The organism is Kocuria aegyptia (genome assembly GCF_039530085.1).
In the GTDB taxonomy this organism is placed as follows: Bacteria; Actinomycetota; Actinomycetes; order Actinomycetales; family Micrococcaceae; genus Kocuria; species Kocuria aegyptia.
Window position 1 is genome coordinate 1 of record NZ_BAAAOA010000011.1, and the last position, 51,886, is coordinate 51,886.

At 74.5% G+C, this 51,886-nt stretch carries 57 protein-coding genes; 25 read left to right on the forward strand and 32 right to left on the reverse strand.

Annotation, left to right across the window (positions count from 1 at the left end; all coding sequences use genetic code 11):
* Positions 1 to 491: aldehyde dehydrogenase family protein (locus tag ABD220_RS04945; RefSeq protein WP_344120343.1), on the forward strand; the 491-nt coding region annotated here is incomplete at its 5' end.
* 93 nt (positions 492 to 584) lie between these two features.
* On the forward strand, positions 585 to 1,940 hold the full coding sequence (gene gabT, locus ABD220_RS04950) for a 4-aminobutyrate--2-oxoglutarate transaminase (RefSeq protein ID WP_344120345.1): 1,356 nt from the start codon (positions 585 to 587) through the stop codon (positions 1,938 to 1,940).
* Positions 1,941 to 2,037: 97 nt separating this feature from the next.
* On the opposite strand, the gene ABD220_RS04955 is transcribed toward gabT, so the two are convergent.
* Positions 2,038 to 2,481 carry a hypothetical protein gene (locus ABD220_RS04955; protein ID WP_344120347.1) on the reverse strand — a complete coding sequence of 148 codons (444 nt, stop codon included), beginning with the start codon at positions 2,479 to 2,481 and terminating at the stop codon, positions 2,038 to 2,040.
* A gap of 133 nt (positions 2,482 to 2,614) precedes the next feature.
* On the opposite strand from ABD220_RS04955, the gene ABD220_RS04960 reads away from it, so the two are divergent.
* Positions 2,615 to 4,159 carry an amidase gene (locus tag ABD220_RS04960; protein WP_344120349.1) on the forward strand — a complete coding sequence of 515 codons (1,545 nt, stop codon included), beginning with the start codon at positions 2,615 to 2,617 and terminating at the stop codon, positions 4,157 to 4,159.
* Positions 4,160 to 4,235: 76 nt separating this feature from the next.
* Here the strand turns inward: ABD220_RS04960 and ABD220_RS04965 are convergent, their stop codons facing one another.
* Complete coding sequence (locus ABD220_RS04965) at positions 4,236 to 4,430, reverse strand: hypothetical protein (RefSeq protein ID WP_344120351.1); 195 nt, start codon at positions 4,428 to 4,430, stop codon at positions 4,236 to 4,238.
* Positions 4,431 to 4,606: 176 nt separating this feature from the next.
* Between ABD220_RS04965 and pgm the strand changes: the two genes are divergently transcribed.
* A complete protein-coding gene (pgm, locus tag ABD220_RS04970) occupies positions 4,607 to 6,241 on the forward strand; it encodes a phosphoglucomutase (alpha-D-glucose-1,6-bisphosphate-dependent) (RefSeq protein WP_344120353.1) in 1,635 nt (544 codons plus the stop codon).
* Here pgm and ABD220_RS04975 read toward each other — a convergent pair.
* A complete protein-coding gene (locus ABD220_RS04975) occupies positions 6,231 to 6,929 on the reverse strand; it encodes a metal-dependent transcriptional regulator (protein WP_344120355.1) in 699 nt (232 codons plus the stop codon). The genes pgm and ABD220_RS04975 overlap by 11 nt on opposite strands.
* 228 nt (positions 6,930 to 7,157) lie before the next feature.
* Here ABD220_RS04975 and ABD220_RS04980 point away from each other — a divergent pair, with 228 nt between their 5' ends.
* From ABD220_RS04980 to ABD220_RS05000, 5 genes are all read left to right on the forward strand, one after another.
* Entirely contained in the window at positions 7,158 to 7,691 is a 534-nt protein-coding gene (locus tag ABD220_RS04980; protein WP_344120357.1) for a nickel-binding protein, read from the forward strand.
* Between the two features lie 125 nt (positions 7,692 to 7,816).
* A complete protein-coding gene (locus ABD220_RS04985; RefSeq protein ID WP_344120358.1) occupies positions 7,817 to 8,908 on the forward strand; it encodes an acyl-CoA dehydrogenase family protein in 1,092 nt (363 codons plus the stop codon).
* Positions 8,884 to 9,648: an ABC transporter ATP-binding protein gene (locus tag ABD220_RS04990; protein ID WP_344120360.1), complete on the forward strand. Its 765-nt coding sequence runs from the start codon at positions 8,884 to 8,886 to the stop codon at positions 9,646 to 9,648. The genes ABD220_RS04985 and ABD220_RS04990 overlap by 25 nt, the downstream gene beginning before the upstream one ends.
* Positions 9,645 to 10,826 (forward strand): ABC transporter substrate-binding protein, encoded by a 1,182-nt coding sequence (locus tag ABD220_RS04995; protein ID WP_344120362.1) that lies wholly within the window; start codon positions 9,645 to 9,647, stop codon positions 10,824 to 10,826. The genes ABD220_RS04990 and ABD220_RS04995 overlap by 4 nt, the downstream gene beginning before the upstream one ends.
* Positions 10,823 to 11,719, forward strand: a complete 897-nt coding sequence (locus ABD220_RS05000) for an ABC transporter permease (protein WP_344120364.1) — start codon at positions 10,823 to 10,825, stop codon at positions 11,717 to 11,719. The genes ABD220_RS04995 and ABD220_RS05000 overlap by 4 nt, the downstream gene beginning before the upstream one ends.
* A gap of 3 nt (positions 11,720 to 11,722) precedes the next feature.
* Here the strand turns inward: ABD220_RS05000 and ABD220_RS05005 are convergent, their stop codons facing one another.
* Together ABD220_RS05005 and ABD220_RS05010 are read right to left on the reverse strand one after the other, a co-directional pair.
* On the reverse strand, positions 11,723 to 11,905 hold the full coding sequence (locus ABD220_RS05005) for a CDGSH iron-sulfur domain-containing protein (RefSeq protein ID WP_344120366.1): 183 nt from the start codon (positions 11,903 to 11,905) through the stop codon (positions 11,723 to 11,725).
* A gap of 125 nt (positions 11,906 to 12,030) precedes the next feature.
* Positions 12,031 to 13,092 carry an iron-containing redox enzyme family protein gene (locus ABD220_RS05010; RefSeq protein WP_344120368.1) on the reverse strand — a complete coding sequence of 354 codons (1,062 nt, stop codon included), beginning with the start codon at positions 13,090 to 13,092 and terminating at the stop codon, positions 12,031 to 12,033.
* A 201-nt stretch (positions 13,093 to 13,293) separates the two neighbouring features.
* Between ABD220_RS05010 and ABD220_RS05015 the strand changes: the two genes are divergently transcribed.
* The 4 genes from ABD220_RS05015 to ppsA all read left to right on the forward strand — a co-directional run bounded on the left by ABD220_RS05015 (position 13,294) and on the right by ppsA (position 18,089).
* Positions 13,294 to 14,652, forward strand: coding sequence for a uracil-xanthine permease family protein (locus tag ABD220_RS05015; RefSeq protein ID WP_344120370.1), 1,359 nt, complete (start codon positions 13,294 to 13,296; stop codon positions 14,650 to 14,652).
* A 152-nt stretch (positions 14,653 to 14,804) separates the two neighbouring features.
* Complete coding sequence (locus ABD220_RS05020) at positions 14,805 to 15,206, forward strand: hypothetical protein (RefSeq protein ID WP_344120373.1); 402 nt, start codon at positions 14,805 to 14,807, stop codon at positions 15,204 to 15,206.
* A gap of 38 nt (positions 15,207 to 15,244) precedes the next feature.
* The gene (locus tag ABD220_RS05025; RefSeq protein ID WP_344120374.1) at positions 15,245 to 15,670 is read left to right on the forward strand and encodes a four-helix bundle copper-binding protein; all 426 of its coding nucleotides are present in this window, start codon (positions 15,245 to 15,247) and stop codon (positions 15,668 to 15,670) included.
* Position 15,671: 1 nt separating this feature from the next.
* Positions 15,672 to 18,089: a phosphoenolpyruvate synthase gene (gene ppsA / locus ABD220_RS05030; protein ID WP_344120375.1), complete on the forward strand. Its 2,418-nt coding sequence runs from the start codon at positions 15,672 to 15,674 to the stop codon at positions 18,087 to 18,089.
* 6 nt (positions 18,090 to 18,095) lie between these two features.
* On the opposite strand, the gene ABD220_RS05035 is transcribed toward ppsA, so the two are convergent.
* The 6 genes from ABD220_RS05035 to ABD220_RS05060 all read right to left on the reverse strand — a co-directional run bounded on the left by ABD220_RS05035 (position 18,096) and on the right by ABD220_RS05060 (position 23,026).
* Positions 18,096 to 18,527, reverse strand: coding sequence for a universal stress protein (locus ABD220_RS05035; RefSeq protein ID WP_344120377.1), 432 nt, complete (start codon positions 18,525 to 18,527; stop codon positions 18,096 to 18,098).
* 84 nt (positions 18,528 to 18,611) lie between these two features.
* Positions 18,612 to 19,040 carry a universal stress protein gene (locus tag ABD220_RS05040; protein WP_344120378.1) on the reverse strand — a complete coding sequence of 143 codons (429 nt, stop codon included), beginning with the start codon at positions 19,038 to 19,040 and terminating at the stop codon, positions 18,612 to 18,614.
* 76 nt (positions 19,041 to 19,116) lie between these two features.
* The gene (locus tag ABD220_RS05045; protein ID WP_344120380.1) at positions 19,117 to 19,548 is read right to left on the reverse strand and encodes a universal stress protein; all 432 of its coding nucleotides are present in this window, start codon (positions 19,546 to 19,548) and stop codon (positions 19,117 to 19,119) included.
* A gap of 169 nt (positions 19,549 to 19,717) precedes the next feature.
* Positions 19,718 to 20,134 carry an Hsp20/alpha crystallin family protein gene (locus tag ABD220_RS05050; protein ID WP_344120382.1) on the reverse strand — a complete coding sequence of 139 codons (417 nt, stop codon included), beginning with the start codon at positions 20,132 to 20,134 and terminating at the stop codon, positions 19,718 to 19,720.
* Positions 20,135 to 20,312: 178 nt separating this feature from the next.
* Entirely contained in the window at positions 20,313 to 21,638 is a 1,326-nt protein-coding gene (locus tag ABD220_RS05055) for an erythromycin esterase family protein (protein ID WP_344120384.1), read from the reverse strand.
* Complete coding sequence (locus tag ABD220_RS05060) at positions 21,635 to 23,026, reverse strand: phosphoribosyltransferase family protein (RefSeq protein WP_425552510.1); 1,392 nt, start codon at positions 23,024 to 23,026, stop codon at positions 21,635 to 21,637. The genes ABD220_RS05055 and ABD220_RS05060 overlap by 4 nt, the downstream gene beginning before the upstream one ends.
* A 235-nt stretch (positions 23,027 to 23,261) precedes the next feature.
* Between ABD220_RS05060 and ABD220_RS05065 the strand changes: the two genes are divergently transcribed.
* Positions 23,262 to 23,840, forward strand: a complete 579-nt coding sequence (locus ABD220_RS05065) for a hypothetical protein (RefSeq protein ID WP_344120386.1) — start codon at positions 23,262 to 23,264, stop codon at positions 23,838 to 23,840.
* Positions 23,841 to 23,864: 24 nt separating this feature from the next.
* On the opposite strand, the gene ABD220_RS05070 is transcribed toward ABD220_RS05065, so the two are convergent.
* From ABD220_RS05070 to ABD220_RS05090, 5 genes are all read right to left on the reverse strand, one after another.
* Positions 23,865 to 24,911 (reverse strand): enoyl-CoA hydratase/isomerase family protein, encoded by a 1,047-nt coding sequence (locus ABD220_RS05070; protein ID WP_344120387.1) that lies wholly within the window; start codon positions 24,909 to 24,911, stop codon positions 23,865 to 23,867.
* Between the two features lie 40 nt (positions 24,912 to 24,951).
* Positions 24,952 to 25,776: a glycerophosphodiester phosphodiesterase family protein gene (locus ABD220_RS05075; protein ID WP_344120389.1), complete on the reverse strand. Its 825-nt coding sequence runs from the start codon at positions 25,774 to 25,776 to the stop codon at positions 24,952 to 24,954.
* 10 nt (positions 25,777 to 25,786) lie between these two features.
* The gene (locus tag ABD220_RS05080; RefSeq protein WP_344120390.1) at positions 25,787 to 26,665 is read right to left on the reverse strand and encodes an HAD family hydrolase; all 879 of its coding nucleotides are present in this window, start codon (positions 26,663 to 26,665) and stop codon (positions 25,787 to 25,789) included.
* Between the two features lie 14 nt (positions 26,666 to 26,679).
* Positions 26,680 to 27,198 (reverse strand): YbhB/YbcL family Raf kinase inhibitor-like protein, encoded by a 519-nt coding sequence (locus ABD220_RS05085; protein ID WP_344120392.1) that lies wholly within the window; start codon positions 27,196 to 27,198, stop codon positions 26,680 to 26,682.
* Between the two features lie 85 nt (positions 27,199 to 27,283).
* Complete coding sequence (locus ABD220_RS05090) at positions 27,284 to 28,213, reverse strand: carbohydrate kinase family protein (protein WP_344120393.1); 930 nt, start codon at positions 28,211 to 28,213, stop codon at positions 27,284 to 27,286.
* Positions 28,214 to 28,426: 213 nt separating this feature from the next.
* Between ABD220_RS05090 and ABD220_RS05095 the strand changes: the two genes are divergently transcribed.
* A complete protein-coding gene (locus ABD220_RS05095; RefSeq protein WP_344120395.1) occupies positions 28,427 to 29,878 on the forward strand; it encodes a glyceraldehyde-3-phosphate dehydrogenase in 1,452 nt (483 codons plus the stop codon).
* A gap of 115 nt (positions 29,879 to 29,993) precedes the next feature.
* Here the strand turns inward: ABD220_RS05095 and ABD220_RS05100 are convergent, their stop codons facing one another.
* From ABD220_RS05100 to fdhD, 4 genes are all read right to left on the reverse strand, one after another.
* A complete protein-coding gene (locus tag ABD220_RS05100; RefSeq protein ID WP_344120397.1) occupies positions 29,994 to 31,313 on the reverse strand; it encodes a M18 family aminopeptidase in 1,320 nt (439 codons plus the stop codon).
* Between the two features lie 10 nt (positions 31,314 to 31,323).
* Positions 31,324 to 32,427 carry a CPBP family intramembrane glutamic endopeptidase gene (locus ABD220_RS05105; RefSeq protein WP_344120399.1) on the reverse strand — a complete coding sequence of 368 codons (1,104 nt, stop codon included), beginning with the start codon at positions 32,425 to 32,427 and terminating at the stop codon, positions 31,324 to 31,326.
* Between the two features lie 67 nt (positions 32,428 to 32,494).
* The gene (locus ABD220_RS05110) at positions 32,495 to 33,229 is read right to left on the reverse strand and encodes a glutamine amidotransferase (RefSeq protein ID WP_344120401.1); all 735 of its coding nucleotides are present in this window, start codon (positions 33,227 to 33,229) and stop codon (positions 32,495 to 32,497) included.
* Between the two features lie 39 nt (positions 33,230 to 33,268).
* The gene (gene fdhD, locus ABD220_RS05115; protein WP_344120403.1) at positions 33,269 to 34,144 is read right to left on the reverse strand and encodes a formate dehydrogenase accessory sulfurtransferase FdhD; all 876 of its coding nucleotides are present in this window, start codon (positions 34,142 to 34,144) and stop codon (positions 33,269 to 33,271) included.
* Between the two features lie 397 nt (positions 34,145 to 34,541).
* Between fdhD and ABD220_RS05120 the strand changes: the two genes are divergently transcribed.
* From ABD220_RS05120 to ABD220_RS05140, 5 genes are all read left to right on the forward strand, one after another.
* Complete coding sequence (locus ABD220_RS05120; protein WP_344120405.1) at positions 34,542 to 35,132, forward strand: alternate-type signal peptide domain-containing protein; 591 nt, start codon at positions 34,542 to 34,544, stop codon at positions 35,130 to 35,132.
* 110 nt (positions 35,133 to 35,242) lie between these two features.
* Complete coding sequence (locus tag ABD220_RS05125) at positions 35,243 to 35,839, forward strand: hypothetical protein (RefSeq protein WP_344120407.1); 597 nt, start codon at positions 35,243 to 35,245, stop codon at positions 35,837 to 35,839.
* A 16-nt stretch (positions 35,840 to 35,855) separates the two neighbouring features.
* Positions 35,856 to 36,842: a hypothetical protein gene (locus ABD220_RS05130; protein ID WP_344120409.1), complete on the forward strand. Its 987-nt coding sequence runs from the start codon at positions 35,856 to 35,858 to the stop codon at positions 36,840 to 36,842.
* Positions 36,839 to 37,504: a signal peptidase I gene (locus ABD220_RS05135; protein ID WP_344120411.1), complete on the forward strand. Its 666-nt coding sequence runs from the start codon at positions 36,839 to 36,841 to the stop codon at positions 37,502 to 37,504. The genes ABD220_RS05130 and ABD220_RS05135 overlap by 4 nt, the downstream gene beginning before the upstream one ends.
* Before the next feature lie 101 nt (positions 37,505 to 37,605).
* Positions 37,606 to 38,358, forward strand: coding sequence for a PIG-L deacetylase family protein (locus ABD220_RS05140; RefSeq protein ID WP_344120413.1), 753 nt, complete (start codon positions 37,606 to 37,608; stop codon positions 38,356 to 38,358).
* Positions 38,359 to 38,380: 22 nt separating this feature from the next.
* Here the strand turns inward: ABD220_RS05140 and ABD220_RS05145 are convergent, their stop codons facing one another.
* The 4 genes from ABD220_RS05145 to ABD220_RS05160 all read right to left on the reverse strand — a co-directional run bounded on the left by ABD220_RS05145 (position 38,381) and on the right by ABD220_RS05160 (position 42,332).
* Positions 38,381 to 39,595, reverse strand: a complete 1,215-nt coding sequence (locus ABD220_RS05145) for an MFS transporter (protein ID WP_344120415.1) — start codon at positions 39,593 to 39,595, stop codon at positions 38,381 to 38,383.
* The gene (locus ABD220_RS05150) at positions 39,588 to 40,871 is read right to left on the reverse strand and encodes a glycosyltransferase 87 family protein (protein ID WP_344120417.1); all 1,284 of its coding nucleotides are present in this window, start codon (positions 40,869 to 40,871) and stop codon (positions 39,588 to 39,590) included. Before ABD220_RS05150 ends, ABD220_RS05145 begins: the two co-directional genes overlap by 8 nt.
* A gap of 131 nt (positions 40,872 to 41,002) precedes the next feature.
* Complete coding sequence (locus tag ABD220_RS05155; protein WP_344120419.1) at positions 41,003 to 41,344, reverse strand: hypothetical protein; 342 nt, start codon at positions 41,342 to 41,344, stop codon at positions 41,003 to 41,005.
* 178 nt (positions 41,345 to 41,522) lie between these two features.
* Positions 41,523 to 42,332, reverse strand: coding sequence for an SDR family oxidoreductase (locus ABD220_RS05160; protein ID WP_344120421.1), 810 nt, complete (start codon positions 42,330 to 42,332; stop codon positions 41,523 to 41,525).
* A 133-nt stretch (positions 42,333 to 42,465) separates the two neighbouring features.
* On the opposite strand from ABD220_RS05160, the gene ABD220_RS05165 reads away from it, so the two are divergent.
* Complete coding sequence (locus tag ABD220_RS05165) at positions 42,466 to 43,167, forward strand: hypothetical protein (RefSeq protein WP_344120423.1); 702 nt, start codon at positions 42,466 to 42,468, stop codon at positions 43,165 to 43,167.
* Between the two features lie 12 nt (positions 43,168 to 43,179).
* Here ABD220_RS05165 and ABD220_RS05170 read toward each other — a convergent pair whose 3' ends face one another.
* Positions 43,180 to 44,109, reverse strand: coding sequence for an NADP-dependent oxidoreductase (locus ABD220_RS05170; RefSeq protein ID WP_344120425.1), 930 nt, complete (start codon positions 44,107 to 44,109; stop codon positions 43,180 to 43,182).
* A gap of 151 nt (positions 44,110 to 44,260) precedes the next feature.
* Between ABD220_RS05170 and ABD220_RS05175 the strand changes: the two genes are divergently transcribed.
* A complete protein-coding gene (locus ABD220_RS05175; protein WP_344120427.1) occupies positions 44,261 to 44,683 on the forward strand; it encodes a VOC family protein in 423 nt (140 codons plus the stop codon).
* 68 nt (positions 44,684 to 44,751) lie between these two features.
* Here the strand turns inward: ABD220_RS05175 and ABD220_RS05180 are convergent, their stop codons facing one another.
* The 5 genes from ABD220_RS05180 to moaC all read right to left on the reverse strand — a co-directional run bounded on the left by ABD220_RS05180 (position 44,752) and on the right by moaC (position 47,999).
* Positions 44,752 to 45,210, reverse strand: coding sequence for an SRPBCC family protein (locus ABD220_RS05180; protein WP_344120430.1), 459 nt, complete (start codon positions 45,208 to 45,210; stop codon positions 44,752 to 44,754).
* Between the two features lie 122 nt (positions 45,211 to 45,332).
* A complete protein-coding gene (moeB, locus tag ABD220_RS05185; protein WP_344120431.1) occupies positions 45,333 to 46,511 on the reverse strand; it encodes a molybdopterin-synthase adenylyltransferase MoeB in 1,179 nt (392 codons plus the stop codon).
* A 5-nt stretch (positions 46,512 to 46,516) separates the two neighbouring features.
* The gene (locus ABD220_RS05190) at positions 46,517 to 46,969 is read right to left on the reverse strand and encodes a molybdenum cofactor biosynthesis protein MoaE (protein ID WP_344120433.1); all 453 of its coding nucleotides are present in this window, start codon (positions 46,967 to 46,969) and stop codon (positions 46,517 to 46,519) included.
* Entirely contained in the window at positions 46,966 to 47,505 is a 540-nt protein-coding gene (locus tag ABD220_RS05195) for a MogA/MoaB family molybdenum cofactor biosynthesis protein (RefSeq protein WP_344120435.1), read from the reverse strand. The genes ABD220_RS05190 and ABD220_RS05195 overlap by 4 nt, the downstream gene beginning before the upstream one ends.
* Positions 47,502 to 47,999: a cyclic pyranopterin monophosphate synthase MoaC gene (gene moaC, locus ABD220_RS05200; RefSeq protein WP_344120437.1), complete on the reverse strand. Its 498-nt coding sequence runs from the start codon at positions 47,997 to 47,999 to the stop codon at positions 47,502 to 47,504. The genes ABD220_RS05195 and moaC overlap by 4 nt, the downstream gene beginning before the upstream one ends.
* Positions 48,000 to 48,198: 199 nt before the next feature.
* Here moaC and ABD220_RS05205 point away from each other — a divergent pair, with 199 nt between their 5' ends.
* Positions 48,199 to 48,666: a pyridoxamine 5'-phosphate oxidase family protein gene (locus ABD220_RS05205; protein ID WP_344120439.1), complete on the forward strand. Its 468-nt coding sequence runs from the start codon at positions 48,199 to 48,201 to the stop codon at positions 48,664 to 48,666.
* A gap of 21 nt (positions 48,667 to 48,687) precedes the next feature.
* Positions 48,688 to 49,521, forward strand: a complete 834-nt coding sequence (locus ABD220_RS05210) for an alpha/beta fold hydrolase (RefSeq protein WP_425552511.1) — start codon at positions 48,688 to 48,690, stop codon at positions 49,519 to 49,521.
* 4 nt (positions 49,522 to 49,525) lie between these two features.
* On the opposite strand, the gene ABD220_RS05215 is transcribed toward ABD220_RS05210, so the two are convergent.
* Complete coding sequence (locus ABD220_RS05215; protein ID WP_344120443.1) at positions 49,526 to 49,912, reverse strand: hypothetical protein; 387 nt, start codon at positions 49,910 to 49,912, stop codon at positions 49,526 to 49,528.
* Between the two features lie 191 nt (positions 49,913 to 50,103).
* Positions 50,104 to 51,336, reverse strand: a complete 1,233-nt coding sequence (locus ABD220_RS05220; protein ID WP_344120446.1) for a molybdopterin molybdotransferase MoeA — start codon at positions 51,334 to 51,336, stop codon at positions 50,104 to 50,106.
* A 49-nt stretch (positions 51,337 to 51,385) separates the two neighbouring features.
* Between ABD220_RS05220 and ABD220_RS05225 the strand changes: the two genes are divergently transcribed.
* A complete protein-coding gene (locus ABD220_RS05225; RefSeq protein WP_344120448.1) occupies positions 51,386 to 51,715 on the forward strand; it encodes a biopolymer transporter Tol in 330 nt (109 codons plus the stop codon).
* Positions 51,716 to 51,886: the final 171 nt, after the last annotated feature.

Here is a 51,886-nt window from a genome sequence, read left to right on the forward strand (position 1 = left end):
CCAAGGCCCGGGACTCCGTGGAGGAGTTCGTCACCGACGCCGTCTCCCGCGGGGCGAAGGTCGTCGTCGGCGGCAAGCGTGTGGACGGCCCGGGGTACTTCTTCGCCCCCACCCTGCTCACCGACGTGCCCCGTGACGCGCGGGCGGTGACCGAGGAGATCTTCGGCCCCGTCGCCCCGGTGGTGACGTTCAAGGACGAGGACGAGGCGGTGGAGCTGGCCAATGCCACCGAGTACGGGCTGGCCTCCTACGTGTTCACCGAGAACATCTCCCGCGGGCTGCGCATCGGCGACCGGATCGAGTTCGGCCTGATGGGCCTCAACGTCGGAGTGATCTCCAACGCCGCGGCCCCCTTCGGCGGGGTCAAGCAGTCCGGGCTCGGCCGCGAGGGCGGGGCCGAGGGCCTGGCCGAGTACACCACCACCCAGTACATCGGCGTGGAGAACCCCTGGGCCACCGCCCCCACCCCCGGCACCGGCACCCCCGCCTGAGCCCCTTCCCGTCCCCGGACGGACCGTTCCACCACCGGTGCGGTCGCCGCACTCCCGCGGCGACCGCACCCCGTTCCCGAAAGGACGTCTCCCATGACCGAGACCCTGCCCGACATCCAGTACCGGCTGGAGCAGGTCCGCCGCATCGAGGGCACCCTGCCCGGTCCTCGCTCGCGGGAGCTGTCCGCCCGCCGGCAGGAGGCCGTGGCCTCCGGCGTCGCCTCCTCCGTGCCCGCCTACGCGGCGGACGTGGACGGCGGGATCGTGCTCGACGTCGACGGCAACCAGCTCGTCGACCTGGGCTCCGGCATCGCCGTGACCACCGTGGGCGCCTCCGCCCCGGCCGTGGTCGCCCGGGTCAAGGAGGCCGTGGAGCACTTCACGCACACCTGCTTCATGGTCACCCCCTACGAGGGCTACGTGGCCGTCGCCGAGAAGCTCGCCGAGCTCACCCCCGGCGACTTCCCCAAGAAGGCCGCGCTGTTCAACTCCGGCTCCGAGGCCGTCGAGAACGCCGTCAAGATCTCCCGGCTGCACACCGGCCGGCAGGCGGTCGTCGTCTTCGACCACGCCTACCACGGCCGCACGAACATGACCCTCGCCATGACCGCCAAGGTCCAGCCCTACAAGCAGGGCTTCGGCCCGTTCGCCGGCGAGGTCTACCGGGTGCCGGTCTCCTATCCCTTCCGGGACCCGGAGGGCATGACCGGCGCCGAGGCCGCCCGCCGCGCCCTCCTCCAGGTGGAGAAGCAGGTGGGCGCGCAGAACGTGGCCGCCGTCGTCATCGAGCCCATCCAGGGCGAGGGCGGGTTCATCGTCCCGGCCGAGGGCTTCCTGCCGGCGCTGTCCGAGTGGTGCACCGACAACGGCGCCGTCTTCGTGGTGGACGAGGTCCAGGCGGGCGTGGGCCGCACGGGCGAGTGGTTCGCCGTGGACCACGAGGACGTCGTCCCGGACCTCATCACCGTGGCCAAGGGCGTCGCCGGCGGCATGCCGCTGTCCGGGGTCGTCGGCCGCGCCGAGATCATGGACTCCGTGCACGCGGGCGGGCTCGGCGGCACCTACGGCGGCAACCCCGTGGCCTGCGCGGCCGCGCTGGGGGCGCTGCAGACCATCGAGGAGTGGGACCTCATCGCCCGTGCCCGCCGGGTCGAGGAGATCATCCGCGAGGAGCTGACCCCGGTGGCCGAGGAAACCGGCATCGTCGGGGAGATCCGCGGCCGCGGCGGCATGATGGCGCTCGAGTTCGTGCGGCCCGGCGGCAAGGACCCGGACGCGGACGCCGCCAAGGCCATCGCCGCGGAGTGCCTCGAGCAGGGCGTCATCATCCTGACCTGCGGCACCTTCGGCAACATCGTGCGCCTGCTGCCCCCGCTCGTCATCGGCGAGGACCTGCTGCGCGACGGCCTGCGCGTGTTCGCCGAGGCCATCCGCCGCGCGGCACAGTAGCACCCGCACCACACCGGCACGAGGGGCCGTTCCCCGCCGGAGCGCGACTGCGTCTCCGGCGGGGAACGGCCCCTCGTGCCGGGCAGGGCCGCCGGGATCAGCCGGAGCAGCGCTCCTGCAGGGCCCTGGCCTCCCCGATCACGCTGATCATGGACCGTTCGCCCTGCCGGAACCCGTCGATGGCCTCGCGGACCGAGATGATCTCCCCGGAGAGCTCGGTCGGGGCGGTGGCGGCGATGTCCTCCACCTCGGCGAGCAGGGCCACCGGGTCCTGCTGCAGCTGCTCCGGGGCCGTGCGCGCAGCCTCCAGCACCCGGGCGCAGGTCTCCTCCACGGTGTCGGCCGAGGCGCCGGCAGAGGCGCTGCCGGAGGGCGAGGCCGACGGCGTCGAGGCACCACGATCGGCCGCGTCCGTCCCGGACCCGGAGTCGCCGTCGAAGAGGGAGCAGCCGGTCAGGGCCAGGAGCAGGGCCGCGGTCACCGCAGCACGGGTCGCCGCAGCACGGGTCGCGGCGGAACGGGGCGGATGGGCGGTCGGCACGGAGGGCCTCCTGCGTGGATCGGGGAACGCGGGTCGCGGTCCGGGCGCCCTCACCCTACTAGCCTGGGCAGCACGCCCCACAGCGTGTCCGGAGCCGCCGGCCCGGGCAGCAGTGGCCGAGACAGGAGCCGCCGTGACCGGGATCGGGGACCTCACCGCCGTCCAGCTGCGGGACGCGCTCGCGCGCGGGGAGCTGGGCGCCGCGGAGACCACGGCGTTCTTCCTGGCCCGGATCGAGGAGCGTGATGCGGGGCTGGGCGCGTTCGTGCACGTGGCGCCCGAACCGGCCCTCGAGAGGGCCCGGATCCTCGACGCCCTGCCCGCCGGAGCGCCGCGCGGGCCGCTGCACGGGCTGCCGCTCGCGGTGAAGGACCTGCACGACGTCGCGGGCATGCCCACCGGCTACGGCTCCGCGGCCGTGACGGTCCCCGGGTCCGGGGCGCCGATCGCCCCCGGGGACGACGACCTCGTGGCGGTGCTCGGAGCCGCCGGCGCCGTGTGCCTGGGCAAGACCCAGGTCCCCGAGTTCGGGCTCAACTGCTACTCCGAGAACCTCGTGGCCCCGCCCGCCCGGAACCCGCACGATCCCGCCGCCGGGGCCGGGGGGTCCTCCGGCGGACAGGCCGCGGCCGTGGCCGCGGGCATGCTGCCGGTGGCCCCGGGCTCCGACGGCGGGGGCTCCGTCCGCATCCCGGCGGCGGCGTGCGGGCTGGTGGGCCTCAAGCCCAACCGCGGGCGGGTGCCCACCGCGGACGCGCAGTCGGACGCCGCGCAGCTCGTGGTCAACGGCCCCATCGCCCGCACCGCCGAGGACGCGGCCCTGCTGCTGGACGTGCTCTGCGCCCCCGCCCACGGCCCGGCCCACGGCAACGTGGTGCACCGGGCGGTCGGTGCCGTGCCCCAGCCCTCCTTCCTCGAGGGCGTGCGGGCCGCCCGCCGGGGACACCTGCCCTGGGGCGAGCGGCCGCTGCGGATCGGGGTGAGCACCGCCTCACCCTTCGACGCCGTCTACGACATCGAGGTCTCCCCCGAGGCGCGGGCCGCCCTCGACGAGGGGATCACCCGGCTGCGCGCGCTCGGGCACGAGGTCGGCGAGGCCTCGATCGCCTACGACGTCGAGTACCCCGGTGCCTTCTTCGACGTCTGGACCACCTCGATGGGCACCGCGCCCCTCGACCACGAGCAGGCCCGGCGGCTGACCGGGCTCGCGGCGGCCTTCCGCGAGCGCGCCCTGCGCCGCTCCGCCGTCGAGCTCGCGCAGGCGGTGAGCACGCTCCGCCGGATCGAGCGGGACGTGGTGCGCCACTACGGGGCCTGGGACATGGTGCTCACGCCCGCGCTCGCCATGACGCCGCGCCCCCTGGGCTGGTACTGGGCGGGCCACGATCCCGAGGACCCGGCGGGCGCGGACCAGGACTACATGCGCCAGTGCCAGTACACCCCGTGGACCTCGCTCGTGAACGTGGCCGGCTTGCCCGCGGTGACCGTCCCGACGCTGTGGACCCGCGCCGCGGGAGTCGACGCCGGACCGGTCGTGCCCATGGGCGTCCAGCTCATCGGCCGTCCCAGCGCGGAGGCGCAGCTGCTCGCCGTCGTCGCGCAGCTCGAGGACCAGGGCCTCGCCGGCACCCGCCCGCCGAGCCGGGCGGTCGCCGACGGCATGCCCCCCGGCGGGTGACGGGACGGGACGGCGCCGCCCGGGATCCTCCCGGACGGCGCCTCGCTCTGCCCTCGGGACAGAGATGCCCTGCAGCTCAGGAGTGGCCCAGGGCCACGTCTCCCCCCTCGGGGTCGTCGCCCGGCTCGGTGGCCGCCTCGGGGTCCTCCTCCGGCTCGAAGCCGGTCGCGTTCTCGTCGGTGGTCAGCCCGATGCCCTTCTCGTTGTCGGGGACGGTGCCCTCCGGGCCCTTGCCCGAGTCCTCGTTCGTCTCGTCGGGTGCTTCGCTCATGCTGCCGGCCTCCTCGCTGGATCGTGCGCTCGCTGGTGCCCTCATCCTGTCCCACCGGCCGCGATTCCTCCAGACCCTTCGCGGGCGCCTCGCGCAGAGCGGAATCGGCGAAACCTGGCGACCCGATCGTGTGCCAGCCTCCGCGCGTCGCGGAGGCTGGCGGTAGGTTGGGCGGCATGACCAATCGTGCGGGCACCGTCGCCCAACCCAGTGACCTCGTCGACCTCGGCAAGCTCCTCGACGCCTACACCGACGTCGTGCCCGACCCCTCCGATCCGGACCAGCGAGTGGCCTTCGGCACGTCCGGGCACCGGGGCTCGTCCGTGAAGGCCTCCTTCAACGAGCAGCACATCGCGGCCATCACGCAGGCCATCGTGGAGTACCGCGCCGGCCAGCGGATCACGGGCCCGCTGTTCATGGGCAAGGACACCCACGCCCTGTCCGGGCCCGCGCAGGACACCGCGCTCGAGGTGCTGGCCGCCAACGACGTCACCGTGCTGCTGGACTCCCGGGACGGCTACGTGCCCACCCCGGCGCTGTCCCACGCGATCCTCACCCACAACACGGGCCGGGCGGAGGGCATGGCCGACGGCATCGTCATCACCCCCTCGCACAACCCGCCCGGCGACGGCGGCTTCAAGTACAACCCGCCCAACGGCGGCCCCGCGGACTCCGACGCCACCGAGTGGATCGCCCAGCGCGCCAACCAGTTCCTCGAGAACGGCATGGCCGGGGTCCGCAGGGTCCCGCTGGCACAGGCGCGGGCCGCGGAGACCACCGGCGGCTACGACTTCCTCGAGGAGTACGTGCGGACGCTGCCGGAGGTCGTCGACCTCGACGTGATCCGCGACTCCGGCCTGCACATCGGCGCGGACCCCATGGGCTCGGCGTCCGTGGCCTACTGGGGCGAGATCGCCCAGCGCTTCGGACTGAACATGACCGTGGTGAACCCGTCCGTGGACCCGCAGTGGGCGTTCATGACCCTCGACTGGGACGAGAAGATCCGGATGGACTGCTCCTCCCCGTCCGCCATGGCCTCGCTCATCGGCAGCCGCGACAAGTACGACATCGCCACCGGCAACGACGCCGACACGGACCGCCACGGCATCGTGACCCCGGACGCGGGCCTGATGAACCCCAACCACTACCTGGCGGTGGCGATCGACTACCTCTTCCGCGAGCGCACGGGCTGGTCGCCCGAGGCCGGGGTCGGCAAGACGCTGGTGTCCTCCTCGATCATCGACCGGGTGGCGGCCTCCCTGGGCCGCGAGCTCGTGGAGGTGCCGGTGGGCTTCAAGTGGTTCGTGCCCGGGCTGATGGACGGCTCGATCGGCTTCGGCGGCGAGGAGTCCGCGGGCGCGTCCTTCCTGCGCCGGGACGGCTCCGTGTGGTCCACCGACAAGGACGGGATCATCCTGGCCCTGCTGGCCTCGGAGATCACGGCCCGCACCGGGAGGACCCCGTCCCAGCGCTACGCCGAGCTCACCCAGGACTTCGGCGCCCCCGTCTACCAGCGCATCGACGCCCCGGCGAGCCGGGAGCAGAAGGCCGCCCTGAAGCGGCTCTCCCCGGCCCAGGTGGAGGCGGACACCCTGGCCGGTGAGCAGATCACGGCGAAGCTGACCAACGCCCCCGGCAACGGCGCGGCGATCGGCGGGCTGAAGGTGACCACGAAGAACGCGTGGTTCGCGGCGCGGCCGTCCGGCACGGAGGACGTCTACAAGATCTACGCGGAGTCGTTCCTCGGGGAGGAGCACCTGCAGCAGGTCCAGCGGGAGGCCAAGGCGCTGGTGGACGGGGTCATCTCCTGACCGGTCCCGGGGGCGGGCCGGGCCGCCCCCGGGAGCGCACCCAGACCGCCTCCGCGGCGAGGAGGTCGACCTCGACGACGTCCCCGTCCAGCACCACGGGGACCGAGCGGGACCGGTGCTCGCCGAGCACGAGCTCCGTCCCGGGCCGGATGCCGGCGGTCCCGAGCCGGCGCAGCACGCCCGGGTCCGCGTCCGAGACCCGGGCCACCACCACGGCGGTGCCCGGCGGGACGTCGGCCAGGAGCTCGGCCGGGGCGGACGGCACGGTGCCGTCCCGCCGCGGGATCGGGTCGCCGTGCGGGTCCCGCTCCGGGTGGCCCAGGAGGGCGTCCAGCCGGGCGACGAACTTCTCGCTCACGGCGTGCTCGAGCACCTCGGCCTCCTCGTGCACCTCGTCCCAGGCGTAGCCGAGGTGCCCGGTGAGGAACGCCTCGAGGATCCGGTGGCGCCGCACCATCTGGACGGCGACGTCCAGGCCGCGGCCGGTGAGGGCGATCCCGCCGTGGGCGGGCCGGCTCAGCAGGCCCTGGGCCGTGAGCTTCTTGACGGCCTCCGACACGGTGGACGGGGACAGGCCCAGCCGCTGGGCCAGCCCGGTGGTGGTCACGGGCTCCGAGGACCACTCCTGGGCCAGCCAGACCGTCTTGAGGCAGTCCTGGACGGACCGGTTCAGTTCTTCCGCGCGCACTCCCCCAGGCTAGCGACCCGGGGGCACGGCACCCGGCGACGATGCCCCGGGGGGCGGACCGGGGCGCATTGTGCACGCGGCAGGATCCTGGAGCGGGGAGGACCCGCACCACCGGCTCATATGACGAAGTGTGACGGATTCCGGGTCCTTCCGAGGACAGGAGCCTAGCCTGGCAGGAGTGCCCGAGCGGCTCACCCGCCGCCACCCCGTCCCCTCGGAAGGAACCGCATGTCTCTCCACCTGCTCGAGATCGTTCCCGCCTCCGCGTCCAAGGACGCCGTGACCCAGCTCATCGCCACGGTCTCCGAGACCGTCTCCGCGGCGGGCGCCGAGTTCATCGAGTCCCAGGTCACGGCCGACCACGGACGCGTGTTCGTGATCGTCGAGGCCGACAGCGCCGAGGATCTCGCCCAGACGGTGCGCACCGCCGCCGGGGACGCCGCCGCGGAGGTCACCGGCCCCGACGCCGTCCGCCTCGTGGGCGCCGAGCTCGACGACATCAAGAAGCTCAAGGGCGACGCCCAGTTCCTGGTGGAGTGGGACATCCCCGCCGAGATCACCATGGAGCAGTACCTGGCCCGCAAGAAGGCGAACTCCCCGAAGTACGCCGAGGTCCCCGAGGTCTCCTTCCTGCGCACCTACGTGCGCGAGGACACCGCCAAGTGCCTGTGCTTCTACAACGCCCCCGACGAGGCGTCCGTGGAGCGCGCCCGCCAGGCCGTGGGCACCCCGTTCGACCGGCTGTTCAAGCTCAACGTCTGAGGGGCCGCAGCACTCGACGAACACGGCGGTCCCCGCGCTCCGGGGGGCCGCCGTGTCGTGCTTCCCGTCCTGGGCCCGTCCACCGTGCGGACCGGCCCCGCACTCCCCCGGCAGAACGGACCACCATGACCCAGTCCACGCGTTCCCCGTCCCCGGCCGGCGGGCCGGTCCCCGAGGCCCGGCCGCTGCTCGCGCCGCTCGTCGACTACCCCGACCACGACCTCGTCCGCCGCACCGCCGCGGCCCGGGCCCGCGACGTCGACGACGCCGCCGTCTCCCCGCTGGAGACCCTGCGCGAACTGGGCGCCCGGGGGCTGCTGGACCTCGGCCTGACCGGGTCGCTGGCCCCGCAGGCCGCCGTCGTGTTCGACCTCGCCACCGAGTGCACCGCCACGGCGTTCTCCCTGTGGGCGCACCGGGCGACCGTCGAGTACCTCGCCGCCACGGGGACGGAGATCCCCGCGGACGTGCGCTCCGGGGCCGTGCCCGGCTGCTCGGCGATGGCGCCGGCCTTCAAGGACGCGGCCGGCATCGGGGAGATCCCCGTGACGCTGAGCGCCGGCGCGTCGGGACCGGTCCTCAACGGCACCGTCCCGTGGGCCTCCAACCTGTACCCGGAGGGCGTCGTGGTGCTGCCCGCCGTCCGGGAGGACGGCACGCGCGTGGTGGTCCGGACCCGGATCTCGGCACCCGGCGTGACGGTGCGGCTGCTCGAGAACCTCATGGCGCTCAACGCGACGGCCTCGGGCGTGCTCGTCCTCGAGGACGTGGCCGTCGACCCCGGCGAGGACCTGCTGAGCGAGGACGTCCCGTCCTTCCTGGCCGCCGTCCGCGGCCCGTTCCTGCTGCTGCAGACGGCGTTCTGCCTCGGCCTCTCGGCCGCCGCGCTGACCGCCGCGCACGAGGCCCTGCAGGGTGTCGCGGAGGTGTTCCGGGCGGAGCTGGAGGAGGCAGGCACCGAGTTCCGGCGCCTGCGCGCCGACCTGCTGCGCCTGGCCGGCACGCCCCGGGAGGCCGAGCCCCGGGAACTGTTCTCCCTCCGGCTGGACGCGGCGCTGCTCACGGGCCGGGCCACCCGGCTGGAGGGGAAGGTCGTGGGCGGGCGCGGCTACGCCATGTCCTCCCCCACGGCGCGCCGGGCCCGCGAGGCCGCGTTCCTGCCCGTCCAGTCCCCCACGGAAGGACACCTGCGATGGGTGCTGCAGAACCTGCCCTGAGCCGCGCCGTCCCCGGTTCCCGACCGGCGCTCACCGTCCGCGGGCTGCGCAAGAGCTACCCGGGGGCCGCGGCCCCCGCCCTGGACGGTGTGGACCTGACCCTGCGCACCGGCGAGACGTTCGCGGTGCTGGGCCCCAGCGGCTCCGGGAAGTCGACGCTGCTGCGGGCCATTGCCGGGCTCGAGCCCCTGGACGGGGGCAGCATCGAGTTCGGGAACGCCGACGAGCGCTTCGCCGTCGTCTTCCAGGACCCCGGCCTGTTCCCCTGGCTGTCGGTGCGCCAGAACATCGCCCTGGGCGGCCGGTACCGGCGCAACCGGGACCGCTTCGAGGACTCCCGCGTGGACGACCTGCTCGGGATCCTGGGGCTGGCCCCGCTCGCGCACACCCCCGTGCAGGAGCTCTCCGGCGGGCAGGCCCAGCGCGTGTCGGTGGGCCGCGCGCTCGCGGTGCGCCCCGACGTGCTGCTGCTCGACGAGCCGTTCAGCGCCCTGGACCCGGCGACGCGCAAGGACCTGCAGCTGTGGCTGCGCGGGCTCGCGACCGAGCTCGAGCTGACGGTCTTCCTGGTGACCCACGACGTCGACGAGGCCATCACCCTGGGCGACCGGATCGGCTTCTTCGCCGGCCCGCGCGGGTTCCGGCAGCAGTGGGTCCCGGCGCAGGACGGCACGACCGCCGAGCAGATCCTCGCCCACTACCGCGGGAGCGACGACGGCTCCGGGAACTGGGTCATATGAGCACCCGTGGACCGAGCCGGCGGACGCTGCTGCGGGCCGGGGCGGGGGCCGCGGCCCTCACCGGGCTGGGCTGGGGTGCGGGCTCCCTCTACGCGGGCAGCCAGCAGGACGCCCGCGGCGCGGCCGATCCGGAGCGCCCCGTGCGGATCGGGTACCTCCCGATCACGGACGCCTCCCCCCTGCTGGTCGCCCACGCCAACGGGTACTACGAGGACGCCGCCGTGCCGGTGGCCGATCCCGTGCTGTTCCGCAGCTGGTCCTCGCTGTCCGAGGCGTTCGTGGCGGGCAAGGTGGACGCGATCCACCTGCTGATGCCCATGGCCCTGTACATGCGCTACGGGTTGCGGGCAGACGTGCGGATCACCGCGTGGAACCACACCAACGGCTCCGCGCTCACGGTCCGCCCGGACGTGGCCGAGGTCGCCGACCTGGCCGGGGAGTCCGTGGCGATCCCGGCGTGGTGGTCCGTGCACAACGTGGTGCTCCAGCAGCTGCTGCGCGGCGCGGGACTGACCCCGGTGATGCGCGAGAGCCCGTCCCGCACGGGGCGCACGGTGGCCCTGCTGCCCATGGCCCCCTCGGACATGCTCCCCGCGCTGAACAACGGCGTGATCGGCGGGTACGTGGTGGCCGACCCCTTCAACGCCGCCGCCGAGGCGCGTCAGGTGGGACACATCCACCGGTTCCTGGGCGACGTGTGGCGCGACCACGCGTGCTGCGTGACCATGATGCGCGGCGAGCTCCTCCGCCACCGCCCCGCCCACGCCGCCGGCTTCATGGACGCCCTCGTCCGGGCCCAGGCGTGGGCCCGGCAGAACCGGCCGGAGACCGCGGCGCTGCTGGCCGCCGGCTACCTCCCCCAGCCCCGGCCCGTGATCGAGCGGGCCCTCACCTACTCCGCCGCCGCGCACGGGGAGGCCCTGCAGCACCCGGACTGGCACGGGGAGCGGCTGGACTTCCGCCCGTACCCGTACGCGAGCTTCACCGAGGAGCTCGTGCGCGCCATGCAGGAGACCGTCGTCGACGCCCCGGCGGGATTCCTCGACGGACTGGACCCGGCGCTGGTCCACCGCGAGCTCGTCGACGACACGCTCGTCACCCGCAGCATCGAGAAGGTCGGCGGCCTCGCCGCCTTCGGCCTGACCGGCACCACCCGGACCGAGGAGATCAGCGCATGAGCGCGCCGCACCCCGCCCCGCACCCCGCCCCGCACGACGCCCCGGGGGCCCCCATCGACCTCGACGACGTCGCCCGCACCGGACCGAACCGCACCGGACCGACCGGGTCCGCTCCGGCGCGACCGGCCCGGCGCACCGGGTCCCGCTGGGCCGGCCCGGCCTGGGGGGCCTTCGGGGTGCTGGTCACGGTCGCCGTGTGGTGGGCGTTCACCCACGCCGCCGGCGGGGCGAACACCATGATCGCCTCCTTCCAGCCCGAGCGCATGCCCGGTGCCGTGGCCTCGCTGGCCGAGCGGGGGGTCGTGCTCCAGGACGGCCTGACGAGCCTGTGGCGCCTGCTGTGCGGGCTGGCCGTCGCCACGGGACTGGGCGTGCCGCTCGGGCTGCTCATCGGCTCCTACCGCCGCTTCCGGTGGACCAGCGCCCCGGTGGTGCAGTTCCTGCGCATGGTCTCACCGCTGTCCTGGGCGCCGGTGGCCGTGGCGCTGCTGGGGGTGGGCAACGCCCCCGTCGTCTTCCTCGTGGCAGCCGCCGCGGTCTGGCCGATCACCATGAACACGGCCGCGGGCGTCAAGGCCCTGGACCCGCTGCACCTGCGGGTCGCCGAGACCCTCGGTGCCACCCCGGCCGAACGGCTGCGCACCGTGGTGCTGCCCAGCATCCGGCCGTTCGTCATGACCGGGGTGCGGCTGGCACTGGGGATCTCGTGGGTGGTCCTCGTCCCCGCCGAGATGCTCGGGGTCAGCAGTGGCCTGGGCTACGAGATCCTCAACGCCCGCGACCGGCTGGCCTACGACGAGATGCTCGTGGTGATCCTCGTCATCGGCCTGCTCGGCATGGCGCTGGACCAGCTCGCGCAGTGGCTGCTGCGCGAACCGGGCCCGCGCCGCTGAGCCTCAGCGGGCGCGGAACCTGGCCCGCTTGTGCGAGCCGTCGCAGAACGGTTTGATGGACGACGCCCCGCAGCGGCACAGCGCCACGGTGGCGCGCCCCGGGTCGATGGGCCGGTCCTCACCGTCCAGCAGCTCGTAGCCCCCGCGCACCAGCAGCGGGCCGTCGGGGCACACGGTGATCGACACCGGCCCACCGGACCCGGCAGCCGCGGCCGGGCCGGGATCGAGAACCGGCGCGGGGCCGGGGTGCGGCGCCGGAGCGGGTTCCGGTCCGGGGACCGGCGCGGAGTCCTCGGGGCGCTCCTCCGCACTCACCGGACGAGCTCCGCGGCACCGCGGCGGGACGGTTCCGCCGCGGCCGGGCGCAGCGCGGACTCCCCCGCCTCCCACCGGGCGAGCGCCTGGTGGGCGGCGAGCGCGTCCAGGTGCAGGACGCAGCGCGCGCCGAAGAAGACGTCCGCCGCGACGGCGGGGTCCTCGACCACGAGACCTCCGGCCATGTCCCGGGCCGCGATCTGCTCGTGGGCGGCGTCGGCCTCCACGTGCTCGTCGTAGAACGCGGCCGCTGCGGGCAGTCCCAGGCGGTGGAAGCCGCGCGCCAGGAACTTGGCGGGCACGGAGGACGTCATCTCGTACATCGCCAGGTGCCCCACCACCGCGCCGCGCAACCGCCGGTGCAGACCGAACATCGAGACGGTGTTGACCCCGGCGAGCCACTCGGCGGGCACCCGGTCCACGGCGCTGCCGTAGGAGTCGTCGAGGCCGGCCTCGCGCATCCCGGCCGCGAACAGGGCCGAGTGCATGCGCAGGGCGTTGCCGCCTCCGTACTCGTCGACCTGGATCTCGATCAGCCCGGCCTTCGCCCGGCCGCTCAGCCGCGGGATGCCCCAGGTGTGCGGATCGCCCTCCATGAGCTGGTAGACGGACTTCAGCTGCAGGAACTCCCGCGCCTGCTCGGCGTCCGCCCGTCCGGAGAGGTGGCGCGCGAGGCTCGGCCCGTCGTCGTCGGCGGCCATGGCGAACAGGGCGTCGGCGACCGACTGCGGCGTGCTGGGCACGGTGTCGGCGGGCAGCTCCGCGCGCAGCTGCGCCTCGAGCGCGCCGGAGAGGACCTCCCGCGTGCGCAACAGCTCGGGGTCGCTCTCCCAGCGGTCGTCCACCCCGTCGACGCCCTGGTAGTGCAGGGCGTGCAGGACGAACAGGCTGAGCTGGACGTCGTCGTCGGCGAGCACGCCGTCCGCGCGGGAGACGGCGGCACGGGCGGCCGCCGGCAGCGCCCCGGCACGGGCCTCGGCCCCAGGGGTGCCGGGCTGCTCCCGGAGCAGCGCGAGAAGGTCCTCGCCGAGCGGCCCTCGTGGCTGTGGCTGACGCATGTATCGACTCCTGTCCGGACGGTGCGGTGGATCGCCCACCATCATAGTTTCCATCACCGTGCTGATCACATGGACAGCGACCGACACGGTCGGGGCGCCGGGCCGGGGCCGGGCCGGGGGCCCTCGGTGCCCGGCGGGGGCACCGAGTACAGTGGTGGAGGCCCGGATCCGGGCTCCCACCCCGCCGTCGAGGAGACCCGCATGAGTTCCCCCGTGCCCGGACGCACCATCGCCACCCGCCTCGGCCTGGGTTGGCGCCTCCACGGCGACGGCCGCACCGTCACCGCCGGGGAGGTCGTCAGGCCGCGGGAGCGGCTCACCTGGCCCCGCACGGTCACCATCGGCGCGCAGCACGTGGTCGCCATGTTCGGCGCCACGTTCCTGGTGCCCCTGATCACGGGCTTCCCGCCCTCCACCACGCTGTTCTTCTCCGGCGTGGGCACGATCCTCTTCCTGGCGGTGACCGCGGGCCGGGTGCCGTCCTATCTGGGCTCGTCGTTCGCGTTCATCGCTCCCATCAGTGCCTCGACGAACCAGTACGGCCCCGGCGGCGCGCTGGGCGGCGTCCTGATGGCGGGCGCGGCGCTGTTCCTCATCGGCCTGGTGGTGCAGTTCGCGGGCACGGCCTGGCTCCAGAAGCTCATGCCCCCGCTGGTCACGGGCACCATCGTGGCGCTCATCGGGTTCAACCTGGCGCCGTCCGCGAAGGACAACTTCATGGCCGCCCCGGTCACCGGGTTCGTGACCCTGGCCTCCATCGTGCTGATCTCGGTGCTCCTCCGCGGCCTGCCCGGCCGGCTGTCCATCCTGCTCGGCGTGCTGATCGGCTACCTGACGGCGGTGGTCCGGGGCGAGGTCGACTTCTCCGCGGTCGGCGCCGCGTGGCAGGAGCAGGGGCTCTTCGGGCTGCCCCCGTTCCAGACCCCGGAGTTCCACCTGCCCCTGATGGGCCTGTTCGTCCCGGTCATCCTGGTGCTGGTGGCCGAGAACATCGGGCACGTGAAGTCCGTGGCCCTCATGACCGGTGACGACCTCGACCCGTACATCGGGCGCGCGATCATGTCCGACGGGCTCGCCACCGTGATCGCCGGCTCGGGCGGTGGCTCGGGCACCACGACCTACGCCGAGAACATCGGCGTCATGGCGGCCACGCGCGTCTACTCGACGGCGGCCTACTGGGTCGCCGCCGCGGTGGCGATCCTGCTGAGCGTCTTCCCGGTCTTCGGCGCCGCCGTGGCCACCGTTCCCGCGGGGGTCCTGGGCGGGGCCGCCACGGTGCTGTACGGGATGATCGGCATGCTGGGCGTGCGGATCTGGGTGCAGAACCGCGTGGACTTCTCGAACCCGGTCAACCTCACCACCGCCGCGGTGGCCATGATCATCGGGGTCGCCGACTACACGTGGGAGGCCTCCGGCCTGCAGTTCGCGGGCATCGCCCTCGGCACGGCGGCCACGCTGGTGGTCTACCACCTCATGGCGGCCGTGGCCCGTGCGCGGGGAACGGTGAGCAGCGACCCGCTCGCCCCCGACACCACGCGGCAGCCCTCTCCCCTGGGCTGAGGAGTGCCGCGGAGCGCTCTTCTACTCGTCGGTAGAGGAAATGTGCCGATGAGAGGCCACCATTCTTGGTGACCCAGGTCTCCTTTCCCCTAGCGTGGAGTGCGGGAGGGCCGAGCAGCCGGCCGCGCACCACCAGCTGCAGGGGAGAAACCATGCATCACCGACCGTCCGTCCTCGTCCAGGTCGACCTCGACGGCAGGCACGTCCGGCTCGTCGTGAGCGGCTGCGTCACCGAGCTCAACCACCGGGCCCTGTGCCCCCTGGTCCGCCGGGCCCGCACCCTCGTCCCGGGCATCGCCGTCATCGTGGACCTCACCCCCGCCCACCACGTCGAGCCCGCCGCCGTGGACCTGCTGCGCTGGGCCGCGGAGCACGAGGACGCCGTGCGCGGCACGCCCGCCGTCGACTTCCTGCTCCCCGCCGATCCGCCGGGCCACGGCACCGTGACCCGGCTCGCCGGCCGGGCGGGGACCCGGCGCCGTCCAGGAGCCCCCGGGCCCGCACGCGAGGCGGTACCGTCGGCGGCCGCCCCGGGACCCCGCCTCGCGGGCTGAACCGACCCGTACCGGCCCCACCAGAGGGAGGACACCCCGTGAGCAGGATCAGTCACGCACTGATGGCGCACCCCGCCGCTCCGGAGCTCGCGAGCGATGAGCGGGCGGCCGAGGCCCGGTGCATCGAGGCGTGCCTCGACGCCGCGCAGATCTGCCGGATCGGCGCCGACGCCTGCGTGGAGGAGGACGCCGTCGCGGACCTGCGCGACAGCCTGCGCGCCGAGCAGGACTGCGCGGTGATCTGCTCGGCCACCGCCCAGGTGCTGGCCCGCCTCGGCTTCCCGGAGCCCGGGAACGGCCGGGCCGTGCTGGTGCCGCTGCTCGAGGCGTGCCTGGCCGCGGCCCGGGCGTGCCGGGACGCGTGCCGCAAGCACGCGGAGCTCTACGAACACTGCGCCCTCGTGGCCGATGCGTGCGAGCGCTGCGACGAGGCCTGCGCGGACCTGCTGGCCCGGAGGAGCTGAGGTGGCCGCCCCCGAGCTCCACTGGTTCGAGGAGCTCGGGATCGCGGACGTCCCGCGCGTGGGCGGCAAGAACGCCTCCCTCGGGGAGCTGGTCCGGGAGCTGAGCTCGCGGGGGGTGCGCGTGCCGGGCGGCTTCGCGACCAGCGCGGACGCCTACCGGTCCTACGTGGCGGCCAACGGGATCGGCACCGCCCTGCGGGACCGGCTCGAGGACCACCGCGCGGGCCGCGCGACGCTGCGGGAGACCGGCGCCGCCGTGCGCGCACTGTTCCTGCGCGGCGAGTTCCCCGAGGAGACGGCGCGGCAGATCGGGCAGTTCTACCGGGAGCTCTGCGAGCGCACCGGCCGCGCCGACCTGCCCGTGGCCGTGCGCAGCAGCGCGACCGCGGAGGACCTCCCGGACGCGAGCTTCGCCGGCCAGCAGGAGACCTTCCTCGACGTGGTCGGCGAGGAGGAGCTGCTGGAGGCGTGCCGGAGGTGCTACGCGTCCCTGTTCACCGACCGGGCGATCACCTACCGGGAGCTCAAGCGGTTCGACCACCTCGCGGTCGCCCTGTCCGTCGGCGTGCAGGAGATGGTGCGGGCGGACCTCGGCAGCTCCGGGGTGATGTTCTCGATCGACACCGAGAGCGGCTTCCCGCGGGTGGCCGTGATCAGCGCGGCGTGGGGGCTGGGCGAGCCGGTCGTGCAGGGCACCGTGGACCCGGACAAGTACCTCGTCTTCAAGCCCCTCCTCGACGTGGCGGAGGCCCCGATCGTGGAGCGCACCCGGGGAGCCAAGCTGCACAAGCTCGTCCACGACGACGACGCCCCCGCCGGGGCCGCCGCCACCCGGCTCGTGGAGACCTCCCCCGCGGAGCGCCAGGCGTGGGTGCTCGGCGACGCCGACGTCCTGCAGCTCGGCCGCTGGGCCGTGCTCGTCGAGGAGCACTACGGCCGGCCCATGGACCTGGAGTGGGCGAAGGACGGCCTGACGGGGGAGCTGTTCCTGCTGCAGGCCCGGCCGGAGACCGTCCAGGCCGGTCGCAGCGCGAGCCGCTTCACGGTCCACCACCTCCGGGAGAAGGGGCGCGTGCTCGCGGTGGGCGCCGCCGTCGGGGACTCCGTGGCGACCGGCACCGCCTGCGTGGTGCGCAGCGCGGCGGACATCGAGTCCTTCCGGGACGGGTCGGTGCTCGTCACCGAGATGACGGACCCGGACTGGGTCCCGGTGATGAAGCGTGCCGCCGCGATCGTCACCGACCACGGCGGACCCACCAGCCACGCGGCGATCGTCAGTCGGGAGCTGGGCCTGCCCGCCGTCGTCGGGACCGGCGACGCCTCCCGGACGATCCCGGCGGACCAGGACCTGACTGTCTCCTGCGCGGAGGGCGACCGGGGCACGGTCTACGAGGGCACCCTCGCCTTCGACGTGGAGGAGGTCGACCTCGGGGAGCTGCCGGACGCGCGCACCGCGATCATGGTGAACGTGGCGAGCCCCGCGGCGGCCTTCCGCTGGTGGCGGCTGCCGGCCGACGGGGTGGGACTGGCGCGGATGGAGTTCGTCGTCAACAGCATCGTCCAGGTCCACCCCATGGCCCTGGTGCACCCGGAGCGGGTGCGGGACGAGGCGGACCGGCGGCGGATCGCGCAGCTGACGGCAGGATTCCCGGACGGGCAGGAGTACTTCGTGCAGACGCTGGCGCTGGGCATCGCCAAGCTCGCCGCCCCGTACCACCCCCGGCCGGTGATCGTGCGGCTCAGCGACTTCAAGACCAACGAGTACGCCCACCTCGTGGGCGGGGCGGCCTTCGAGGAGCCCGAGGAGAACCCGATGCTCGGGTTCCGCGGGGCCTCCCGCTACTACGACCCCCGGTACCGCGAGGGCTTCGCCCTCGAGTGCCGGGCGCTGCGGCGGGTCCGCGAGCGCATCGGCTTCGACAACGTGGTGGTCATGGTCCCGTTCTGCCGCACCGTGGCGGAGGCGGACCGGGTCCTGGCCACGATGGCCGAGCACGGGCTCGAGCGCGGGCGGCACGGCCTGAAGGTGTACATGATGTGCGAGATCCCCTCCAACGTGGTCCTGGCCGAGCAGTTCGCCGCGCGGTTCGACGGCTTCTCCATCGGCTCCAACGACCTCACGCAGCTCGTGCTCGGCGTGGACCGGGACGCGGAGGCCTTGCGCGCACTCTTCGACGAGCGGGACGAGGCGGTGACCCGGATGATCGGCGAGGCGATCCGCAAGGCCCACGCCGCGGGGATCCCCATCGGCATCTGCGGCCAGGGCCCCAGCAACCACCCCGACTTCGCGGAGTTCCTGGTGCGGGAGGGGATCGACTCGATCTCCCTGAACCCGGACAGCTTCCTGCGCACCGCGCGGCGGATCGCCGAGACCGAGCGGCGCCTCGCGGGCGGGCCCGGGAGCACCGTGGACGCCTGAGCCGCTTCAGTGCCGGACCACGAGCACCGGGCAGTGGGCGTAGGAGATGCACGCGTGGGACACCGAGCCCAGGGCCGAGCCGAGCAGGCCGCCGCGGCCTCGCCGGCCGAGCACGAGCAGCTGCGCGTTCTCGCTCTCCGTGATGAGCCGCCCGGCCGGGCGGCCGTGCGTGACCGTGGTGGTCAGGCGGTCGGGGACGTCCTCCCCGAAGACGGCCGCGACCGTGCGCGCGAGGATCCGCTCGTGGTTGGCGCGCAGGGCCTCCTCGTCGACGAGCAGCTCGGCGTCCAGCACGGTGGGGTCGCCCGCGCACGCGATCGCCTCGAGCGGGGCGTCGAGGGCCTCGGCGAGTCGCGCGGCCAGCCGCAGGGCCTCCATCGAGGACTCCGAGCCGTCGATCCCCACGAGGATCCGCTGGTCCGTCGTCGGTGCGCTCATGACCGAACCTCCTTGTCGGGGCCGGCCGCCGGGGCCGGCCTGTCGGTGCCGCGTGGCCCGCGCCGGGTGATCGGCGCCGGCCGGTCAGTGCCGGACGACCAGCACCGGGCAGTGGGCGTGGGCGATGCACGCGTTGGAGACGGAGCCCAGGGCCGAGCCCCGCAGACCGCCGTGGCCGCGGCGGCCGAGCACCAGCATCAGGGCGTCACCGCTCTCCTCGACCAGGCGGGCCGCGGGCCGCCCGTGGAGCAGCTCGGCGCGCACGTGCCCCGGGACGTCCGCGCCGAACACGTCGGCGAGCGTCGACCGGAGCTGCTCCTCGCTGCCGGCCGGTGGCTTGTACGGGTCGACGGTCTCCCAGCCCTCGTAGACGGGCGGCCCCTGCCAGAACATGAGGGCGACCAGCGGGACGCCCAGGGAACGGGCGATCCGGTCCGCCGTGCGGAGGGCCTCCTTGGAGGAGTCCGAGCCGTCGATCCCGACGAGGACCGGCTGCTGCGACGGGGCTTCCATGGTCGAACTCCTTCGGTCCGGCGCCCGCAGGCCGTGCCCGGGACGCGCTCCGTCCGCCAGGGACCTGGCGGACCGCTCAGTGCCGCACCACCAGGACGGGGCACTTGGCGTGGGAGACGAGGGCCGAGGAGACGGAGCCGAGGATCATCCCGAGCACCCCGCCCGTGCCCCGTCGCCCGACCACCAGCATCCGGGCCTCCTCGCTCTCCTCGATGAGCCGGGTGGCGGCCTGACCGCGCAGCAGCCGGGTGGTCAGGTTCGCCGGGCGGTGCTCCCCGAAGACCTCCGCGAGCGTGCTCTCGAACAGCTGCTCGCTGCCGCGGCGGAACTCCTCGGGGTCCACCACTCGGTAACTCTCGTAGAGCAGCGGGTCCTCCCAGCACATGACGGCCTCGAGCGGCGCACCGAGGGCCTCGGCGAGCCGCACGCCCTCCCGGAGGGCGGCCTTGGACGAGCCGGATCCGTCGACTCCCACGACGATCCGGTCTCCCGGCGAGGAGTCGCCCATGGTGTTCCCCCTTGCTCCCGGCGGGCCGGCCGGTCCGCCTGTCTCCACGATAGGACCCGGTGAGGTGGCTCACAACGACCCCGGCGTCACGACGGACTCCCCGGGCCCGCATGACGGCCGGCGGGAGGCGCCGTCCCGCCCGCCGGCGCACGGGTGGTCCCCGGTCTGCTCAGCCGCGCGTCACCTGGATCTTCCTCGTCGCCGGCGGTTCGACGGGCCCGGCGACGGGGACGCGGACCTCGAGCACGCCGTCACGATAGGCGGCACTGATGTCCTCGTCCCGGCACCCGGCGGGCAGCGGCAGGGTGCGGGAGAACGAGCCGTAGCGGAACTCGGAGCGGTAGCCGCCCTTGTCCTTGTGCTCGGTCCGCTCCCTGCGCTCGGCCCGCAGGTGGAGCACGTCGTCGGCCACGGTGAGCTCCACGTCCTGCTCGGGGTCGATGCCGGGCAGCTCCGCCCGGATCACCACCGTGTCGCCGTCCCGGTACTCCTCCACGCGGGGCCAGGACGCCTCGACGTCCCCCTCCAGGAGGCGTCGGAGGGGCTCGAGCATCTCCAGCCCCTCCCTGCGCATCAATCCGGCCATGGCCCGGCTCCTTCCCGTGGCACCCGTTCCGCGGCGGGACCGGGGGTGTCGGCCCGGCCGGCCGGGGAGACCGGTGCGGTCCGCCTCGACCCTTTCAGCCTAGACTCCGCCGACCGGGCGCGTAAGGGCCTCGGGGTCCGGGGCGGATGATGACGAGGGCCCTCCCCGCCGGGGCGCCTCAGAAGCCCGTCGGCTCGGTCTCCAGCTCGGGCTCCTCGGGCGGCGCCTCGTGGTGCAGGGGCCGCAGCGCGGCGGTCGTCCCGAACCACAGCAGCGCGTCGTAGCGCTCCCCCATGCGGGTCGGGACGTAGTTGCCGGCCTCGCGCCACGGGTGGTACACCACCCCGATGGCCCGGTGGCCGAACCGCCCGGAGAGCCAGGGCCCGGACCGGTCACGGCCGAAGACGAGCACCGCGTCCTCCTCCAGGGCCCGGTGCAGGAAGTCCTCGTGGCTGCCGGGACGCGCCTCCGGGACGGCGAGGACCTCCTCGACCGCGCCCCACGACTCCGCCGCGACCACCGTGCCGGCCCAGGAGGCCAAGCCGACGAGCACCACCTCGGGCGCGGCGTGGCGCTCGCGCAGCAGCTGGCCCACGTTGACCAGGCCGGCGTCGAACATGTCGGTGGCCCGGGCGTCCCCCACGTGGGAGTTGTGCTCCCACACCAGGCCCTTGGCGCCGGGCCCGTGGTGGCGGGAGATCAGCCCGGCGGTGTCCGCCATGTGCTCGTCCCGCACGTTCCAGGACTGCCGGTCGCCCCGCACCATGGTCCGGTAGTAGCGCTCGGCGTCGACCGCGACCATGGCGTTGAGGGCGGCGTCGAACGCGGCCGGGTCCCCCGCCATCCGGTCCATGGTGCGCCGGCGCACCTCGGCCAGGAGGGCCACGACGTCGGCCTCGCAGCTCTCGGGCACGATCCGGGTGCGCCACGCGTACCGGTGCGGGTCCTCGTGGAAGGGCACGAAGCACTGCCACGCCTGCAGCGCGGCCGGCAGGGCCTCGGGGGCGGCGGCCTCCAGCCAGCCGATGATCTCCCGCAGCGAGTCCCACAGCGAGTAGACGTCCAGCCCGTAGAAGCCCACCTGCTCGTGGCCGGCCCGGCGGACGTTCTCCTCCCGGAGCCAGTCGAGGAACTCGGCGACCTCCTCGTTCGCCCACATCCACGTGGGCCAGCGCTCGAAGCCCTCGAGGACGCCCCGGGCGTCGAGGTCCTGGTCCGCCTCCCCGCGCACCCACCGGTTGAGCCGCCAGCAGTCCGGCCAGTCCCCCTCGACCCCGATCCAGGTGAAGCCATGCTCCTCGATGAGCCGGCGGCTGAGCAGGGCCCGCCACCGGTAGTACTCGTGCGTGCCGTGGGACGCCTCCCCCACGCACACGAAGCGGGCGCCGGCGCAGCGCTCGACGAGCCGGTCGAGGCCCTGCGGCCCCGCCAGCGGCTGCGCGAGGGAGCGGATCTCCGCGAGGATCCCCGCCTCCCGGGGGGTCCCGCGCCCGAGCGGGCTCACCGGGCCGCCCCGTCGCCGCGCTCCCCGGCCGGGTGGAGGTGGCGCAGGAACCAGTCCCGGGCCAGGCCCGCGGCCTCGGCGAGGGTGCCGGGCTCCTCGAAGAGGTGCGTGGCGCCCTCCACGACCGCCAGCCGGGTGGGGCAGCGCATCGACTCCTGCGCCCACCGGTTGAGGCCGAGCACCTCGGAGTCCTCGCTGCCGACGATCAGCAGGGTGGGCGCCTGCACCGAGCCCAGCCGTTCGCCCGCGAGGTCGGGGCGGCCGCCGCGGGAGACGACGGCCGCGATCGACGCGCCGGGCTCGGCCGCCGCCCACAGGGCGGCGCCGGCGCCCGTGCTCGCCCCGAAGTACCCGACCGGGGCCGCCGCGGAACCGGGCTGCTCGCGCAGCCAAGCCGTGGCCAGGAGCAGCCGTTCGGCGAGCAGGCCGATGTCGAAGACGTTGCCGCGGTCGGTCTCCTCCCCGGGGGTCAGCAGGTCGAGCAGCAGGGTGCCCAGGCCCGCCTGCTGCAGCACGGAGGCCACGTACTGGTTCCGCGGGCTGTGCCGGCTGCTGCCGCTGCCGTGGGCGAAGACCACCACCCCGGCGCCGGGCCCCGGCAGGTGCAGGTGCGCCGCGAGCTGCTCGCCCCCGGCCGGGATGCGCACGTCGGCGTCGACCGGATAGCCGTGCGCGGCCTGCCCCGCCCGGGACGGCGGAGGCAGCTCCGGCTGGTGGCGGCGCCGGGCGGCGTCGAGCAGCGCCACGACCTCGTCGTCCTCCGTGGCCGAGAAGTCCCGGTAGTGGTAGCCGACGGCCGTGAAGTACGGAGGGGTGGCGAGGCAGATCACCTCGTCCGCCTCCACCACCCGGGCCAGGGCCTCCTGCGGGGCCACCGGGACGGCCAGCACCACGCGTGCGGCGCCCAGCTGCCGGGCGATCCGGCAGGCCACGCGGGCCGTGGAACCGGTCGCGATGCCGTCGTCGACGACCAGGGCGGTCCGCCCGGTGAGGTCGACCCGTTCCCGGCCCTCCCTGAAGCGCGCCGTCCGGGCCTCGAGCACGGCCCGCTCCCGGGCCTCGACCTGCTCCAGCTGCGCGTCCGTCACCCCGAAGTACTGCAGGGTCCGCTCGTCGAGCACGCGGGCGCCCTCCTCCCCGATGGCGCCCATGGCCAGCTCGGGCTGGGTCGGCACCCCCAGCTTGCGCACCACGATGACGTCCAGCGGCGCGTCGAGGATGTTGGCCACCTCGTGGGCCACGGGCACCCCGCCGCGGGGCAGCCCCAGCACCACCACGTCCTGACCGCGCAGGGACCTCAGCCGCTTCCCCAGCTGCCGCCCGGCCTCGACCCTGTCCTCGAAGACCACCATGGTCCCCACCGCCTCCCCGGCGGGCGCGCGGCCCACCGACCCTCCGGTGCTCCCCCGGCTCCGCCCGCGCCCTCGGGTCCCGCGGGCCGCGGTGGAGAACTCCAGCGTAGGCAGGTGGGCAACGCGGTGGAAGGCCCGGGGGCCAGGTGACGGCCGTGGACAACGGTCCGGGCCCGACCCACAATGTGAGCACGCCCCGACGGCCGGCCGGCCGCGGTTCCGGGCGCCCCGGACGGAGGTCCCGCACCGGCGGGAGAACGGAGCACGCCGCATGAAGGACCGCACGGAGGGCAGCGCTGGGGGCCGCACGGGCGGCAGGCTGGTGCGGACGGCCTACACGCTCTTCCTGGGACTGCTGCTGGCCCTGTTCGTGGGTCTCGGCGTCGCCACGGTCCACCCCGGCCCGGAGGAGCCCGCGCCGCCCCCGGCGATCGCGGCGGCGCGGGAGTCCCGCGAGCTCGCCCCGGAGGAGCAGCAGCAGTGGGCGGCGTACGAGCGCGAGCGGGAGGCGTGGGAGGACGGGTCCATGCGGCACAGCCGCGACGTCGGCGTGATCGCCCTGGCCGCCTCCGTCGTGCTGCTGGCCGTGAGCCTGGCCGTGGAGCGGCGCAGACCGGTGCTCGCCCACGGCGTGCTGCTCGGCGGCCTGTTGACGATGCTCCACAGCGTGGTCCGCACCCTGATCTCGCAGGACACCGTCGCCGCGTTCGCCGTGGTCACCGTGGCGCTGGCCGTGATGCTGTACCTCGGCTACCGGCGGTTCGTGGACCGGCCCACCGAGGCCGGTGACCGCTGGGGCCCGACCCCCGTGGTGGTCAGCGACAACGGGAAGCACCCGACCCGCCGCTGAGCGGGCCGGGCGCGTGCCGAGCGGTCAGAGGGGCAGCGGCAGCTTCTCGTCGAGCACGGCCCGGACGGCCGCGACGTCGACGTCCGCCACGGAGGCGTGCTCCCAGGCCGGCTGGTTGTCCTTGTCCACGAGGACCGCCCGCACGCCCTCGGCGAAGTCGGGGCGCACGATGGTGTCCGCGGCGAGGCGCAGCTCCCGCTCGAGGCAGGAGCGCACGCCGTCGTCGGCCGCCCCGCGCTCGAGCAGCTCGAAGGTGCGCACCAGCGAGGAGGGGCTCATTCCCGCGAGGTCCTCCGGCGCGGCGGCCACGATCTCCTCGAGGGTCGGGGCGCCGTAGCGCTCCTCGATCTGCTCCCACCGCGCCACCACGGAGGACGGTTCGGGCTCGCGCGCGAAGCGGGCCAGCGCGTCCTCCGGCCCCTCCTCCACCACGGCTTCGGCGAGGGCCTCGAAGTCCTCGTCCGCCACCAGGACGTCGGCCAGCCCGAGGGCGACGGCGTCCGCACCGCCGACCCGCTGCCCGCCGAGGGCGAGCCAGCGGCCCACGGCCAGGCCCGGCTCCCCGCGGCGGTCCGGCCGCGAGACGCGCGGCAGGAACCAGGAGGCGCCGATGTCCGTGAAGAAGCCGATCTTCGTCTCGGGCATCGCCATGACCGTCGACGGCCCCACGACGCGGTGGGACCCGTGCACGGAGATGCCCATGCCGCCGCCCATGCAGATCCCGTTCATCAGCGCCACGTAGGGCTTCGGGTAGTCCGCGATCAGGCAGTCGAGGGCGTACTCGACGGCGAACACCCCGGTGGCTTCCTCCGCCAGCCCGCCGAGCACGGCGTCGCGGACCTCCCGGATGTCGCCGCCGGCGCACCACGCCCGCGGCGAGGCGGAGGTGACGAGCACGTGGCGCACGGCGTCGTCGTCCCGCCACGCGCCGAGCGCGGCCTTGAGGTCCCGGTACATCTGTGCGGTCAGCGCGTTGAGCTGACGGGGCCGGTTGAGCACGATGTGCCCGGTGCCGTTGCGGACCTCGGTCAGGACGTGCTGCGCGGTGCCGGTCGTGGCGGTGTCGGTCATGGCCCCCACCCTGCCACGGGCCGGGCCGCCGTGTCATGGCTCACACGCCCGAGGGCGGCCACTGCCCCCGCTGCGCGAGGAGCGCGGCGAGCAGGTCGGCCCGGTCGGTGACGATCCCGTCGACCCCGAGCTCGAGCAGCTCCGTCATCTCGGCCGTCTCGTTGACGGTCCACACGTGCACGTCGATGCCCTGCCGGTGGGCGAAGCCCAGGAAGCGGGGGGTCACCAGCTGGACCTCCGCCCCGCCCCGCATCCGGTAGCGCCGGGGGATCTGCACGGTGTCGAACGGCTCGATCCACCGTGCAGCCGCGCGGCGGGCGATGCGCCAGCTGGGCCCGCCCAGCCACGAGCACACGAGCAGCAGGCGCATCCCCTCCTTGCCGGAGGACGTGGGCACGGCCCGGCCCTCGAGCTCGCGGATCCGCCGCAGCGTGCGGCGGCGGCGGCTCTCTGAGAAGGAGGTCACCCGCACCCGGTCCACGGCGCCGAGCTCGTGGAGCAGGGCCGGCAGAGCCGCCACGGACGCCTCGTCCTTGACGTCCACGTTGAACTTCAGCTCGGGCAGCTCCGTCAACAGATCCGCGAAGCGCGGGATCAGCCCGGCGCCGGCGACGCGCTCGGCCCGGATCTGCGCCCAGGTCAGCGAGGAGACCCTGCCGCTGCCGCCGGTGACGCGGTCGAGGGTCTCGTCGTGGAAGGACAGGACCACGCCGTCGGCCGTCGTGTTGACGTCCGTCTCGATCCACTCGTAGCCGAGGTCCCGGGCCGCGCGGAAGGCGTCGAGGGTGTTCTCGGGACCGCCCCGGCAGAAACCGCGGTGGGCCAGGGCTGCGGGGGTGCCGCGCCGGCGAGCTGGAGGGGTCACCCTCTTATTGTTACCTCGCGGTAGTGGATTGTCCCGCCCGTGACGCACCGGGTCGGCCGCGGCGCAGCAGCGCCTCGATCACCTGGGCCACCCCGTCCTCCTCGAACGGCGGGGCCACGCGGCCGACGGCGCGGGCGACCGCGGGGTGCCCGCTTGCCATCGCGTACCCGTGGGCTGCCCACGTGAGCATCTCGAGGTCGTTGGGCATGTCGCCGAAGGCCATCACCTCGTGCGGGCGGATGCCGCGCTCGGCGGCGTACTGCTCGAGGGTGCGCGCCTTGGTGAGCCCCTTCTGGCCCATCTCCACGAGCGGGGCCGCCGCCACGGAGTGCGTCACGGACAGCCGGCCGGCCACGAGCTCGGTGAGCGCCCGGACGTACTCCTGCGGCTCGGCGGTGTCCAGCTTGGCCAGGAACTTCACGAGCCCCTGGTCCTCCGGCACCCGGTCCCGCAGCGCCCCGACCAGGGGGGCGCCGATCTCCATCCGGTCGGTGCGCGCCCACCCGTGGTCCGTGAACACGCCCTCGAGCGTCTCGGCCGCGAACAGCGTGCCGGGGTGCCGGGCCGCGACCTCGTCCATGACCGCGAAGGCGTCCCGGGCCGGGAACAGGCTCGACTCCACGACGAGGTCGGCGCGGAGGTCGTAGACCACCGCCCCGTTCGAGCAGATGACCACGCCCTCGTGGCCGAGCTGCTCGCGCAGCGGGTCGAGCCAGCGCATGGGCCGGCCCGTCACGAACACCACGTGGATGCCGGCGCCCTGGGCGGCCCGGATCGCGTCGACGGTGCGCCGGCGGAAGCGGAAGTCGTCCCCCAGGACCGTGCCGTCGAGGTCGCTGGCGATCATCCGGATCGGCGCCGTCCCGGGGACCTCCGGAGTCGGGCTCACGGGTGTTCTGCCACCTATGCCTCGTGGATGCCGGTGAGGCAGGCGCGGGCGATCCCGGAGCTGAACAGCTGGAAGTTCACGACGGCGGGGCTCGCGCTCTCGTCGACCTCGATCTGCTCGTCGGCGACCGCGGTCACGCACACGATGTAGCGGTGCGGTCCGTGGCCGGAGGGCGGGGCGGCGCCCACGTACTCGTCGGTGCCGCCGTCGTTGCGGTGCTTGACCGCCCCGGCCGGCGGATCGGCCGCCGCGCCGCGCTCGAGGGAGGTGACGTCGGCGGGGACGTTGGACAGGCACCAGTGCCAGAACCCGCTGGGGGTGGGGGCGTCGGGGTCGAAGACCGTGACCACGTAGCTCTTGGTGCCCTCGGGGGCCCCGGACCAGCTCAGCTGGGGGGAGACGTCCTGACCACCGGCGCCCATGATGTCCGAGAGCTGGGCCGGGGGGAGCGGCCCGCCGTCGGAGAAGTCCTCGGAGGTGAGGGTGAAGCTCGGCAGGTCGGGCAGGTCTGCGTACGGGTCGCGGTCGAGCACGGGCTCTCCTTCGGGTCGGGACGGGGATCGGGTCGGCACAGGGCCGGAGGACGGACGGGGCGGGACGCGGGTCGGGCCGGAGGGGTCAGGACGCGGGCAGCTCCTCCGTGCGGGGCAGGTCGGCGCCGGCGCGGGAGACCGTGACGCCGGCCGCCGCGGCGGCGTAGCGCAGCAGGTCGCCGACCTGCTGCTCGTCCAGGTTGTCGATCCGCTCGCGGGCCGGCGCGCCCGTGTAGCCGTGGTCGGTGAGCCAGGCGAGCAGCGCTGCCATGAAGGAGTCCCCCGCCCCCACGGTGTCCACGACCGTGCTGCGGGCGGCGGGCACCTCCACGCCGCGCGGACCGGTGGCGCGGGTGCGGGCCCACGGCCCCAGTGGCCCCCGGGTGACGACGACGAGCTCGGCGCCGGCCTTGAGCCAGGCACCGGCGCTCTCCTCGACGCTGCGGTGGGGGTACAGCCACAGGAGGTCCTCGTCCGAGGCCTTCACCACGTCGGCGAGGGCCACGAGCTGCTCGGCCCGGGCCCGTGCGTGCGAGGAGTCGGGGATGATGGACGGCCGGCAGTTGGGGTCGTAGGAGATCAGCGCGGAGCGGTGGGCCTGCTCCACGGCGTGCCGGACCTTCGAGGCGCCGGGCTCGAGCATCGCCCCGATCGACCCGACGTGCAGCAGGGTGGTGTCCCGGAGCAGCTCGCCCAGCTGCTCGTCCGAGAGGTCCAGGGACCAGTCCAGCTGGAAGTCGTAGGTCGCGGCGCCGTCGTCCCCGATGACGGCCTCCGCCACGGACGTCGGCCGTGCGTCGGCCTCGAAGGGCAGCAGGACGCCGTTGTCCCGCAGGTGCGCCTCGACCTGCTTGCCGTACTCGTCCTCGCCGTAGCGGCCGAGGAACTGGACGGCGTGGCCGAGCCGGGCCAGGCCCACGGCCACGTTCATGGGGCTCCCCCCGGCGTGCGCGCGGGACTCCTGGCCGCGCTTCGAGACCACGTCGACGAGCGCTTCACCGATGACCGTCAGCATGCCCTCACGGTAGCACCCGCCGGTCCCGCGGCCCCCGGCGCCGGACCGGTCCGCCGGACCCGTAACGGGAGTCCTCCCCGCGCCCCCGTGCGCTTAGAATGGAGGGCGGCGTCCTGCGCGAACCGCAGCGGCGCGCGTACCCGATCGCGCAACGAGGCGCGGCACGTCACGGCCGGACACGATGACGTCCCCGGCCGAGGAAGAGAGTCATTCTTGAGCACTCCTGAAAGCTGGGCCGACCGCGAGGCGCTCGCCGAGGGCATCGTCCCCCTGGTCGGACGCCTGCACCGTGAGAACAAGGTCGTGCCGACGGTCTACGGCCGCTCCCTGGTGCACAAGTCCGTCACCCAGATCATCAAGGCGCACCGCTTCGCCCGCCGCATCGACGGCGAGGAGCTGCCCCTGGAGGACACGACCCGCCTGCTCGAGGCCATGTCCGGGCTGAACCTGGGCACCTGCGCGGTGGACCTCGGCAAGCTCAACCGGCTCGCCCAGGAGTCGGAGCAGGACCTCGAGGCGTTCCTGCGCGAGGAGCTCGCCCCCGTGGTGGACCGCAGGTCCCAGAACTTCCCGGAGTCCCAGGACGTGGTGCTCTACGGGTTCGGCCGCATCGGCCGCCTGCTGGCCCGCATCCTCATCAACCGCAACGACGGCACCGGCCTGAACCTGCGCGCCGTCGTGGTCCGCAAGAAGCCGGGCAACGACCTGGTCAAGCGCGCCTCCCTCCTGCGCCGCGACTCGGTGCACGGCAAGTTCGACGGGACCATCCACGTCGACGAGGAGAACGACGTGATCACGGCCAACGGGGTGGCCATCAAGTTCATCTACGCGAGCGACCCCACCGAGATCGACTACACCGCCTACGGGATCGACAACGCGATCGTCGTGGACAACACGGGCGTGTGGCGCGACGAGGCCGGGCTCTCCAAGCACCTGCAGGCCAAGGGCGTGGCCAAGGTGCTGCTCACGGCACCGGGCAAGGGGAACCTGAAGAACATCGTGTGCGGGGTCAACGACGACGTCATCACGGCGGAGGACACCATCCTCTCCGCCGCGTCCTGCACCACCAACGCGATCACCCCGGTCGTGAAGGTGCTCCACGACAAGTACGGCATCGCCCAGGGCCACGTGGAGACGGTCCACTCCTACACCAACGACCAGAACCTCATCGACAACTGGCACAAGGGCGACCGCCGGGGCCGCTCCGCCGCCCTGAACATGGTGATCACCGAGACCGGTGCCGCGAAGGCCGTGGCCAAGGCCCTGCCGGAGATGGCCGGGAAGCTGACGGGCAACGCGATCCGCGTCCCGACCCCGGACGTGTCCATGGCCATCCTCAACCTGCAGCTCGAGCAGGCCCCGGAGTCCGAGGAAGCGGTCAACCAGTACCTCAAGGACATCTCGCTGAACTCGTCCCTGCGCAAGCAGATCGACTACACCGACTCCCCGGAGGTCGTCTCCACCGACTTCGTGGGCTCCCGCCGCGCGGGCGTCGTCGACGGTCTCGCGACGATCGTCAACGGCAACTCGCTGGTGCTCTACGTCTGGTACGACAACGAGTTCGGCTACTCCTGCCAGGTCGTGCGGGTGCTCGCCCGGATGGCCGACATCGCCATGCCGCAGTTCCCGGCCGAGCGGGTCCCGGTCGGCGCCGTCGCCGGCTGATCCCGCCCCCGGGAGCGAGGGGCCGTGGCCCGTCGGTGCGCCGCGCACCGTCGGGCCACGGCCCCTCGCCGTCCCCGGGGACCGCGGCCCCGCCGTGGTCCCCTCCCGCAGCCTGTCAGGCGGTGTAGAAGGCCCCGGCGACGGCCCCGAGGGCCGCCACGTCGGCCACGTGGCACAGCTCCCGGGCGGAGTGCATCGACAGCAGGCCGATGCCGACGTCGATCGTGCGCACGCCCAGCCGGGCGGCGGTGATGGGCCCGATCGTGGACCCGCACGGCACCCGGTTGTTGGAGACGAACTCCTGGTAGCCCACGCCGGCGCGCGCGCAGGCCTCGGCCCAGATCCCGGCGCCCACGGCGTCCGTGGCGTAGTGCTGGTCCGCGTTGATCTTCAGCAACGGCCCCGCCCCCGGCTCCGGCCGGTTCACGGGGTCGTGGTGGCCCTGGTAGTTGGGGTGCACGAGGTGCCCGGCGTCGGCGGACAGGCACACGGAGCCGGCCAGGGAGCGCCGGTGCTCGGCGGCGGAGCGGCCCAGGCCCTCACCGATGCGCACCAGCACGTCCTCGAGGAACGGCCCCGCCGCGCCGGAGCGGGTGCGGGAGCCGATCTCCTCGTGGTCGAACGCGGCGAGCACCGCGATGTGCCGGCCCTGCTCGACCGCCTCCGCCTCGCGGGCGAGGGCGCTCAGCCCGGCGTGCACGGAGGACAGGTTGTCCAGCCGCCCGGAGGCGAACAGCGTTCCGCCCTGCCCGAACACGGCGGGGGGCTGCGCGTCCGCCAGCACCACGTCGTAGCCGACGATCCGGGCCGGGTCCACGGGCCCGCCGTCCGCGTGCTCGGCGAGCAGCGCGAGGACGTCCGCGTCCTCCGGCTGTCCCACGCCCCAGATCGGCTGCACGTGCTGCTGCCGGTCCAGCTGCAGGCCCTTGTTGGCGTCGCGGTCCAGGTGGATGGCCAGCTGCGGGATGCGGGCCACGGGGCCGGTGGCGGTCAGGTGCTCGGCCGGGGCGCCGTCCGCCCCGCGGACCACGAGCCGGCCCGCGAGACGCAGCTCGCGGTCCAGCCACGAGTTCAGCAGCGCTCCCCCATAGGTCTCGACACCGGCCTGGTGCCAGGTGTGGGCCGTGCTGGTGGGCCTCGGCTTGAGCTTGAAGCCCGGCGAGTCGGTGTGCGCGCCCAGGATCCGGAACCCCGCGGCCGGCGGGACCTCCGCGGGCGTGGCCCACGCGATGACCGCCCCGTCGCGGAGCACGTAGCGCCGCCCGCGGACGCCGGTCCGGGTCCAGTCCTCCGTCTCGTCGAGACGGACGAAGCCGGCCTGCTCCAGCCGGGCGGCGGCGGCGTGCGCGGCGTGGAAGGAGCTCGGCGACTCCATCACGTAGCGACCGAGGTCCTCGACGGCGGTCCGGGGGTCGACTGCGGTGCTCGGTTCCATGCCGGTCAGTCTACGGAAGGTGCTGGGGCGCGGGCCCGGGCACCCGGCCCGCCCAGTGGCCGGGGCAGGCCGGCGGGCCGGGGCACACCCAGGCACCGGGCTCGGGGACCGTCCGGCCGGGTCCGTGGCCGGCTGCGAGCAGGGCGGGCGGGCGCGGCGGGTGCACGGTCCGGGTCACCTCCACGCCGCGCCGGCGCGCGCCGCGGACCACCAGCCATGCGAAGAGCACCTGAAGCCCGGCAGACAGGGCGAGGGCCACCCAGGTCGACTCCTCGGCGTCGGGGTCCGACAGGCCCAGGGCCCCGAAGAACGTGGCGATCACGTTGTTGACCACGTGCAGGGCGATCGCCGCCTCCAGCCCGCCGGTGCGCCAGGTCAGCCATCCGGCGACGACCGCCATGACCGCCACCGCCAGCAGCCCCCAGGTGTCGTACAGGTGCCCGAACGTGAACAGGGGCACCGGCAGCAGGATCGCGAACACGGGCCGGCGCAGCCACCGCCCCACGGTCTGCATCAGATAGCCGCGGAAGACGAGCTCCTCCGCCGCGCACTGCAGCGGGACCACCAGCACGATCATCGCGATCAGCCACCAGAAGCCCTCCACCGGCTGCGGGGCCGTCAGGGACCCGAGCAGCGCGTACTCCACGAGGGCGGCGGCCGCGTGGCCCGCCACGTAGACCACCAGGGCCACGAGGAGGCACCGGCCCAGGAGCCCCCAGCGCAGCCGTCCTGTCACGGACAGCAGCAGCCCGAGGGGCCGGGGGCCCATGATGGCCCGGGCCGCGAGGAGCGCCGGGATCATCAGCACCAGGGAGAAGAACAGCATGAAGAAGATCGCCGGGTCCATGATCTCCAGCTCCGTGCTCCCGAGGAAGACCTCGTCCATGGCCTCCTCGCCGCGCACGGCCAGGAGCCCCACGGCCCACACGATGCCGAACACGATGGCCAGCACCAGGTAGAACGCCCCGAAGAGCAGCAGCTCCACGAGCGGCTTCCACCATCGGTGCTCGGGGTCGGCGTGGGCCAGCCGGTGGTACGGGAGGAGCCGGGGGCCGGGGCCCGGGGGCCGGTCGTCGAGGGGTCCCTGCCTCCAGGGGGCGGCGCGCGTGGTCATGGCTCCCACGGTATCCGCAGCCGGCGCCTCCGGGACACGCGACAGCCGGGGCGCGGCTCCCCGGGGCTCAGCGGGCGTAGCGGTCCACGAACGCGGCGAGGATCTTCGCGGGCTCGGTCGCGGGCGGCCCCGTTCGGATGCGGTCCTTGACGTCCTCGGCCTCGGCGATCGGGAAGTACCCGTGCTCCTTGTACGCCTCGATCCGGTTGAGCAGCGCGGGGGCGTCGAGCTCGGGGTGGAACTGGGTCGCGTAGAGGTTCTGCTTGATCCGGAACATCTGGACGGGGCACCCGGTGCCGGTCGCCAGCAGGACGGCGGTGGGCGCGAGGGTGCGCGTGCCCTCCTTGTGCCCCACGAACCCGTGGAACGCGGGCGGGAACTCCCGGAGCAGCGGATCCCGCAGCCCCTCCTCGGTGAGGGTGACCTCGATGACGCCGATCTCCTCGCCGCGGGTGCGGTCCACGACCCCGCCCTGGTGCGTGCCGAGGGTGCCGACGCCGTAGCAGGCGCCGAGGAAGGGGAAGTCCCGGGCGACGACCTCGTCGAGCAGGTCCCGCATCTCGGACTCGGCCCGTCGCTGCACCTCGGACTTCAGCCGCGGCGGGTCGGAGGAGTTGAACGGGGACCCGCCGATGACGATCCCGGAGTAGCGCTCCAGGTCGATCGGCGGCATGGGCCCGGCCTCCAGCCGTACCCGGTGGAGGTGGCTCTCCTGCAGGCCGCTGAAGCGGCAGATGGTCTCGTACTCCTCGTCCGCGACGTCGTCCTCGGCGCGGGTGGCGAGCAGCAGGAAGGGCTTCATGGCCCCATCGTAGCCAGCGCCGGGGCGCCCCCTGCCCGCTCAGCGCACGAGGCGCTCCCGGTGGGCGTAGGCGTTGAACGAGGTCCCGCGGCTGAAGCCGAGCAGGGTGACGCCCGCCTGCTCCGCGAGGTCCACGGCGAGGGCCGATGGCGCCGAGACGGCCGCGAGCGCCGGGACCCCGGCCATGTACGCCTTCTGCACCAGTTCGAACGAGGCCCGCCCCGAGACCTGCAGGACGGTGGAGCTCAGGGGCAGGAGGCCCTCGCGCAGCGCCCAGCCCACCACCTTGTCCACGGCGTTGTGCCGCCCCACGTCCTCGCGCACGCACAGCAGCTCGGGCTCGCCGGCACCGGCGCCCCCCTCGGCGCCGCCGCCGGCCGGACCGTCCGGGAAGCGGAAGAGGCCCGCGGCGTGCACGCCCCCGGTCGTGGAGAACAGCTTCTGCCCGGTGCGCAGCCGGTCCGGAAGGGCGAGGAGCGCGGGCACGGACAGCGGGGTCCGGTCCCCGGCCGGGTCGAAGGAGGAGACCTTGGTGACGGCCTCGATGGACGCCGTGCCGCAGACCCCGCACGACGACGACGTGTAGACGTGCCGCTCCATGGAGGTGTCCGGCAGGGCGACCCCGGCCGCGAGCCGCACCTCCACCACGTTGTAGGTCCGCTGCCCGTCCGGGCCGATGCCGCTGCGGTAGTCCATCTGCACGATCTCGGACGGTGCGCGCACCACCCCCTCGGAGACGAGGAAGCCGGCCACGAGGTCGAAGTCGTGGCCGGGCGTGCGCATGGTGACGGTGAACGGACTGCCGTTGAGCCGGATCTCCAGGGGCTCCTCGCCGGCCAGGGTGTCCGCCCGGCCCGTCCCGTCGCTGTCAGCGGTGTACCGGTGCACTCGGCGCCGTTGGGAAGCTCGGGTCATGGCGGTCCTCCGGTCCCGGCCCCGGCGGTCGGGAGCCCTCCCCCGGAATCCTAGAGGCACCCTCGCAGAGGCCGAAGCGAGGGCATTACTCCCCAGTAACGTCGGGCGAAGTGGGGACAGGAAAACCCTGTTCGAATTCATAGACTTTTGTCTAGGGTTGACGTGTCAAGGAAATCCGGCGGCAGGGCTGCCGGCGGATTCCCCGGGCGATCCACTGCGGCTCCACGGGCCGGCGCGCCGAGGCGCGGCCGTCGCAGCGGGCACCTCCGTCCCCCGTGATCCGGGGGGACGGGACGTCCGCCGCCTCCGCGGACACCGCACCGGATGCCCGAGACGGCACGCGCACCGATCCCGCGCGCCCGCTTCTCCCACCCCTCTCTCGCTCGAAGGCGGAACCATGAACGCTGCATCGCAGACCCCCCTGTCCGAGTCCCCCGTGCCGGGCGGCAAGAACCGGCGCGCCGGCCGGGCCGTCCTGGCCGGCGCCGTGGCCGTCGGCCTTCTCGCCGCCGGGGGCGGCACCTTCTCGAAGTGGTCGGAGGAGCAGGCCATTGCCTCGGGCGACATCGTCACGGCCGGTGAGCTCTCCATGGAGAACACCACCGTGTCCTGGGAGAACGGCGCCGGGAAGACGATCGACCCGGCCACGTACCGGATCGTCCCCGGGGACACCATCGAGCTCCACGCCTCGACCACCGTGGTCGCGAAGGGCGACACCCTGAAGGGGACCCTGGAGCTGCAGCTCCCGGCACAGCTGCAGCAGGAGGTCGAGGCGCTCGAGCGGGCCGGCTACGTGTCCTACGACGTCACCCTGACCAGTGGCGACAAGTCGGCCAAGGATTCCTACCCGATCACCCACGAGGACGACGGGGATGTGGTGCAGGCCGTCGCCACATTCACCTGGGACGCGGACCGGACCACCGGCAGCGACGGCGAGAACGTGTCCACGTCGCTGAGCGGCACCAAGCTCGTCCTCGCCCAGCAGTGAACCCGGGGGCCGGTCGGCCCCCGCAGGACCCCGATGCGGCGGCGACGCCGCACCGGGGCCCTGCACCTCTCGCACCCCGTCTCGCTCCCCCTCATCCCCCAGAGGCTCCCATGACGCGCACCGCTCGACCCCGCCCTGCGACCACCGGCCGCGCCCTCGCCGCCGCGGCGGCCTCGCTGCTGGCCCTGACGCTGCTGGGCAACAGCCTCGGGACGGCGGCCCGCTGGTCCGACGCGGCCCCGCTCGAGACGCAGGCCGTCAGCACCGGCACCCTGGACGTGACCCTGGAGCCCGCGCGGGCCACCCTCCACCGCACCGACCTCGATCCCGCGACCGGCGCCGTCGCACGCGGGACCACCGACCTCACCGGAGCGGCGGAGGCCCTGTCCGCGCTGGCACCCGGCGACACCGTCGTCGTCACCACCCGCGCGACCCTCGACGTCGAGGGCACGAACCTCACCGCGACCCTCACGGTCGACCCCGGTGTGCCGGCCGGCAGCGCGGTCGTGCCGCGCGTCGAGCTGGTACCCGCCCCCGGCGCGCTCCCTCCCTCCCCCGGTCCCGGGACGTCCTCCTGGACCGTGACCGCGGCCCACGACGGCGCGGCCTACGACGTCACCGTCGCCTACGAGGTCGCCCCCGACCCCTCCGCCCAGGGCGTGACCGTCGAGCCGGGCCCCCTCACGGTCACCCTCGCCCAGAACTGATCCCCCAGGAGTTCCCTTGAGCCAGTACCGCACCCCCACGGCCTACGTGCTCGGCGTCCTCGTCCTGCTGGCCGCCGTCGTGCTCACGACCCCGGCCGGCGGGACCCACGCACGCTGGTCCGCCACCGCGCAGGCCCAGGTGCCCGCCATGACCACGGGCCGGGTCGGCTTCGAGGTCGGCGGGGCCGGGGGCGCCGAGAGCTCGGCGACGCTGACCAACACGTCCGGCTTCACCGTCCAGTACCGGCCGCAGCAGGTCGCCCTCATCGACGCCGGCGGGAGATCCGTGGCGCCTCCGCAGGGCATGGGCTTCGCCTACCGCACCGGCGAGGCCTGCGACGACGGCACGGCGCCGGCCCGGTGGACCGCCGTCGCTCCCGGGGGCTCCGCCGCGGTGGCCGTCGACGGCGGGACGCGAGCGCCCCTGGAGCGGGACCGGCCCGCCGGGCTGTGCCTGAGCGTCTCGACGGCCGCCGTCCACCAGGACGCCCTGCGCCCGCTGGACGGGCAGGTGCTGCAGGTCGTCACCCAGCTGGAGGCCACCGCCCTCGGCGGCGCCTGGCCGGCGACCCGCTCGTGGGCGGTGCCGTTCACGGTGAGGCTGCCGGCCGTGGAGCAGCCGCCCGTGCCCGCACCCGTCCGCCCGGTGGCGCAGCACGCGGAGCAGTGCGGAGCGGACCACAGCGCCGCCCTGCTCCGGTGGACCTGGACCGGCGGCCCCGGCGTACCGGCCGTCACGGAGTGGCAGGTGCGTGTGCGGCCCGTGGGCTCCACGGGGACGACCACGCTGCTGAAGACCGTGCCGGGCCCCGCCGCGGGGGAGATCCGGATCACCGCCACCGACCTCTTGGGCACGGAGCATCTGCCCAGCCAGGACTACGAGGTCCTCGTCCGGGCCGTCCTGGCCGGCGGAGGCACCCAGCACGTGGACAGCGTCTACGCGTGGACGGTCAAGACCCCCGGCAAGAGCGGCAACGTCAACTGTGAAGGGCTCCCGTCATGACCACCGTGCTCCGCAGGATCGTCCACCCTCTGCTCGTGGTCGCCCTGGCCACGGTGGCCGCGCTGCTGCTCGCCGTCGTCGTCGTGCCGCTCGCGCTGGGCTGGGTGCCGCTGACGGTGCTCTCCGGCTCGATGGAGCCGACCGTCCCGACCGGCAGCCAGGTCGTCGTCGCCCCCCTCGAGGGCGAGGACGACGCCGCGGGGCTGAGCACCGGGGACGTCGTGACGTTCATGCCGCGCCCGGACGACCCGACCCTCGTGACCCACCGGATCGTGGGCGTCGCGGTGGACGGCGAGGGGCGGCGCAGCTTCACGACCCAGGGCGACGCCAACGCCGCCCCGGACGCGGACCCGGTCACCGCCACCCAGCTGCGCGGCGTGGTGAGGTACCACGTGCCCTGGGCCGGCTACGCCGCCACGCTCCTGGACCCGGAGCAGAAGCGCGGCGGGATCGTGCTGGTCGCCGCGGCCCTGTTCGGCTACGCGCTGTGGCAGCTCGTGGGCGCGGTCCGGGACCGTGGCCGGCGCACGGACGAGATCACGCACGAGGACCCGTCCGGGGTCGCCGCCGAGGTCCCTGCCGAGCTCGCGGAGCCGGTGCCCCCGGGGCAGGCGCGGACGGAGAGGCTGCCGGTCGTGCCCGCCGGAACCCCCGGCCGCTGAGCCGTGCCACGCCGGCGGCGCGGCCGGTACCTCCCGCCGGCCCGTCGACATCAGCAGGGCCGCCGTTGCCGGTCCGTGGTGCCGGGGCCATGATGGGGACCATGACCGAGACTCCGCTCACGCACATCGACGAGAACTGGCAGCGCGCCCTGGTGGTGGTCGCGCACCCGGACGACATGGAGTTCGGCGCCGCCGCGGCCGTGGCCCGCTGGACCGGACAGGGCAAGGACGTGGTCTACTGCCTCGTCACCAGCGGGGAGGCCGGCATCGACGGGCTCGAGCCGCAGCAGTGCGGCCCGCTGCGGGAGGCCGAGCAGCGGGAGTCGTGCCGGATCGTGGGGGTGGAACAGGTGGAGTTCCTGCACCTGCCGGACGGGGTGCTCGAGTACGGGGTGGCGCTGCGGCGGCGGATCGCGGAGGTGGTCCGCCGGCACCGCCCCGACGTGGTGATCACCAACAACTTCCGCGACACCTGGGACAACGCCACCAACCTGAACCAGGCGGACCACATCGCCACGGGCCGGGCCACCCTGGACGCCGTGCGGGACGCCGGCAACCGGTGGGTCTTCCCGGAGCAGGTCGAGGCGGGCCTGCCGCCGTGGCCCGGCGTGCTGGCGGTGTGGGCGGCGGCCTCGCCCGCCTCCCGGCATGCGGCGGACGTCACGGAGACCTTCGACGCCGGCGTGGCGTCCCTGCGCGCCCATCGCGCCTACCTCGAGGGCCTGGGCTGGACCGACTTCGACCCGGACGCGTTCCTGCGGGGCAACGCCGCCGCCGTGGGCGAGCGGCTCGGGGTGCCGCTCGCGAGCTCCTTCGAGGTGCTCCCCCTGCAGTGGGGCGGCTCCGAGGACTGAGCCCGCTGCCCGGCGGGGGGGCTCAGGCCGGCTCGGGCTCCCGGAGGACCAGGAGCACCAGGAGCACGGCGAGGACCACGAGGGCCGCCACGAAACCGACCGCACCGGCCCAGCCGGTGGCCGTGAAGAAGACACCGCCGGCCGTGCCCAGCACGGAGGAGCCCGCGTAGTAGAAGAGCGTGTAGAGGGACGAGGCCTGCGCCTTGCCGGTGCTGGAGCGCACCGGCACCCACCCGGAGGCCACGGCGTGCGCGGCGAAGAAGCCGGCGGTGAACAGCAGCAGCCCCGCCACGATCACGGGGATCGACGGGACGAGCGTGGCCAGCAGCCCGGTGAGCATCACGAACCCGCTGCTCGCCAGGACCATCCGGCGCCCGCGGGCCGCCGCGATCCGACCGGCGGTCCCGGAGGACCAGGTGCCCGAGAGGTAGGCGAGGAACAGGAGGCTCACCACCGTCTGGGACACCCCGAACGGCTCCTCGCCGAGGTGGAAGCCCAGGTAGTTGTAGATCGCCACGAACCCGCCCATGAGCAGGAAGCCCTGCAGGTAGAGCACCCACAGGCCGAGGTCCGCGAGGTTGGCGCGCAGGCGCCCCACGAGCCCGGCCGGCCCGGCGAGCCGGACGGTCTGCCGGACGAACCCGCGCTGGCGCGGGGCGATCAGGACGAAGACCACGGCGGCGAGGGCGGCGAGCACGCTCACGGTGATCGTGCCGGTCCGCCAGCCGAACGCGTCGCCCACGGGTGCCGCGATGATGCGCCCGGCGAGGCCGCCCAGGCTGGTGCCCGCCACGTAGGTGCCGGCGGCCACGGCGGCGTGCCGGCGGTCGAGCTCCTCCGCGAGGTAGGCCATGGCCACGGCGGGGATCCCGCCGAGGGCGACGCCCTCCGCGAAGCGCAGCGCCACGACGGCCTCGAAGCTCGGCGCCAGGGGCATGACGAGGCCCAGGACCGTGGCGGAGACGACCGCCATCACCATGGTCCGCAGCCGGCCCCACCGGTCGGAGACCACGGACCACGGCAGGACCCCCACGGCGAGGCCGAAGGTCGCGGCGGAGACCCCCAGGGATGCGCCCGCCGCGTCGATCCCGAGGTCCGCGGCCATGAGCGGCAGCACGCCCTGCACGGAGTAGAGCTGGGCGAACGTCGCCACGCCGGCGCACAGCAGGGCCAGGAGCACCCTGCGGTAGCCCGGGCTGCCACGGTCGTAGCCGGTCCAGGCGCCGGGCTCAGGCACGACCCGCGCCGCCGGCGTCCCGGGTCCCGGCGCGGAGCCCGGTGATCACCCACAGGCCCAGGAGCAGGAACAGGGCGAGATAGGGCAGCGCGGCCACGACGTCGACCGCCGGCCCGGAGACCCCCAGGGGCCGCAGCCACGCGTCCCAGCGGATCGGCCCGACGTACAGGCCCACGAGGGCCACCCCGGCCAGCACCAGGGCGAGCCGGCGCGGACCGGTCCGGAGGAACGCCGGCCAGGCCTCGACCCACAGCGCCGTGAACACGAGACCCCACCACAGGTGGTGGTGGGACCAGGTGACCGGGGACATGTAGAGCATGACGAGGGCGTTGACCGCCACCACGGAGAGGATCATCCCCCGGGCGGCGAGGACCCGGATCAGCAGGGCGGCGCCCACGACCATGGCGAGGACCAGTGCCCAGCGCAGCAGGGGCTCCGCCGCACCCGGGACGCCGAGGTGGAGGAGCACCCCCTGCAGCGAGGTGTTGTCGACGTACGCGGTGTCGCCGACGCGCTCGTCGCTGACCACGGCCTCGGTCCAGAACACGACCGCGTCCCGCGGCAGCGCCAGGAAGCCGAGCAGCACGGTCCCGGCGAACGTCACGCCCATCGTGAGGATCGGCCGCAGCTGCCCGCGCACGAGGAACACCAGCCCGAACGCCAGGGGGGTCAGCTTGATGCCGGCGGCCAGCCCGATCCAGAACCCGCGGGGCACCCTGCCCAGCAGGGTGTCGTCGCGGGTGCGCAGCAGGTCGTAGAGCACCAGGGCGATGAGCAGCGCGTTGATCTGCCCGAGGCCCACGTTGCGCATCCAGGGTCCCGACCACAGCAGCACGGCGGTGCCCGCGGCCACGGCGGTGGCCGGGCCCAGCAGGCTCTGCAGGGGCAGCGGGCGGCCGCGGGCGTACGCGTAGCGCAGCAGCACGGTCGAGAGGACCGCGGCGAGGGACATCGTGACGAGCCCGAGGGCGAGCTCGGTGAGCCACTCGGGGAGGTAGCCGAGCGGCACGAACAGCAGCGCCGCGAACGGCGGGTAGGTGAAGGGCAGTCCGCCGTCGTCGTGCAGGCTGAGCCCGGGGCCGTAGAGCTCGTCGTCGAAGCCGTGCCGGTCCACCACGGCCATGCCCCCGAGCCGGTAGACCTCCAGGTCGATGCTGCTGTCGAAGACCAGCCAGACCGACCGCACCAGCACGCCCGCCAGCAGCAGCCACGCCAGGCCGGTCAGCGCCGTCGAGCGCGCGGTGCGGGACGCGACGGCGGTGGACGAAACGCTCACCGGGGCCTCAGTTCTCGGGTCGGTGCGTGCCGGAGCGGACGCAGGCGGAGGTTGCGGCCCCCACTCTAGGCCAGCCCGGCCCCGTCCCGGCCGGCGGGCCGCTCAGGGGCGGGCCCGACCGGCGGCGCCGGTCATCCGCCCCATCCCGAGGTCTCCAGGCGGCGCACGACGGAGGGCGCGGCGTGCCGGTGGGCGGGGAGGACGCCGGGGACCAGGAGCTCCACGCGCCCGGACCCGTCGGGGGCCGCGTCGTGGTCCACGGCCCAGCGCAGCAGGTCCACCGCGATCTGTTCGACATGGCCGGCGGCGGTGAGATCGACGCTGACGGTCACCGGCGGGATCAGCGTCCGGGCCCGGCGCACCAGCGGATACAGGACGTGCTGGTTGGCCTCGGTCAGGCACCCGGTGACGGCCAGGCGCACGTAGGCTCCGTCCAGATCGACCTGGACGAGCACGGAGAGCTTGTGGTCCACGAGAGCATCCTTCGTCGCATGCATCGATCGCCCGGCCGTCTGCTCGACCTTCCCTCCAGCGTAGATCTCCCCTCCCGGCCCGGCCACGCGGCCGTGCGTTTTCCGGCCCGCCGCGGGAGGTGTCCCGCCCCGCGGCAGGAGCTCCCGCCCGGTGGCGGGAGCCGTGGCCCGGGAGCGGCTAGCCCTTCCGCCACTCGTCGCTCGTCAGGTGGGAGCCCGCCTGCGGCCCCATCTGCACCATGCCGCCGTCCACGACCCAGGACGCGCCGGTGACGTAGGCGGACGCCGGGGACGCGAGGAACGCGATGACCGAGGCGATCTCGCGGGCGTCCCCGGGCCGGCCCAGCGGCACGCCGGGGCGGTGGGTGCGCCGCGGGTTCTCGTCCTCCTGCCCCGTCATGGGCGTGGCGATCTCTCCCGGCGCCACCGAGTTCGCGGTGATCCCGTGCTCCCCCAGCTCCAGCGCGATGGTCTTCACGAGTCCGCCGAGGCCGTGCTTGGCGGCGTCGTAGGCGCTCGAGCCGACCCGCGGCACGTGCTCGTGGACGCTCGTGACGGCGATCAGCCGGCCGCCCCGGCCGGCGGCCACCATGTGCCGTGCCGCCGCCTGGAGGCACAGGAACGCGCCGTCGAGATCGGTGGCCAGCACCGTTCGCCACGTGCCCAGGGACGTCTCCAGGAACGGGACGTTCGCCCCCGTGCCCGAGTTGTTCACGAACACGTCCAGACCACCCAGCCGCTCCACCAGGCCGTCGACGACGGCGCCGCAGCCCTCCAGCTCCGTCGTGTCCAGCCGCGCCACCACGGCCCGGCGGTCGTAGGACCGGACCTCCTCCGCCGTCCGCTCGGCGCCCGCCTCGTCCCGGTGCCAGGTGATCCCCACGTCCATGCCGGCCGCCGCGAGCGCCACGGCGGTCGCTCGCCCGATGCCGGAGTCGGAACCGGTGACCACGGCCGTGCGGGGACTGAAGTCGGGGATGTTCTCCATGATCGTGGCCTTCCCTCCGTGCAGCGCGGACCGCCGTGCGGGACGGCCCCGGAGGCATCAGCCTATGCCCGGCGGTGACGTGGCGCACGCCGCGCCGCCGGGGCCGTTGCGGACCGCCGCGCAGGAGAGGAACATGTTCGGCACGCTGACGGTCGAGGACGAGGAGAGCACCATGGCACACCAGGACCCGTCGGGGGCGCCCGTTCCCGAGGAGCCACGGGCGGACCGACCGGGCGCCTCCACGCCGCGGGGACGCCGGCAGGAGGTGGTCGCCGCGGAGAAGCGGGAGTTCGGGGGCGTGAAGTTCGGCTCCGCGTTCTTCGGCTGGATGACAGCCACGGGCATCGCCGTGCTGCTCACCGCCCTGCTCGCCGCGATCGGCGCGGGCGTGGGGGTGGCGACCAGCACGGATCCGGGCGAGATCGCGGAGCAGGTGGCGCAGGACGCCGGCACCGTGGGACTCGTCAGCGGCATCGCCCTCGCCCTGGTCCTCTTCATCGCCTACTTCGCCGGGGGCTACGTGGCCGGGCGCATGGCCCGGTTCGACGGCGCCAAGCAGGGCGTGGCCGTGTGGGTCTGGGCGATCCTCATCGCGATCCTCCTGGCGGTCCTGGGCGCGGTCGCGGGCGAGCAGTTCAACGTGCTGCGGGACCTGAACAGCTTCCCCCGGATCCCGATCGGCGAGGGCGCGCTGACCACGGGCGGCATCATCGCCCTGGTGGTCTCCGTCCTGATCCCGCTGCTCGCGGCGGTCCTCGGCGGCCTGGCCGGGATGCGCTTCCACCGGAAGGTGGACCAGGCCGGCATCGACCACCAGTACCGGTCCCGCCTCTGAGACCGGCGCGGCTCAGAACTCCAGGACGAGCCGCCCGCGCACGCCCCCGGCCTCGAGCCGGCGGTGCGCCTCGGCGGCGTGCGCGGCCGGCAGGACGGCGGCCACGCGCAGGGAGAGCACCCCCTCCTCCACGTACCGGCGCAGCCGGTCGAGCTTCCGGCCCGAGTGGTACTCGTGGGGCACGCTGATCCGGTGCACGGTGATCCCCCGGCCCGGGTCCCCGGTCCAGTGCCGCACGGTCGCGAAACCCCCGCCGTCCCGGACGGCGGGGGCCGCCTTCTCGTTGAGCACGGCGGCGTCCACGAGGGCGTCGACCCCGTCGGGGAAGAACTCCCGGATCCGCTCGGCGACGTCGTCCCCTCGCGCCACCACGTGGTCGGCGCCGAGGCTGTCGACGAGTTCCAGGTCGTGCTCGGCGGCGTCCGCGATCACCGTGAGGCCCTCGTGCTTGGCCAGCTCCACCACGTAGTTGCCCAGGGTCCCGGCGGCCCCGGTGACGGCCAGGGTCTGCTCGGGCTGCAGGTCCAGCACCTCGAGGATCTGCAGGGCCGTGAGCCCGTTCATGGGCAGCGTGGCGGCCGTGGCGAAGTCCGTGCCCGCCGGGAGGCGGGCGATCGAGTCGTCGGGGGCGACCAGCAGCTCCGCGTAGGCTCCCCCGTGCTCCCCGCGCGGCAGGGCGATGGCCATGACCGCATCCCCCACCCGCCAGGCACTGCCCTCCCCGACCTCGTCGACGGTCCCGGCCGCGTCCATCCCCGGGACGTACGGCGGCCGCAGGTGCCCGAGCGGCTGGCCGCCGGCGCGCAGCACGGTGTCCGTGGGGCTCACCGCGGCCGCCCGGACCCGGATCCGCACCTCTCCGGGGCCGGGGTGGGGGTCCGGCAGCTCGTGGACGGCGAGGACCTCGGGCCCTCCGAACGACTCGACTCCGATGACTCGCATGCCCCTTCCAACCCTGGGGCGCGCGAACGCATTCCGTTCTCGTCCCGATGCCGTGCTGACATGCGGGCGAGGATTCCGTCACACCGTTGCGGTCGCACCGGCCGAGGGCCATGCTGAGGGCGGGTCCCGCCGCACCACGAAGGGGAACACCATGGCACCGACAGACTTCATCACCCTTCCCGTCTCGGACCTGGAGAGATCCAAACGGTTCTACTCCTGTCTCGGCTGGCGCCTGCACCCCGCGTTCGAGGGGACCGGCGCCGGGACCGTCGAGATCCGGGAGGACGAGCACGTCATGGTCCTCAGCGAGGACCGGCACCTGCGCCTGGTGGGCCCCGGGCAGCCCGGCACCCCGGCCGACGCCTCCGTCGTCAACGCGCTCAGCGTCGACTCCCCCGACGAGATCGACCCCATCGTGGACCGCGCCGTCCGCGCCGGCGGGACCGAGGGCGACGCCCAGGACTACGGTTTCCTGCGCTCGCGCTGCTTCCGGGACCCCGACGGCCACCAGTGGGAGATCCTGTGGGTGGATCCCGCGGCGGCCTCCGCCCGGGCCGCCCACCGGCGGCAGTGACCGAGGGCGGCACCGAGCCCGGTCACCGCGGGTGACCGGGCTCCGTGCCGCGGCGGCGGCTCAGGCTCTCACATCTCGGAGACGGCCGCCGCGAGCCGCTCGAGGGAGTGCTCCAGGGCGCCCTCCTCGAAGAGCGGGAAGGACACGGCCTTCCTGGCCTCCGGGCTCGCGTGCTCCCACGAGTACGTCTCGGTGACCAGCGTGGCGCCGGGGCCCTGGGGCTCGAGCTCCCAGATCCACTCCCAGCCCTCCAGCTCCGCGCCCTGCGGCTTGGGCCGCCAGGCGAGGAGCTTGTTCTCGTCGTAGCCGGAGACGGTGTTCTCCATGACGTAGTCGCCGCCCATGTGCTCGCCGTTCATGTTCATCACGAACACCTGGCCGACCTTATGGAGGCGCTGGTCGTCGCCGGAGACGACCGTGCCGGAGCCGTCGATCTGCCGGTGGCGCGAGGGCAGGCTGAGGACGTCGAAGATGGCGTCGGCGGGGGCGTCGATGACGCGGCTGGCGGAGAGGCTGTGCTCGGACACGGGTGGATCCTTTCGTCGTGGACGGTACGATCCCACCGTAGGCGGACGGGACGGGCCCGTGGCCAGGGCTGTCCGCTCCCCGCGTATCCCGGCGGGCCCGCGGCCGGGGCCGTGCGGGTCGTTCAGTAGGGCTGCTGGGACGGGTCCACCTGCTCGATCCACGCCAGCACCCCGCCCTCGAGGTGTGCGACGTCGGTGTGGCCCGCGGCCCGGAGGAGGTGCAGGGCCCGCTCCGAGCGCGCCCCGGCCTTGCAGTGCAGCAGCACCCGGCGGCCCGGGTCGATCCGCGCGAAGGCCTCCCCGGACTCGAACTGCCCGAGCGGGAGCAGCCGCGCGCCGGGGATCGCCGCCAGCCGGGCCTCGTAGGGCTCCCGGACGTCGAGCAGCTCGAAGTCCGCGGCACCGCGCTCCCGCGCCGCCAGCAGCTGCTCGAGCTCCGGGGCCGTCACGGTCGGGACGCCTTCCGGCGGGCGCCCGGGGCCGGGCGCCGAGCAGGCGGGAGCGCCGTCGTCGGCCGCCGTCAGGACCGTCACGGGCGGACGGCCCGGCGTGGGCGAGAGCGGGATCTCCCACCAGCGCGCCGAGAGGGCGTCGTAGGTGGCAACCCGGCCGAGCATCGTGGTGCCGATCCCGGTGACCAGCTTGACGGCCTCGACCGCCATGGCGGTGCCCAGCAGCCCCGGGAGCACCCCGAGCACCCCGGCCTCGGCACAGTTGGGCACGGTGCCCGGCTCCGGGGGCACGGGGTAGAGGTCGCGGTAGGTGGGTCCGTGCGCGCCCCAGAACACCGAGTACTGGCCGTCGAAGCGCAGGATCGAGCCCCAGACGTGCGGAAGTCCCGCCAGCTCGCACGCGTCGGAGAGGAGGTAGCGGGTCCCGAAGTTGTCCGTGCCGTCCAGGACGAGGTCGTAGCCGGCCAGGACGTCCTGCGCGGTGTCCGCGGTGAGCCGCTCGAGGTGCTGCACGACGCGCACCAGCGGGTTGAGGTCGGCGATCCGCGCGGCGGCCGAGGCGGTCTTGGGCGCGCCCAGCGTCGACCCGCCGTGGATCACCTGGCGCTGCAGGTTGGAGGCGTCCACGACGTCGTCGTCGACGACGCCGAGCGTCCCGACGCCTGCGGCGGCGAGGTAGAGCAGCGCCGGGGAGCCGAGGCCGCCGGCGCCCACGCACAGCACCCGGGCGTTCTTGAGCCGCCGCTGGCCCTCCTCGCCGATCTCGGGGACGGTCAGGTGGCGGGCGTAGCGGCGCAGCTCGGCGTCGGTGAGCTGCGGGGCGGGCTCGACGAGCGGGGGCAGGTCCACGGCGCTCAGGCGTCCAGTCCGACCCACTCGGTGGAGCCGTCGGCGAACAGCTGCTCCTTCCAGATGGGCACCTCGGTCTTGATCCGGTCCACCAGCGCGTCGCAGGCGGCGAACGCGAGCTTGCGGTGGGCCGCGGCCACGGCGGCCTCCAGGGCGGAGTCCCCGACGCGCAGGTGGCCGACCCGGTGGGCGGCCCAGATCCGCACCCCGGGGAACTCCTCGGCGACCCGGTGGGCCACGTCCTGGATGGCCCGGTCCGCGCCCGGATGGCAGGTGTAGTCGAGGCTCGTGACGGCGCGGCCGCCGTCGTGGTCGCGGATGACGCCGCTGAAGCTGACCACGGCGCCGGTGCGCTCGTCCTGCACGGCCGTGACGGCCCGGGCGTGGTCCAGGGGCTCCTCGGTGACGAAGGCGGCGACCACGGCGGTCTCCGCCCGGATCGGTCCGGGTCTGCTCATCGGTCGGTCTCCTCGTGCGGTCGGGGGTCGTGGTGGGGGCCGTCGTGCCCGCGGTCACGGTGGCCCTCCAGCTGGTCGCAGACGTGGTCGAGGAGCGGTTCGAGCACCTTCAGCCCGTCCCAGACCCCGCCGGTGGAGCCCGGGAGGTTGACCACGAAGGTGGCGCCGCTGACCCCGGCGTGCCCGCGGCTGAGCACCGCCAGGGGCGTGGTCCTCCGGCCCTCCGCCCACAGTGCCTCCATGATGCCGGGCAGCTCGCGGTCCAGGAAGGGCCGCGTGACCTCGGGGGTGAGGTCGTCCGGGGCGAGGCCGGTCCCCCCGCTGGTGACGACCACCCGGGGGCGGTCCGCGGGGTCGCGGGCCACGAGCAGCCGCTCGAGCTGGGCACGCACGTCCTCGCCGTCGGCCACCACGAACGGGCCTTCGACCTCGAAGCCGTGGGAGCCGAACCAGTCGGCGGCGATCCGCCCGCTGCGGTCCTGGTAGACCCCGGCGGCGGCGCGGGTGGAGGCGACGATGACGGCGGCGCGCCTCATGCGGCGCCCCCGTCGGTCCGCGTCCAGTCCCCGGACTTGCCGCCGGACTTCGCGAGCACCCTGACCCCGTCGATCTCGGCGAGCTTGTCCACGGCCTTGATCATGTCGTAGAGCGTCAGGGCGGCGACCGAGGCCGCGGTCAGCGCCTCCATCTCCACGCCGGTCACCCCGCGGGTCCGCACCGTCGCGGTGATCCGCACGCCGTCCGCCAGCCGTTCGAAGTCCACGGTCACCTTGCTGATCGGTAGGGGATGGCACAGCGGGACGAGCTCCGGGGTCTTCTTGGCCGCCATGATCCCGGCGACCCGGGCGACCGGCAGGGCGTCCCCCTTGGGGAGGTCCGCGGCGAAGACCTGCTCGACGACGTCGGGGCGGGTGCGCAGGGTGGCCGTCGCGGTGGCCTCGCGACTGGTCACGGCCTTGTCCGAGACGTCCACCATGTGCGCGGAGCCGTCCGCCCGGACGTGCGTGAGGCCCTGCTGCTGATCGGTCATGTGGTTCGGTCCCCTTCGGATCTCCCGGTCGGTGCGTCCCTCCCCATTCTGGACCACGGCGGGACCGCCTCGGGGCCGGGTCCGGAACGGGCGCCGGCCGCTGGCGTCATGTCCTGGCCCGGCCCCCGGGGCGGTGCTAGCTTGGCGGGGAACGACCACCCTGCCGTGGGGCCGCCGGCCCAGCCCTGAGGAGCACAGCATGACGGACGAGCACTCCGATGATGTCGAGGAGCTGGCGGCCAACCGCTGCTGGGAGCTGCTGCGGGACTCGGAGGTGGGCCGGCTCGCCGTGTGGGTGGAGGACCACCCGGACATCTTCCCGATCAACGTCGTGGTGGACCACGGGACCCTCGTCTTCCGCTCGGCCGAGGGGACGAAGATCGCGGGGGCCCTGGCCGACGCCCCGGTGGCGGTGGAGATCGACGGGTACGACGAGCCCTCCGGGACGGCGTGGAGCGTGGTGGTCAGGGGCCGTGCCGAGCGCATCCAGCAGGTCCAGGAGCTGATGGACACCGTGGACCTGCCGCTGTTCCCGTGGCAGAGGGGGCGCAAGGGCGTCTTCGTCCGGGTGGCGCCGACCGCCGTGACCGGCCGCCGGTTCCCCGTCACCGATCCCGCGGTGTGGCGCACCCCGTCGTCCGGGGCGCGACGCGCCCCGGACGAGTGAGCGTCTGACCGGCCCGGCCGGATGGACCGACCTGCCCACCGCCCTCCCGGCGGCCTCCGTCTCCCCCTGCGCGACGACGGGCCCCCGGGCGGGGAGCCCGTGCTGCTGCTGCACGGCTTCCCACAGGACGGCACGAGCTGGTCCGGGGTCGCGCCCGTGCTGCGGCGCGCCGGGCTGCGCACGCTCGTGCCCGACCAGCGGGGCTACGCCTCCGGGGCCAGGCCCCCGGGCCGCCGCGCCTATCGGCTCGAGCTGCTCGTCCAGGACGCCGTGGCGGTGCTGGACGCCGCCGGGCTGGAGCGGGCGCACGTCGTGGGCCACGACTGGGGCGGGATCGTGGCGTGGGCCCTCGCGGCCCACCGGCCGGAGCGGACGGCGTCCCTGACGGTGGCCTCGGTCCCGCACCCCCGGGCCCTGGCACGCTCCCTGACGCGCTCGCCGCAGGCGCTGCGCTCGGCCTACGTCGGGGCCTTCCAGCTGCCGCGGCTGCCCGAGTCGCTGCTCGGCCCGCGTCTGGAGGAGCTCCTGCGCCGCTCCGGCCTGCCCGCCGCGCAGGCCGCCCACTACGCGGCCCGGATGCGGGAACCCGGCGCGCTCACCGGGGCCCTGAACTGGTACCGCGCCCTGCCGCTGTCCCGGCTGCGCACCGGGCCGGTCGACGTCCCGACCACGTACGCGTGGGGCGCCCGGGACCTCGCCCTGGGCCGGCGGGCCGCGGAGCTCACGGCCGAGCACGTACGGGGCCCCTACCGGTTCGTGGAGCTGGACGCCGGGCACTGGCTGCCGGAGACCCGGGCCGCGGAGCTGGCCGAACTGGTGCTCGAGCGCGTCGGAGGAGCCGCGGCCGCCCAGTGACGGCTCAGCCGCGCGGGGAAGGGCCCTCGGACGGCGCGTCCTCGCGCCGGCGCCGGGGGGTTCCCGCGATGCGCAGCGCGGCCTGGACCGCCAGCAGCGCGAACGCCGCGTAGTAGATCCACACGGAGGGGTACAGCTGGGGGACGGTGCCGTTCCAGCCGACCAGGGTGAGCACGAACAGGACGGCGCCGATCACGAGCAGCCCGAGGTGCACGGTGCCGAAGGAGCCACGGTCGCCGCGGCGGGCGAGGAAGGCCGCCAGGACGGCGAAGAAGATCGGGAAGAGCATCTGGCCCACCACGGTGATGCCGTTCTGGTGGTACTCGTAGCGGCCGAGCGCCTGGATCACGGCGGTGGCGGCGAGGAGCAGCGGGGCGAGCAGGGACGTCATGGGGACCTGTTCTGTGCGATCGTCCGGGCGGGGCGCAGACCAGTCTAACGAGCGGCGGCGACACCGCCCCTGGCCCCGGCCGGGCCGCCTGGTCCTGCGCGGCGGGACGGTCCTGCAGCGGGACGGTCGTGCCCCCGGTCGGTCGGGTGCGCCGGACCGAGTCCGGGGACCGGTTGCGCAGGTCCGCACGATCAGTCGAGCAGCACCAGCTCCACCGGGGTCCCCGCCGGCAGCTCGGCCCCGCCCGCCGGCACGAGCGCGAGGGCGTTGGCCCGGGCGGCGGCGGCCAGCAGATGGGAGCCCGCTCCGCCCGCCATCCGCACCGCGGTGCCGTCCCAGACGGCCCGGCGCACCTGGGCCCGGCCGGGCAGCGGCCGGACGGCCTCCGCGAGGGGTCCCGTGCGGCGGGCCCGCGGTGCCGGGGCCCCCACGGTCTCGGTCAGGGCGGGACGGAGGAACATCTCGAAGGACACGAGGGTGCTGACGGGGTTGCCGGGGAGGCAGACGAAGGGCACGCCGCCGGGCGTCGCGAGGCCCTGCGGCCCACCGGGCTGCATCGCGACGTGCACGAACTCGCCGTGGGGCGCCAGCACCTGCCGGACGACCTCGTAGGCGCCCTCGCTGACCCCGCCCGAGGAGACGAAGAAGTCGGGCGGCCGCTCGGTGTCCTCGGCCAGGCGCGCCGCGAAGGCGCCGGCGTCGTCGGAGACCAAATGGGCGCCGACCACCTCCACGCCCGCCTCCACGAGCTGGGCGCGCAGGATCGCCGCGTTCGCGTCGAAGATCTGGGCGGGGCCGCGCGGGGCACCGGGCGCCACGACCTCGTCACCCGTCGTGTAGAGCACGGCCCGGGGGCGGGCGCGCACGGTCAGCTCCGCGCACCCCAGCGCGGCCGCGAGGCCGATCCGGGCGGGGGTGAGCCGCTGCCCCGCGGTCAGCGCCGTGTCCCCCGCGGCCACGTCCTCCCCCGCGCGCCGGACGAACCGCCCGGCCTGCTGGTGCGCCGGGAGCCGCAGGCGCGTCCCCGGCGCCGGGAAGCCGCCCGGCAGCGACTCCTCGACGGGCACCACCGCGTCCGCGCCGGCCGGCAGCGGCGCGCCGGTCATCACGGGGGCCGCCTCCCCGGGGGCCAGGGGGCCCGGGGCGTGGCCGGCGGGCACGGGGGCGACGACGACGAACGAGGTGCGCCCGTCCTCCCCCGGCGCCGCCCGGGTGTCGGCGGCACGGATCGCGAAGCCGTCCATCTGGGAGTTGTCGAAGGGCTGCAGGCTCAAGGGCGCCACGAGGTCCGTGGCCAGGACCCGCCCGAGCGCGGCCGCCAGGGGCACGGTCTCCGTCCGGTTGCGCAGCCCCCGCAGGGCGTCCATGACCGCGCGGCGGTGCTCGTCGACGCTGCGGACCGGGTGCTGCGCGTGCCTGCTCATTCCCCCAGCGTAGGTGCCGGGGCGGACCCGTCCTGGCAGGATCGGGACCATGACGCGACGGGATGTGGAGCACACACCGGACGGCCGGTGGATCGTGGTGGACGGCCGGCGGTGGCGCCGCCAGGACCCCGGGCTGCCCGAGGACGCCGCGGCCCAGCTGAGATCCCACCTGGGCCGGGCCCGCGCGGCCGTCCGCACGGTGCAGCGGGACGGCACGGACGAGGAGCTGCGGGCCGTGCGGGACCGGGTGGGGCTCGCGAAGCTGGGCCTGGGCGAACGCGGCACACCGTGGTGGGAGCAGTCGCCCGCCGAGCGGGAGGCCCGATGGTCGGAGGCCCTCGCGCAGCTGGACGCGCAGGCCCCGCCGGAGCCTGCGTGATCCTGACCGGGTGCGGCAGGGTCACGGCACGGCCGGGCACGGCACGCGAGGACGACGGCGCGGCACCCGGCCGGGGAATTCTCGGCGTGCTGGTGACTGACTAAACTGGGCGGACCATCCCGGCGCGCCGTGCACCGTGCGCGCCGGACGCGACCATCGAGGCGGTGACAT

What these genes read in the sequence shown, in the direction of transcription:
- gabT (WP_344120345.1), top strand. Translation starts at nt 585, where the DNA reads ATGACCGAGACCCTGCCCGACATCCAGTACCGGCTGGAGCAGGTCCGC.
- ABD220_RS04965 (WP_344120351.1), bottom strand. Translation starts at nt 4,430, where the DNA reads ATGAGCGAAGCACCCGACGAGACGAACGAGGACTCGGGCAAGGGCCCG.
- pgm (WP_344120353.1), top strand. Translation starts at nt 4,607, where the DNA reads ATGACCAATCGTGCGGGCACCGTCGCCCAACCCAGTGACCTCGTCGAC.
- ABD220_RS04980 (WP_344120357.1), top strand. Translation starts at nt 7,158, where the DNA reads ATGTCTCTCCACCTGCTCGAGATCGTTCCCGCCTCCGCGTCCAAGGAC.
- ABD220_RS04985 (WP_344120358.1), top strand. Translation starts at nt 7,817, where the DNA reads ATGACCCAGTCCACGCGTTCCCCGTCCCCGGCCGGCGGGCCGGTCCCC.
- ABD220_RS04990 (WP_344120360.1), top strand. Translation starts at nt 8,884, where the DNA reads ATGGGTGCTGCAGAACCTGCCCTGAGCCGCGCCGTCCCCGGTTCCCGA.
- ABD220_RS04995 (WP_344120362.1), top strand. Translation starts at nt 9,645, where the DNA reads ATGAGCACCCGTGGACCGAGCCGGCGGACGCTGCTGCGGGCCGGGGCG.
- ABD220_RS05000 (WP_344120364.1), top strand. Translation starts at nt 10,823, where the DNA reads ATGAGCGCGCCGCACCCCGCCCCGCACCCCGCCCCGCACGACGCCCCG.
- ABD220_RS05010 (WP_344120368.1), bottom strand. Translation starts at nt 13,092, where the DNA reads ATGCGTCAGCCACAGCCACGAGGGCCGCTCGGCGAGGACCTTCTCGCG.
- ABD220_RS05015 (WP_344120370.1), top strand. Translation starts at nt 13,294, where the DNA reads ATGAGTTCCCCCGTGCCCGGACGCACCATCGCCACCCGCCTCGGCCTG.
- ABD220_RS05020 (WP_344120373.1), top strand. Translation starts at nt 14,805, where the DNA reads ATGCATCACCGACCGTCCGTCCTCGTCCAGGTCGACCTCGACGGCAGG.
- ABD220_RS05035 (WP_344120377.1), bottom strand. Translation starts at nt 18,527, where the DNA reads ATGAGCGCACCGACGACGGACCAGCGGATCCTCGTGGGGATCGACGGC.
- ABD220_RS05040 (WP_344120378.1), bottom strand. Translation starts at nt 19,040, where the DNA reads ATGGAAGCCCCGTCGCAGCAGCCGGTCCTCGTCGGGATCGACGGCTCG.
- ABD220_RS05045 (WP_344120380.1), bottom strand. Translation starts at nt 19,548, where the DNA reads ATGGGCGACTCCTCGCCGGGAGACCGGATCGTCGTGGGAGTCGACGGA.
- ABD220_RS05050 (WP_344120382.1), bottom strand. Translation starts at nt 20,134, where the DNA reads ATGGCCGGATTGATGCGCAGGGAGGGGCTGGAGATGCTCGAGCCCCTC.
- ABD220_RS05065 (WP_344120386.1), top strand. Translation starts at nt 23,262, where the DNA reads ATGAAGGACCGCACGGAGGGCAGCGCTGGGGGCCGCACGGGCGGCAGG.
- ABD220_RS05070 (WP_344120387.1), bottom strand. Translation starts at nt 24,911, where the DNA reads ATGACCGACACCGCCACGACCGGCACCGCGCAGCACGTCCTGACCGAG.
- ABD220_RS05090 (WP_344120393.1), bottom strand. Translation starts at nt 28,213, where the DNA reads ATGCTGACGGTCATCGGTGAAGCGCTCGTCGACGTGGTCTCGAAGCGC.
- ABD220_RS05100 (WP_344120397.1), bottom strand. Translation starts at nt 31,313, where the DNA reads ATGGAACCGAGCACCGCAGTCGACCCCCGGACCGCCGTCGAGGACCTC.
- ABD220_RS05105 (WP_344120399.1), bottom strand. Translation starts at nt 32,427, where the DNA reads ATGACCACGCGCGCCGCCCCCTGGAGGCAGGGACCCCTCGACGACCGG.
- ABD220_RS05110 (WP_344120401.1), bottom strand. Translation starts at nt 33,229, where the DNA reads ATGAAGCCCTTCCTGCTGCTCGCCACCCGCGCCGAGGACGACGTCGCG.
- fdhD (WP_344120403.1), bottom strand. Translation starts at nt 34,144, where the DNA reads ATGACCCGAGCTTCCCAACGGCGCCGAGTGCACCGGTACACCGCTGAC.
- ABD220_RS05120 (WP_344120405.1), top strand. Translation starts at nt 34,542, where the DNA reads ATGAACGCTGCATCGCAGACCCCCCTGTCCGAGTCCCCCGTGCCGGGC.
- ABD220_RS05125 (WP_344120407.1), top strand. Translation starts at nt 35,243, where the DNA reads ATGACGCGCACCGCTCGACCCCGCCCTGCGACCACCGGCCGCGCCCTC.
- ABD220_RS05135 (WP_344120411.1), top strand. Translation starts at nt 36,839, where the DNA reads ATGACCACCGTGCTCCGCAGGATCGTCCACCCTCTGCTCGTGGTCGCC.
- ABD220_RS05140 (WP_344120413.1), top strand. Translation starts at nt 37,606, where the DNA reads ATGACCGAGACTCCGCTCACGCACATCGACGAGAACTGGCAGCGCGCC.
- ABD220_RS05160 (WP_344120421.1), bottom strand. Translation starts at nt 42,332, where the DNA reads ATGGAGAACATCCCCGACTTCAGTCCCCGCACGGCCGTGGTCACCGGT.
- ABD220_RS05165 (WP_344120423.1), top strand. Translation starts at nt 42,466, where the DNA reads ATGTTCGGCACGCTGACGGTCGAGGACGAGGAGAGCACCATGGCACAC.
- ABD220_RS05170 (WP_344120425.1), bottom strand. Translation starts at nt 44,109, where the DNA reads ATGCGAGTCATCGGAGTCGAGTCGTTCGGAGGGCCCGAGGTCCTCGCC.
- ABD220_RS05175 (WP_344120427.1), top strand. Translation starts at nt 44,261, where the DNA reads ATGGCACCGACAGACTTCATCACCCTTCCCGTCTCGGACCTGGAGAGA.
- ABD220_RS05190 (WP_344120433.1), bottom strand. Translation starts at nt 46,969, where the DNA reads ATGAGCAGACCCGGACCGATCCGGGCGGAGACCGCCGTGGTCGCCGCC.
- ABD220_RS05195 (WP_344120435.1), bottom strand. Translation starts at nt 47,505, where the DNA reads ATGAGGCGCGCCGCCGTCATCGTCGCCTCCACCCGCGCCGCCGCCGGG.
- moaC (WP_344120437.1), bottom strand. Translation starts at nt 47,999, where the DNA reads ATGACCGATCAGCAGCAGGGCCTCACGCACGTCCGGGCGGACGGCTCC.
- ABD220_RS05205 (WP_344120439.1), top strand. Translation starts at nt 48,199, where the DNA reads ATGACGGACGAGCACTCCGATGATGTCGAGGAGCTGGCGGCCAACCGC.
- ABD220_RS05210 (WP_425552511.1), top strand. Translation starts at nt 48,688, where the DNA reads ATGGACCGACCTGCCCACCGCCCTCCCGGCGGCCTCCGTCTCCCCCTG.
- ABD220_RS05215 (WP_344120443.1), bottom strand. Translation starts at nt 49,912, where the DNA reads ATGACGTCCCTGCTCGCCCCGCTGCTCCTCGCCGCCACCGCCGTGATC.
- ABD220_RS05220 (WP_344120446.1), bottom strand. Translation starts at nt 51,336, where the DNA reads ATGAGCAGGCACGCGCAGCACCCGGTCCGCAGCGTCGACGAGCACCGC.
- ABD220_RS05225 (WP_344120448.1), top strand. Translation starts at nt 51,386, where the DNA reads ATGACGCGACGGGATGTGGAGCACACACCGGACGGCCGGTGGATCGTG.